Genomic DNA, 54,120 nt, shown 5'->3' on the forward strand with positions numbered 1-54,120 from the left:
CGGATCTAGGGCGTGTTTCGAAAGTCCCGTCTGCCCGGCGACGCCTGGCACGCACGCTCGCCGCGTTGTCGGGATCGCCCCGATACAACCAGTATGGGGGCGACCCTCCGCCTTGCGATCGCACGCACCAGACGCCGCCGGGCCTGCCCTTCGGGCAGACGACGCTACTTTCGAAACACGCCCTAGCCGTTTCCGCCCGTACGACGACGGGGTCCCGCTCGCTTTCTCGAGCGAGCGGGACCCCGTCGTCGTACGGAGGTGTCCGGCCGTCAGCGGCCCAGGGCCGCCAGCTCCTTGGCCGCCTCCGTGAGGTCCTTCGCCGTGTCGATGGCACGCCAGTAAGCGCCCTGCGGGATCGGGAACCCGGCCAGCCGCAGCTCGCGGGCCAGCTGCGGGAAGGTGGTCCGCTCGTGGTCCCCGCGCTCGGGCAGCAGCCCGGCGAACTCGGGGGAGAAGACGTAGACGCCGGCGTTGACCTCGTACGTCGTGGGCGGGGCCTCGATGAAGTCCGTGATGTGGCCGAAGCCGTCCGTCTGCACGGCCCCCCACGGAATGCGCGGCCGGGCCAGCGCGAGGGTGGCGACCGCGCCGCGCTCGGTGTGGAAGTCAGCCATGTCGCGCAGCGAGAAGCGGGTCCAGATGTCGCCGTTGGTGGCGTACCAGGGCCGCTCGGGGTGGGGCAGACGGGCGGCCGCGTACTTCAGGCCGCCGCCGCGGCCGAGGGGCTCGGTCTCGACGACCGTGGTGACCTTCAGCGGCAGGTCGGCGGAGCTCAGCCAGTTCTCGAGGACGTCGGCGAGGTGGCCGCACGAGACCACGACGTCCGTCACGCCCTCCTCGGCGAGCCAGCCCAGCTGGTGGCCGATGATCGGCGTCCCCGTCCCGGGGATCTCGACCATCGGCTTGGGCCGGTCGTCGGTGTAGGGGCGCAGCCGCGACCCCTGGCCGCCGGCCAGGATGACGGCTTGCGTGGGTCGGGACGCGGCGCGCGGATCGGTCATGCCCGAACTGTACGCGGCGCCCCCGACCCGTCGAGAGGCTCCCCTGCGAGGCGTACGACGCCCCGCGGTCCGCCCGTTCGGATCGGGCCGAGCCCGGCCTGATCCGAACGGAAGACCCTAGCCGTGCGCCGCCAGGACACCCGAGGCGAAGGACGTGTCGCACACCGGGCGGGTGTAGGACTGGGCGCGGGAGGGGCCGTAGACGCGGACGGCGGCGCGGCCCAGGGCGCGGGCGATGGAGGTGCAGTGCTTCGCCAGGGACGGCTTGCCGTTCACCGCGGCCTGGAGGTGCGTCAGCGCGGTGCCCGGGTCCTTCTCCTGGAGCTCGGTCAGCAGCCGGTCGCGCAGGACGTCCTGCGGGGCCTTGGCGGCGTCCTGCGCGGTGCGGCGGACGGTGGAGACGTCGGAGGCGGTGAGCACCGAATCCGAGGGGTTCCCCGACCAGTTGACCCGGGTGACCGCGAGGGTTCCCGAGAGCACCATGACGACGGGCAGGACGAGGGCGAGCGAGCGGCCGATCCGTCGGGCGGGGCCCTGGCCGCGTCGCGACGGTTGGGTGGCGGAGTGGTTCACGGAGTGCTTCACGCGTGTGAGGGTAGCGCGGGGTAATGATTTGGCGACATTCAGTCACCCGGTCGGGGGATGGAGTGGTGCCTCTTTTTGGGTAAGGCGTTGACGCTCATTGCTCGAAAAGCCCGTTGTGCCGGGGTTTCCGGCGTCCGTGCGGACCCCGCGCGAGAAGGGCCCCGCGGCAGTTGCCGCGGGGCCCTTCTCGTCGGTGCAGGTGGCTCACCCGGCCGAGCGCGGTTCGGTCGTCGCTCAGTCGGAGAGGCGCGCGCCCGTGGAGGTCGAGAACACGTGGGTCTCGCCGGCGCGCGGCACGACGTGCAGCGTGCTGCCCTTCTCCGGGACGTTGCGGCCGCCGACGCGGACGACGAGGTCCTTCGACTCGCCGCCGACCGTGGCGGTGCCGTAGACGAAGGCGTCGGAGCCCAGCTCCTCGACCACGTTCACGACGACCGCGAGGCCCTGGTCGGAGTCGGCGCCGGCCACGTCGAAGTGCTCGGGACGCACGCCGACGGTGACCGTCTTGTCGGTGGCGGCGGAGAGCGCGTCACGCTGCACCGGCACGACCGAGTTGCCGAACTTCACGCCGCCGTCGGCGATCGGGACCTCGACGAGGTTCATCGCCGGGGAGCCGATGAAGCCGGCCACGAAGAGGTTCGCCGGGCGGTCGTACATGTTGCGCGGGGTGTCGACCTGCTGGAGCAGACCGTCCTTGAGGACCGCCACGCGGTCACCCATCGTCAGCGCCTCGACCTGGTCGTGGGTGACGTACACGGTGGTGATGCCCAGACGGCGCTGGAGGGAGGCGATCTGCGTACGCGTCGACACACGGAGCTTGGCGTCCAGGTTGGACAGCGGCTCGTCCATGAGGAAGACCTGCGGCTCGCGCACGATGGCGCGGCCCATCGCGACACGCTGGCGCTGACCGCCGGACAGGGCCTTCGGCTTGCGGTCCAGGTACTCGGTGAGGTCGAGGATCTTCGCGGCCTCCTCGACCTTCTGCCGGATCTCCGTCTTGTTGACACCGGCGATCTTGAGCGCGAAGCCCATGTTGTCGGCGACGGTCATGTGCGGGTAGAGCGCGTAGTTCTGGAACACCATGGCGATGTCCCGGTCCTTCGGCGGCAGGTGCGTGACGTCGCGGTCACCGATGCGGATGGCACCGCCGTTGACGTCCTCGAGCCCCGCGAGCATCCGGAGCGAGGTGGACTTGCCGCAGCCCGACGGGCCGACCAGGACGAGGAACTCGCCGTCCGCGATGTCGATCTCGAGCGCGTCGACGGCGGGCTTGGTGGAACCCGGGTAGATCCGGGTCGCCTTGTCGAACGTGACAGTGGCCATGGTGATGGGCCCCCTTCTACCGGCAGGAACGTGCCGGACGATCCGTTGTAGGAAGGTGGTGAGCCGTCCCGGGCAGGATCCGGGAAGGTGTAGTCCACACGAGTGAACCGGATCTGGACGCTACCTGGCGTTCGCCCGGTCTGTCAGCACCCGGAGGCATGTGAACTTCGCGGAAATTCTCGACAGGGGCCCCCGGCGACCTGGGTACACTGCTCGGGCGCGCCCGCCGCACGCGACGCGCACGCCTCCTTAGCTCAGTTGGTAGAGCACCGCTCTTGTAAAGCGAAGGTCGTCGGTTCGAGTCCGACAGGGGGCTCCATGCCCGACCAGGGACAACGCCCCCACGATCTTGGATCGCGGGGGCGTTGACGGTAGTTCTTGACGGCAGTCGTCTCTCAGTGTCAGGGGCAGGGTCACCCCGCCGGCTTCACGACGTGACCCAGTGCCATGAGCCCGACACTGACCGCCAACAACGACGGGGACTCCAGATTCGCGCTCAGCAGGGCGAGTAGGGCCCCTGCTCCCCACAGTCTGGGCTGTCGCACCAGTCGGGGCAGCCGCCGGCCGGGCATACGGCCGAGCAACAGAGCGTGTACCCCCAGGACGGTCCAGGCGATGGCCGCGACCATCAGCGCCAGACCCAGGACCCCGAACCCGACCATCCCAGTCCCCCTCGCCTCAGCGTGCTGCCAGTCTCTCAGGCGGTTGGCGGGCGCCGTTTGAGCAGGCGGTCCATGTGGCCCATGGCCTCCCGCCGGTCGTCGTGACTCACGTGGGTGTACACGTTCATCGTCACCGCGATCTGCGAGTGTCCGAGAATCTCCATCACGGTGCGGGGCGCGACGCCGGCCGCGAAGAGCAGGGACGCGCAGCCGTGGCGGGTGTCGTGCAACCGGACCTGTGGCAGACCTGCGGACTCAGCGATCCGCAGAAACGACCGGTAGAGGTTCCGCGGCTCGATCGGCCGTCCGCTGCGGGTCGTGAACACATGGTCGCTCTCGTGCCAGTCCGCGCCGGCCGTCGTGCGCCGGTCAGCCTGCCGCAGCCGCTGCCACCGGAGCGGCGCCACGCACATCAGCGGAATTGGGATGACCCGCGCGCGCCGATTCTTCGTGGTGTCCAGGTACAGCTCCTTGCCGCCTCGGTTCAGCGTGGTTCGGACGGTGAGGGTGCGCCGGTCAAGGTCAACGTCCTTCCACTGCAACCCCAGGATCTCGCCGCGCCTTAGGCCGAGGGCGACGGCGAGGACGAACGCGGTGTAGAGCGGATCGGTCCGTGCGGCTTCCAGGAACGTCAGGGTCTCGTCCAGCGACCAGGGGCGCAGTTCCCGCGGCTCGACTCGGGGCGCCGGGACCAGCTGGACGACGTTGCGGCTGATCAGTTCGTCGCGGCAGGCGGCTGTGATCGCCGTGCGCAGCACTCGGTGCGCCTCTTTCGCGGTCGCGGTCGACGCCTGCGCGGTGACCTTGGCGAGCATCTGCCGGACGTTCGCCGTGGTGAGCGACTCCAGCCGTCGGCTCCCCAGCAGCGGCACGAGGTAGAGCCGCGCGTGCATCTCGTACTTCACGTACGTCGTCCGCTTCCGGTGCGGCTTGACGTACTCCTCCAGCCAGTACGGCAGCCACTCGGAGAGCTTCGCCGACCGGGACGGCGTCGGGATGCCCTGACGGTCGCGGCGTACGAGTTCCTGCCGCTTCTCGTCGCACTCCTCCCAGGTGGCGCCGTAGACCGTCTTGCGCTTGCGGGTGCCGTCGGGCTGGGGGACGTAGACGCGCGCCTCGAAGCGCCCGTCCTTGCGCTGCCAGATGCTGCCGGCGCCGTTCGGGTTCCTCTTACGGGGTGCCATCAGGCTGCGTTCTCCTCGATCTGTTCCTGGATGAAGGCGCGCAGGCTCTCGGGCGCGATGCGCCGCGAGCGGCCGACGGTGAAGCTCGCCAACTGACGGGATCGGATGAGGTCGTAGACCTTGCTGCGGCTCAGCCGCAGGGCGGTCATGACCTCGGGGACGGTGAGGGCTTCGGGTACTGCGGACAGGACGGAGCGCACGGAGGTCCTCCGAAGGTCGTGTGGGGCGCCCGACCCCCCTCTGGGAAGTCCGCTACATCCGCTACATCCGCTACATCGCAGGTCAGAGGGGGTGTTTTGTGTAGCGGATGGCGGCGATGTAGCGGCTACGGCGCGCGGTGGGGTGCGGGGCCGTAGCCGCTACACGAGGGGGTTGCCGCTACAGGTTCAGGGCCTTTGACCTGGGCTGTAGCGGCTGTAGCGGATGTAGCGCTTCTCAGGGACGGGGAGGGGGCGGGCAGTAGCGGGCCCATGCGTCGGTGAGGTCCTCGGCGTAGAAGCCTTTGAGGACGCCACCGCTGGTTCGGATGTTGCGGGAGGCGATCGGCTCGTTGTCCGCCGTCATGTACTCGCCGAGCATCTTGGACAGGCGCCGGTTGTCGAGCGGCCGGCCGCCCATGTCCGCCCACGGGGCGTCGTCCAGGGCGTTGAGCCGGTCCAGGATGGCGATGGTGGGGAGCCGGTCCACACCGATCAGCACGTGATCGCGCAGGTCGGTGAGCAGCCGGATTCCGAGACTGCCTTTATCGTTGGCCTGCGAGGCCTTGACCAGCGCCACGCACGCCTGCCGTGCCCGGTCGGGCCAGTCGCCCCCGACGGCGTCGGCGACGGCGAGCAGGGGTTCCCACACGTCCGCCGGGCGGTCGGTGACCCCGTCGGGCATCGCGGGCCACGCGCCCTTCACCGCTTCGCGGGTCTGGTCGGCCCATGCTGCGAGGCGGTCGCGCAGGGCGTTGCCCTCCGGTTCGTGCTGGCCGGCGCGGAAGGGTTCGATGCGCTCGTTGCGGGCCCGGCGGCGCATGCGGATGATCACGGAGCGGGTGAGGATCGTGTCCGGCAGGGAGCCGAGCCCGGCGACCGCGACGGCGGTGAACGAGGGGAACGGGGTCACGGTCTGGCTGTCGCCCACGCACCGGTAGGTGACGCCCTTGCGGCGGTGGCCTGCGTTGATGAACCCGCGCAATTCCTCGTTGTCTCCCGCCTTCGGGCCGAAGATCGTGTCGATCTCGTCGAAGAGGATCGTCGGCCGGCCGTCGGGCCCGGAGACGGAGCGGAAGAGCGCGGCGGCGGACGCGTTCACCGCGACCATGGGACGCGGCACGAGGGTTTCCACGATCTCCAGCGCCCGCGACTTCCCCGACCCCGGTTCGGGGGACAGGAACGCCAGCCGCGGGGTGGAGTCGAAGCAGTCGAGCAGGTGCGCGTGCGCGTCCCACAGGGCCACGGCGACATAGGCGGCCGGCGTGGGAAAGACGTTGAAGCGGCGGTGGAAAGCTTCCACCTCGTCCAGCAGCGCGGCCCCGTCGATGGCGGTGGTCATGCGGCGACCCTTCCTTCCTGGGGGTTGCGGAGCGGGCAGAGGTCTCGGTGAGCGGCGTGCGCTTCGATCAGGGCGAGGACGCGGGTGTGGCCGATGGTGCTGCGGTCCCACCCGCACAGGCACTTCGAGGTGGCGGTGGGGGTGGCACCGCGCGGCGCCGTGATGTGCAGCCACGCCACGGGGTAACGGCCGTCGGGCCGGTGCGGGTCAGAACTTGTTCGGGCGCCCTTGCGGGCGGCGCCTTTCGGCTCGCCCACGGCCGCCGGGTCCACAGGCTGTGGAGCGGCGGGCGGGCCGGTCGGGGTGGGGGTGATGCTCTTCAGGCGGGGGCGGGAGGGGGCGCTCATGCCGCTTCCCGGCGTGCGGAGTTGTGGGTGATGGACCAGTTGAGGGCGCTGCGCAGCGTAGAGCGGCACTCGGCGACGGTGAGGCCGGCCGCCTCCCCCGCCTCCTGAAGAGCCTGCTCAACCATGTGCCGAGGGAGGTCGCCCCACGCGACGAACCGCCCCAGGGCGCGCGCGGCACGGAACAATGTCCCTTCCCGCTCGCCGACTTGAGCCGCAGCCACGTTCCGCACCTCGTTGGCGAGTGCTACGTCCGCGTATCGGCGGGATTGCACGGTGACGGCCAGCGAGGGCGCCTGTACGGCCCTGGGGGCCGGTTGCAGGATGCTGTGCAGCCATCCGGGCAGTGCAGCCGTCTCGGGGCTGCTCAGTGCTTCGTAGCGTCCGGCGGGGGTGATCGAGTCCGCGGCGACGACGTAGCCGCCCCAGGCGCGGGTGTCGACCAGCGGGGCGAGGGTGCCCGCGGTGTTGGTCAGCCGGGCCCCGTCGGGGGCGGTGAAGTACAGGTGTTCGCCGCCGCTCGCGGTCCGCACTCGGTAGGTGGCCGGGACGGCGTGGCCGGCGCGCTCGCAGAGCGCTGCGAAGGTTGCCGCGCCGCAAGGCGCGTCCGAACTGCCCTTGTCCTTGGGCACGTCCAGGTCGACGACCAGCAGGCGGGAGGGACCGGTGGCGATACCGACGTTGTACGCGCCGTGCGACCAGGTGGCGCGGATACGGTCCGAGTCGCAGGTGGCGCGGTCCTCCCACTTCGCGTGACCGCTCACGCACGGGCCGGTACCGGGACACGCGGTCTCCCCGTGCAGGGCGGGGCGCTTGGTGCCGGGACGCAGGGGGAAGACGCGCCAGCCGCGGGCAGCGGCGTTCAGCGCTGCGCGCAGCAGCGCGGAACGGGCGTCATAGGTCATGCTGGATACCTCCAACAGGTCTGTTGCGGACGGGTTGGGCAAGGGCGGCCCCGCGGCTTTGGCGAGACGAGGGGGCCGCCCTTGGCGTAGCTAGCGGTGGAAGTGGTTGCGCTTGATCACGGCCTTGCGGATGTGGACCGTGGTCCCGGCCCCGTGGCGGTTGCCGCCGAGGACCTGCATGGCGATCCATCCGCCGAAGATGACCGCGGCGAGGGTGATGAGCTGGGTGACCAGCGCGGCCAGCGCGGTGATGAACGTGGTGAGCATCAGCAGTCCGCCGCAGACGGCGAGGAACCCGACGCCGCCGAGGGCGACGTTCACCGCCATCTGCGAGACGGCCGGCTTCGCGGTCACCGGCTCCGGGCGGGCGTGGTCGATGGCGTAGCCGGTGACGACGCGGCCGTCCGGCAGGATCACGCTCGCCACCGCCGGCACGGTGTGCGACTGGACGGCGGTGAGGGGTGCCGCGTACGGCGCGGCGGGGGTGAGGGGGGTGGGCTGGTGGACTTCCACGGCCCGCACGGCGGGCGGGGTGGGGCCGGTCTCGGGGTGCATGCGGAATCCTTTCCGAACATGGGTCAGGGAGACGGTGACACCCTCTGCGGGGTGGGCTGTGGCGGGGGTTTTCGGGGGTGTGGCCTGCTCTCCTCCCTGCCTCCCTGATGGATCATCAGTGCAGGTCAGGGGCAGGGAGGCGGGGCAGGGAGGGGTTCAGGGAGTTCTCCCTGTCTCCCTGGCCCGCGCGGGGTCGGCTCCCTGCCGTCAGTCGGTGGAAGCGGAACCCTGCTCGTCGCGGTTGGTGAGGGCGCGGGTGAGGCGGTCGCGGCCGATGACCATGCGGCCGTCGGACTTGTACGGCTCGGCGCCGGTGCCGTCGAGGACGCGCTTGAGGTCGATGAACGACCACTTGCCGTAGGCGTCGGCGTTGAGGGCGGCGAGCCGCTTGAGGACGTCTTGGGTGAGGACGCGGGAGGCGTCGCCGAGGACGGTGGCGATGTCGGCGAGCGGGTCACGGTCTTCGCCCCGCTCGATCACGTGCAGGGTGGTCACCCCGTCGCGCAGGGCCTTGGCCCGGTCGGCGAGGGCGGCGGCGACTTCGGTGTCGATGTAGTGCGTGCGTACGGTGATGGACGCCTGGCCGGCCGGAATGGCGATGCCGTCGGAGGCGACGACCACCGTGCCTTTGTCCAGGCCGGGCCGCAGCAGGTTCGGCGCGGCCCCGCCGTCGACGGCCTTGTCCCCCAGGGCCATGCGAGCCTGCGATTCGGTGCCGAGGGCGAGGGAGGCGCGGGTGTGGGCGCCCTCGCGCACGAGCTTGGGCAGGTTCTGGTCGGTGGGGTCCTGAGTGCCCTGCCACATCAGCACGTTGACCGCGCGTCCCTGGTTGTGGATCTTGCGGACGGCGGTGAAGTACCGGGACTTGGCCTTGGACCCGCCATAGGGGCGCTTCTCGTCGTCCACGGCCGGGCACATGAACGCCACCTGCGCCTCGTCGACCAGCACGATCAGCGGCGGGAACGCGGTGCCGGGCGGCGCGGTTAGGCGCCGGTTCATCTCGTCCACCGCGCTCTCGACCATCTCGGTCACCTCGATCACGTGCTCATCGGTGGGCCCTTGGATGAGCACGGTGGCGAGGCCATCGAACATGGCCCAGTCGCCGGCGCCCTTGAGGTCGCCCATGAGGAACTGCACGGAGCGGTCCAGGGCGAGCCACAGGGCGAGCGCGCGCAGCGCGGCGGTCTTGCCCTGATTCGACAGACCCGTGATGAGCAGGTGCCGCTGGTAGAGGCTGATGGCGGCGGCGTCCCCGCGCAGGTCCTGCCCCCACGGCGCCTTTCCCTTGGCGTAGTCGGCGGTGATCGTCTCGTCGGTGACCAGCGGGGACGGGCCGATCGGCTCGTCGAGCGCGCCGGAGTCGGCGATCCACAGCCGCACCGTGCGCGCGGCGGTCGGGATGGTGATGAACACTTCGTGTTCGTGTCGGGTGAGGTTCTCGGCGAGCTTGCGGCGGCGCTGCTGGATCTCGTTCGTGGCGACCCCGGAGGGGAGGGTGACGTCGACCTCCACGCCGCATCCGGCGATGCGGATGGGTCCGAGCATGGACGCGCCGGCGTCGCCCATTTCCTTGATGGCGCGGGCCAGGGCGGGGACGCCGAGGTCGCGCAGGGCCTTGACCACGATGGACGGGGTGATCGGCTCCCCCTCGCTGCTGCGGACGTTGGCGGGCAGGGCCCAGGCGGGGGCGGCGTGCTGCTTACGGCCCACCGACCACAGGGCGAGCAGGGCGAGGAACGGGCCGATCGTGAGCGCCGGACCCCACACGATCTGCACGATGCGGATGAGCAGGGCGATGAAGTCGATGGTCGCCGACAGGGGGGTGATGACGTCCTTGGCCTGGCCGGTGTTGATGGCCATGACGACGCCGAGAGCGACCAGGACACCGATGCTCATGCCGGCGCCGACGGCCACGCCCTTGGCCGCCTCAACCGGGGAGTGGAGCAGGTCCATGCGGCGGTGGTGGCGGGCGGCGCGGAAGCGCTGCAAGCGCTCCTCCCACTCCTCGGCCGCTTCCAGGTTCCCCGCGGCCTCCGCCGCCCGGATCATCCGCTCGTACCGGGAGCCGGTGCGGCCGTCCCAGGTGCGGCGGGCCACGATCCGCCCACCGTTGAACGTGTAGGACGCGTGCCGAGCAGCGGCCCGCACCGTCGCGCGGGTGGTCTCGTGGGTGACGACCGTCTTCACCGCCCGACCGGACCGCACCCACAGCGGCACGGGCCGCGCCGGCGGGGCGTCGGGCACGACCGTGAGCACGGTGGGGGCGGTGCCGTCGGCCGGGGGGTCGGTGGGCTTGTGGAGGTGAACGACGTTCTCAGACATGCTGGAACTGCTCCTGACTGCCCCCTCTCGGGGGCGGGAGTAAGTGGGAGTGCAGGTGCCGGGGTGGCCGGGTCCGTGGAAAGAGCGGCCACCCCGGCGTGCGAGGGGTTGGGCTGGTCAGAACCAGCCGGACGACTTCTTCGCGGCCTTGGCGCGGGCGGCCTCGGTGATGAGCCGCTGACGCTCGCCGTGCAGCGCGGTCAGCTCGGCGTTCAGCCGCATCTCGGCGGCCGTGCCGGTGGTGTCCATGCGCTGCTCGGCACGGCCCGCGCTGCGGCCGCGGGTGATCTGGTAGGCGCCGCCGGCCAGGGCGCGGGCCATGGCCCGGCGCTCGCTGCCGTTCAGCGGCCACCACTCACCACGGCGGACGGCCTCCAGCTTCTTCATGGCCTTCTCGATCTCGCGGTCCAAGCGGCGCAGGTCGGAGTTGCCCATCAGGTGTTCCCTTCGGAGCCGTGCGGGTCGGGGTAGGCGCACGGCACGTAGGTGCCGAGCGCGGCGGGGATGACGTATCCGGCATCCCGCTGGCAGGTGCGGCGGGCGGTCGGGCCCGGCACAGGCCGCTAAGGTCGCGGCATGGGTGGGGGATCGAGTGCCGGCGGGCGAACCCGCCCGTGCAAGTGGTGCAAGCAGCCGGTTCAGCAGCCGAGCTGGTGGCGACGGCGGCGCTTCTGTAGTCGTGAGCACCGCTGGAAGTACCGGGGAACGTCCGTCATCGCGCGGATTCTGGACAACCTGTAGCTGCCGACCGGCAGCGCTGCCGTCAGGCGGCCACTACGCGCTTCCAGGCGGCGCGTAGGCGGACTTCGGAGGCGGAGTGGCCGGCCGCGCGGAAGCGGACGGCCATCTCGCGATACGACAGGGCCGGGGTCTGGCTGTGCCGGATGGAGTCGACCAGCGCGTCCAGTTCCGCATCGGTGAGCGCGGGCCCCTCCAGGGCGGGGACCGGTTCGGTGGGGCCCCAGACGGGGAGGTCCCAGCGGGATGTGACGCCGGGTGTGACGCGGGCCGTCACGCTGGTCAGGGCCCTGCCGGTGTCCTCCCCGGCACGCGCCCGCTCCAGCGTCGACCACGCCCCGGCGAGGGTGTCGGCGGTGCGGGCTTGGACGCGGGCGACGCGGGCCCCGGCCTGCGTCACGGCCATCAACCGCGTCTCCTCCGTGGCGGCCTCCGCCCGTAGGCGGGCGCGGGCCACGGCCGCCTCGTCGCGCGCTTCCTGCTGAATCCCGCGGATGGCGCCGAGGGCGGACGGGGTGAGCGCGGTGCGCTCCCACAGCCCGTGGACCAGCCACAGGGCCTTGGCCGCGACCGGCAGCCACGCCACGGCCAGCCACGCGCCCGTGGAGTGCTCGGCCGTCACGGCGTGCGCCACGAGGACGCCGGTGGCGATCAGGCCGAAGGACCAGCCGACGGCCGTCACCGCAGTGCTGTGGTCGCCCTGCGCCGCGAGACGGCGCTCGTAGGCGAGGGTGGCCAGCCATCCCCCGTCGATGCCTAGCCCGACGACCAGGGCGACCGGCCACGGTACGGCGGTACCCAGCCACATCATCACCACGGCGAGGGTGAGGACCATGGACACGGCCGTCATCGCGACGGCGGGCAGCACGGTCTTGGCGTTCACGCCGCACCTCCCAGGGCGATCAGGGCGGCGAGGACGAGCAGGGCGGCGCCGGCCAGGGTCAGGTCGACCGCGCGGCGCAGGCAGGTGAACTTGGCAACCGCCAGCCGGGACAGCCCGGCGATGTCGGCGGCCAGATCGTTGCTGCTCACCGTGGCCGTGATCTCGGCGGCGGTCAGGGTGGCCCACAGCGGGAAGCCGTGCCGGCCCCGCAGGTTCGGCCGGGTCGAGCGCAGCAGCAGGACGGCCGCCGCGACCAGCACCGCCACCCCCGCCCCGCCCGCGAGACATGCGGCCGGGTTGAGGGGAAGGTCGCGGGCCAGCGGCACGGCGGCGGCGAGGACCGCGCCGACGAACGCCAGCAGCAGACCCGTCTTGGTGTCCGTCCGCGCGATCTCCGCCTTCACCTCGGCGTGCGCAGCACTCAGCTTTTCGTTCGCAGTGCTCATGCCGCACCGCCCGACAGGCTCGTACCGGCGGTGCGGTTGACCAGGTCCCGCCGCGCGGCCAGCACCCGGTGGCGGGCCCGGCGGATGCGGCGGGCGTCCATCTCGTTCGGCGTGCGGTCCAACGTGATGATCTGCGCGTCGAGCAAGTCGACCTCCGCCGCGATCAGCGGGGCCTCCAGCTCGATCGCGTCCAGCTCCGCGGCCGTCGGCTCCATGAAGTCGGCGAACGCGGTAACAGCGTCCTGAACAGTCACGATGTGGTCCATTGGGTCGTGTGTCCTTCCACAGGGGTGAACGGCCCGAACAGCGGCCCCGGTGTTCCAGCACCGGGGCCGCGCGCCGTTGGAGACAGAAGGTTCCGGCTCCCTGCCACCCCGCCCGTACGACCAGCGCACACGGCGCTGCCGGACGGGCGAGGGAGGCAACCGGCCGCAGCGCTAGCCGCTGCGATGGCAGGAAGAGGGGCGGACCGGATCGCCCGCGAGCGGATGTACAGCTCACGGGCCGGGGTTGCGTACGGGCGCCGCCGGCCGGTCCATCACGGCGACGCCCACAGGGTTCGTCGAAGCATCGGAACTCCCAGGTCGAAGGGGCACGGAAACAGCACTGCAAGGGGGACCACGTCCCCACCCTCCGGCCGTTGCTCGCGGTCACCGGGCCACCTCGCCAGTACGGGCCGAAACCCTGTTCCACCTGGCCTTTAGCGGGATTGCAGCGTCCCCGCCCTCTGCATCTGCGCAGGCGAAAGCAACTCAAGGGAATTGCTCCGCTTGCTCAACTTGTTGGTACAAGCTGATGCAGTGATGCTGCACCCGCAGACGGCAAGCCGTCAAGAGATTGGGGCCCACATGTACCAACAAGTTGAGCGAGTGCGTCATGATGGGCGCATGAGCAAGCAACCGAAGTACCGACAGGTGGCCGACGCCCTACGTCGCGAGATCGTGAACGGCGCGTTCGACCGCGACCGTCGGTTGCCCTCAGAGAGCGAGCTGTCAGCCCGGTTCGACGCCTCCCGCAACACCGTGCGGTCCGGGCTCGCCCTGCTGGTCGGCGAAGGGCTGATCACGTCCAGCCAAGGGCTGGGGTACGAGGTTCGTTCACATGAGGTGTTCGAACTCAACGCCTCGCGCTTCGAGAACCTGAACTTCCCGCACAACGGGGATGCCTACAGCACCGACGTCACGAACGCCGGCCGTCGGCCCCACCAGACGTTCCGCGTAGAGATGCTGCCCGCGCCCGAAGAGGTCGCGGAACGACTGAAGATCGAGAAGGGAAGCAAGGCGGTTCTGCGGTTCTGTCACCGGTACGTGGACGACGTGCCGTGGTCCACGCAGGCGACGTACTACCCGGCATGGCTGATCGAAGAGTCACCCCGCTTGGCTGAACCCGGGGACATCGAAGAGGGGACCACGAGGTACTTGGCCGCTCGCGGTATCGAGCAGATCGGTTACTTCGACGAGATCGCGACGCGTATGCCGACGCCGGAAGAGGCTCGCCTCTTGGAGATGAGCGCCGGCGTGCCCGTACTGCTCTGGACGCGTACGGGCTACTCGTCAGACCGTCCCATCCGGTGCACCATCACGACGTTCCGGGGCGACCTGAACCGGATGAACTACGAGATCGGCGACCTTGCCGGCCGAAGCGAGAACACGTGATCATCACAACCGCCGAACCGCACGACGTGGCCAAGTTGCTGTTTTTCCGTGAGGAGGCAGCAGCTTGGCTGCGCGGCATCGGCTCCGACCAGTGGAGCCGCCCGTACCCGGCAGACAAGTTGTTGGCCACGATCGAAGCGGGCACGGTCTTCATGCTCCGCGACGGGCACATGACGGCGGGCACGATCACGATCACGCCGGACGCGGAAGAAGGGCTGTGGACTGAGGACGAACTGGCCGAACCTTCGATGTTCATCAACAAGCTCACTGTTGCTCGCGAGTACGCGGGACAGAACCTTGGTGCGCGACTGCTGGATTGGGCAGGTGACCGCGCCCACCGCGCGGGCGCGCGGTGGGTCCGACTGGACGCATGGACGACGAACGAAGCTCTCCAGCGGTACTACCTCGAGCAAGGCTTCACGCACCTCCGCACGGTCCGGGAGGGCACTGCGGTGAATGGCGGACCACGGGTCTCTGGGTGGCTTGCACAACGAGCGGCACGGCCAGCAAACCACGGGTTCACTGACCGTACACCAACTCCGGCACGGCTCCCTTTCGCAGCTTAATAGCCAGGCGGTAAGTGTTTTTTGCCATTAATTGCGATGCCCATCATGGAATCCCTGTGATGGGCGCATTATTACTTTACGACTTTCAGATGGCCTGTTACTGCCGGGCTCTTTTGGCCTCCGCCAGGTACGGCTGCGATGGCTAGTCCGAAGACCAGTGCGTCAAGGTCTTTCTCGCTTTCTCTTAGGTAGTCGGCGATTGCCCGAGATGTCCACCCGTCTTCCCTGGCCAGTTTAAACAACTCGGTCAGGAACTTGGAAGGCTCCGCCTGAATTCCATCTGGTTCGGCGGTCCTGAATCCTCGCTCGGACAATTCAATTAGCCATTGCCTTCTGTTCCACTCTGAAATGAACTCAAGCCTGTAAAGGCGCTCGACCATGGCAAGGGCTGAAACTTTCCAATACTTCTTCAGCTTGAATACGTCGTCTAGGCGAAGTTTTCCTACTACTTGAGCGTATAGGCCATCCGCTGGCACTAGGAAGCTTGCGGCAAAATCATGAGCCTCCTGCTCTATCTGCCTTGAGCGGTTCATGTTGGTGGTCTCGTGTAGCACCAGATGTCCTAGTTCGTGGGCTAGGTCGAATCTCGTCCGCTCGGCTGTTTTGTCTGTGTTTAGAAACACAAATGGGCGGCCCTCATATTTGAAGGAGAAGGCGTCGATTTCGCGATCGGCGGCTGGGAGCGAGAAGACGCGAACGCCCCTTCGCTCAAGTAGGGCCAACATGCTTTTGATAGGTTTTTGGTGTAGTCCCCAGGTGGACCGCAGTTGTTCGGCGACTACGGCTGGAGGGACGTCGGGCGGATCTGCGACATCGGGCAGGTCGGTGGTTGGTGTGCCGTAGTGCTTATCGATCCACCCGCTCAGCTCGATCGCCATGGAGCTAACAGCAAGTACCCGCCTCAGTTGTCGAGCTGTCATCGACGAGAGGGCGCGAAAAGCGACCCACTCTTCATTCAGCTGGGGTGGGTCATCCGATAGAAAGAAAGACTGCGGAAGGGACAAAACTTGTGCAATCTGTTTCACCGGTGGCGAATCTACCTGTCCGGACTCCCAGGCCGTAACCGTGCGACGTGAAACATTGCACAGCTCGGCAAGCCCTTGCTTTGTAAGTCCCCTCCGCTCCCTTGCTGATGTCAGCCTTGCGGGGTTAAATGACGGTCCTTCATCGCGAAGTAGCCCTGAATACCATTGATTCTCCGTCATCATCGTCATCCTCGTCTGACTCTATAGGTGCTACCGCTCCCGATGAAGGAATCGGCGGAATGAGGATGCGCTCCACCCATTCGCCAACCAGGCCGTCTCCAATGTCTCGTGCCAGCGAGAGCTCTAGACGAATCTCGTCATCGTCGGCGTGAACGACTAGGAACCAGGTTGAGCAGTCCTCGTCGGGAGTCAGGTCGGCACTCTGTGGCGATGCAGAGCGGTTTCCCCCGATATCTCCCCAGAGAGTCGGCTGAACGAATTCTGCGTTCCTCTCCACTCGCTCCCTGGTCTTAGGGCCTCGCTTCCTAGTCAGCTTCGGGTGGCGCTTACCTCGTGTACCAGTGTATTTGTCGCCCGCTACAACGGCAAAAGCTAGGCGCTTCTCCTGGGAGTACACGGTTTCATAGTTTCCCGTTCGGCCTATCTTCCAGCCCTGCTGCAGCTTCTTCAGTTGCCGACGGAGTCCTGCGAGTGTCTCCGCCCACATGGCCACGCCCGCGTACGTCCGTGGGTACCAGGGCTGATCGACCCTTTTCCGTGCGTCATCGCCATACGTGACACTCTTTCGGAAATGTTCGACGGAGAGTCCCCACTCCCGGAGACGAGCATCGGCCTCGTCCGGAGAGACGATCTTGGTGGAGCCGTCGGGCGGTTGTGCGGGGTGCTTCAACATTGGACCTCCGTGATCGACTTCCTCAAATGCTACCTCACATGAGGTGGAAAAAGGGGAAGTTGAGGTCCAGTGGTCCCGAACGCAGCGCGTCTGGGTTCCGTAGCTGACGAGGCTGCTGTGGGCCGGGGCGGAGGGCTGGCCGTAGCTTTGGTCGCCAGCACAAGTCAGCCTGAGGTTCAGTTCCGCGACTGACGGCAGACTCTGACGGCAACGTGCATGCACGTTGCCGTCCTGTGCGAGCCAACCGCGCACTCCGCACGCCAGGTTGGAGCGTCAGACACCCGCCTGGGGAGCCGTCGGGGGGAACTTGTAAAGCGAAGGTCGTCGGTTCGAGTCCGACAGGGGGCTCCATTGTCTCCGGTCCCTCCCGCCGTCGACGGAATCCGAAGGGGACACCGGCCGCTCGGGCGGGTTAGCGTCCGGCCATGAGCAGCGGTGTCGTGAACGGCGGGATCTCCTACTGGTACGCGGACGACGGCCTCCCCGCGGTGCGGGAGCCGCTCTCCGGTGACGCCTCCGCGGACGTCGTGATCGTCGGCGGCGGCTACACGGGCCTGTGGACCGCGTACTACCTGAAGAAGGCCGCGCCCTTCCTCCGGATCACCGTCCTGGAACAGCGGTTCTGCGGGTACGGGGCCTCCGGGCGCAACGGCGGCTGGCTCTACAACGGCATCGCGGGCCGCGATCGGTACGCGAAGCTGCACGGCAGGGACGCCGCCGTACGCCTGCAGCGGGCGATGAACGGCACCGTCGCCGAGGTGATCCGGGTGGCCGGCGACGAGTCGATCGACGCCGACGTGCAGCGCGGCGGGGTCCTCGAAGTGGCCCGTACGCCCGCCCAGCTGGCGCGGCTGAAGGCCTTCCACGCACACGAGCTGGCGTACGGCGAGCAGGACCGTGAGCTGTACGGCGCCCGGGAGACCGCCGCGCGGGTCCGGGTGGCCGGCGCGGTCGGCTCCACGTGGACCCCGCACGGGGCGCGGGTGCACCCGGTGAAGCTGGTGAAGGGGCTGGCGGCGGCCGTCGAGGCGCTGGGCGTCGTGGTGCACGAGTCGACGCCGGTCACCGAGATCCGGGCGGGGCACGCGGTGACGCCGTACGGGACCGTGCGGGCGCCGTACGTGCTGCGGTGCACCGAGGGCTTCACGGCCTCGCTGAAGGGACAGCGGCGGACCTGGCTGCCCATGAACTCCTCGATGATCGCCACCGAGCCGCTGACCGACGAGCAGTGGGCGGCGCTCGGCTGGGACGGCAGGGAGACGCTGGGCGACATGGCGCACGCCTACATGTACGCCCAGCGCACCGCCGACGGACGGATCGCGCTGGGCGGGCGCGGGGTGCCGTACCGCTTCGGGTCCAGGACGGACCACGACGGGCGGACGCGGGAGGCGACCGTCGAGGCGCTGCGCGAGATCCTCGTCGCGTTCTTCCCCGCGCTGGCCGGGGTACGGGTCGCGCACGCCTGGTCGGGGGTGCTCGGCGTGCCGCGGGACTGGTGCGCGACGGTCACCCTGGACCGTTCGACGGGCCTCGGCTGGGCGGGCGGGTACGTCGGCTCGGGCGTCGCCACCGCCAACCTCGCCGGGCGCACGCTGTGCGACCTCGTCCGGCTGGACTCCGGGCAGGCCGGGCGGACGGCCCTGACGGAGCTGCCGTGGGTCGGCCACCGGGTCCGCCGGTGGGAGCCGGAGCCGCTGCGCTGGCTGGGCGTGCAGGGCATGTACGCCACCTACCGGGCGGCGGACCGCCGGGAGACGGAGACCCACAGCGCCGGGTCGTCACGGCTGGCGCGGCTGGCGGACCGGGTGGCGGGGCGGCACTGAGGCCGGCCGCCGAGCGGCTGCGGTCGCGGCAGGAAACGGACGGGTCGGCCGTCGAACGGCTGCGGTCGGGTGAGGGACCGGACCGGTCGGCCGTCGAACGGCTGTGGTCGCGCGGGGGCCGGCGGGCCGTCGAGCGGCTGTGGTCGTGTCAGGGCTCCAGGACCACCTTGCCGGTCGTCCGGCGGGTTTCCAGGGCGCGGTGGGCGGCGGCCGCCTCGCGCAGGGGGAAGCGGTGGACGGAGGGGACGAGGCGGCCCGTGGCGGCCTCGGTGAGGGCGCGCAGTTCCAGGGGGCGCAGACCACCCGCCCTCTCCAGCATCACCGGGCCGAGGACCGACTGCGAGACGCCGTCCACGAAGTGGCCCCTGCCGTCCCGGACGCCCTCCGCCGACCAGCCGAAGACGAGGTGCCTGCCGCCGGGGCCGAGCAGCGCCACCGCCTCGCGGGCGACCTCGCCGCCGACGCCGTCGAAGACGACGGTGGCGGGCCTGCCGCCCAGGAAGGCGCGGACCTTCCCCGGCCAGGACGGGTCGGTGTAGTCGACGGCGAGGTCGGCGCCGTTCTCCCTGACCAGGGCCGTCTTCGCGGGCCCGCCGGCGAGCCCGACGACCGTGGCGCCCGCGTTCTTCGCGTACTGCACGAGCAGGGTGCCGATGCCGCCCGCGGCGGCCGGGACGACGGCCACCGTCCCGGGGCCCGGTTCGGCGAACTGGAGGATCCCCAGCGCCGTACGGCCCGTGCCGATCATCGCGACCGCCCGGGCGGCGTCCAGGTTCGCCGGGATCTCGTGGAGGCGGTCGACGTCGGTGACGGCGAGTTCGGCGTAGCCCCCGGGAGCGAAGCCGAGGTGGGCGACGACGCGTCTGCCGAGCCATGCGCCGTCCACCCCCTCGCCGAGGGACTCGACGACCCCGGCGACCTCCCGGCCGGGGACGGTCGGCAGCACCGTCGGCTGCGGCTGGGGTTTCTGGAAGCCCTCGCGCAGGGCGGTGTCCAGCAGGTGCACGCCGGCCGCCCCGACGGCGACGCGTACCTGGCCCGGCGCCGGGAGGGGGTCCTCGACCTCCTCGAAGGTGAGGTTCCCGGCCGGGCCGAAGGCGTGCAGGCGGACGGCGTGCATGAGGTTCCTCCGGAGTCGCTCGCGTGGACCCGGCTGGTCCCGCGCGGTCCCGCACGGTCGTGCGAGGCCCTGTGCGCCCACTCTGCGACCTCGAGCACGCTTGAGGTCAAGGCTGCTGCGGCCGGGGGGGACAGGACGGCGGATCGAGGGCGTTCGCGCCGGCCGGCGGGGATTGTCAGTGGCGGGGTGCAGCATGGGGGCATGGCGAGGACGGGTGCGGGCGGCGGGAGCAGGGCGAGGACGGCCACGGGCGGCGGCGGCCGGGTGAAGGCCGCGCGGCGGCCGGAGGTGCGGCTGCCGCCCCTCGAACCGTACGGCGGCGGAGGGCTGGAACCCGACGGGGACTACGACGGGGTGGAGTTCCGCGAGTCGGACCTCTGCGGGCAGGACGGCGGGGGCGCCCGCTTCATGGACTGCGCGCTGTCGGCCTGCGTGCTGGACGGGACGCGTCTGCACCACGCCCGCCTGCTCGACTCGGTCCTCACCGGCATCCGCGGCGTCGGCACCGACCTGGCCGAGGCGACCCTGCGCGACGTCGAGCTGGTCGACGCCCGTCTGGGCGGGACGCAGTTGCACGGCGCGGTCCTGGAGCGGGTGCTGATCCGCGGCGGCAAGATCGACTACCTGAATCTGCGTCAGGCCCGGCTTCGGGACGTCGTCTTCCAGAGCTGCGTGCTGGTCGAGCCGGACTTCGCGGGGGCCCGCCTGGAGCGCGTGGAGTTCGTGGACTGCGCCCTGAAGTCGGCCGACTTCACGGCGGCGACCCTGACGGACGCCGACCTGCGCGGCGCGACCGAGCTGGGCATCGCGGGCGGCCTGGACCGTCTGTCCGGCGCGGTGATCAGCACCGGTCAACTACTGGATCTGGCACCGGTGCTGGCGGCGGAGCTGGGGATCAGGGTGGAGGACTGAGGCGGATGGGGTCGTTCTACGGAAACGTGCTGGTGGCACGGCCTTTCGAGGAGGCGGTGCCGCTGCTGGCGGAGGAGGGCGTCACCGGGTACGCGCTGCCGGTGGGACCGGGGCACACCGTGGTCTACCCCGACCCGGAGACCTCGTCGGGTGATGTCGCGGAAGGACTGAGCAAGCTGCTCGGGGCGCCGGCGGTGGGGACGTACGTGTTCGACTCGGACGTCCTCGTGATGCTTGTTCACGAGGACGGTGTGCTCCGGCTCCACTACGACTCCTACCCCGGCTACTTCGACGAGCCGGAGATCGACGAGAACGGAAATCCGCTGTCCCCCGTGGACGACTTCACGTTCCCGGCACCGGAGGGCGTCGATCCGGACGCCTTCCTGCCCCTGGCCGCGGGTCCCGTGGACCGTGCGGCACTAAAATCCGCGCTGCGCGGCGTGCCGCTGGATCCCGACGACGGGGACGATGGGAGGTACGCCCTCGCCGAAGCGCGGCACTACGACGTGATGGCCTGCCTGCGGCTCGACGCGGCCCGGCTGACCACGGGCTTCCGGTACCTGGCCCGGGGAGACCTGCCGCACGGCACGGCGGCGGGGGACCTGGTGACGCTCGGCGGGGCGGCGCGGCCGGCGCCGGCCGGGTGAGGCAGGGCTGGCCAGCGCTGCTCAGCCCAGTCGGGGGAAGCGGGCCTGGAGGGTCCAGATCGCCGGGTTCTCGTCCAGGTCGTCGTGGAGGTCGACCAGGTCCGCGATCAGGTCGTGCAGGAAGTCGCGTGCCTCGCGACGCAGTTCGGCGTGGGAGAAGGTCAGCGGGGGTTCCTCGGCCGGCATCCAGTCGGCCTCGATGTCGACCCAGCCGAAGCGGCGCTCGAAGAGCATGCGGTCGGTGGACTCGGTGAAGTCCAGCTCAGCGTGCTGGGGGCGGGAGGCGCGGGAGCCCTTGGGATCCCGGTCGAGCTGCTCCACGATGTCGCACAGCGCCCACGCGAAGTCGAGCACCGGCACCCATCCCCAGGCTGTGGAGATCTCCCGGTCCGCCTTGGTGTCGGCCAGGTAGACGTCCCCGCAGAACAGGTCGTGCCGCAGCGCGTGGACGTCCGCGCGGCGGTAGTCGGTCTGCGGGGGGTCGGGGAAGCGGTTGGAGAGGGCGTAGCCGATGTCGAGCACGTAGATGATGGTGTCACGGGTCGAAGGGGCGGGCGCCCCTGAGATTTCCGGCATCTCCCGGTCCGCGTGGTCCCGCGATCCCCGGCATCTCCCGGTCCGCGTGGTTCCGCGATCCCTGACATGTCCTGATCCGCGCCCGCCTAGGATCGCTCACATGTCCCGATCCGCGCGCCTTGTCAGGGCCGTCGCCGTGGCCGCCGTCTGGGGTCTCGCCCTGCCCCTCGCCCTCTCCGGCTGCGACGGGAGCGGGCCGGACGACGTCGGCGGCGCGGGGGTCGGCGACCCGTACTTCCCGAAGGCGGGCAACGGCGGCTACGACGTCCGTCACTACGGCCTCGACCTCGCCTACGACCCCGCCGGGCGCCGCCTGTCCGGCACGGCCCGCCTCACCGCCCGCGCCACCGAGCCCCTCTCCGCCTTCGACCTCGACCTGACGGGCATGACGGTCGAGGAGGTCACCGTCGAGGGCCGCGACGCGTCCTTCGACCGCGACGGACAGGAGCTGACCGTCCGCCCCGAGGACCGCCTCGACAAGGGCGAGATCTTCGAGGTCACCGTGCGCTACGCCGGCCGCCCCGAGACGATCACCGACCCGGACGGTTCGGAGGAGGGCTGGCTGCGGACCGCGGACGGGGCGCTGGCGCTCGGCGAACCGACCGGCTCCATGGCCTGGTTCCCCGGCAACCACCACCCCTCCGACAAGGCGTCCTACGACATCGCCGTCACCGTGCCGCGGGGCCTGACGGCCGTGTCCAACGGGGAGCTGCGCGGCGAGCGGACCACCGGCGGCCGTACGACGTTCGTCTGGCACGCCGCCGAACCCGTGGCCAGCCACGTGGCCACGCTCGCGATCGGCCGGTACACCGTCACCCGGTCCCGCACCGGCGACGGCCTGCCGGTGTACGTCGCCGTCGACCCCACCCAGGCCGCCGCGAGCCGCACCGCGCTGGCCCGGCTGCCCGAGGTCATGGAGTGGGCGGCGGACAACTTCGGCCCGTACCCCTTCTCCTCCACCGGCGCGATCGTCGACCGCCCGCGCGACTCCGCGTACGCCCTCGAGACGCAGAACCGCCCCGTCTTCCCGGGCGCCCCGGAAGTCGAACTCCTCGTCCACGAACTCGCCCACCAGTGGTTCGGCAACTCCGTGACCCCGAGGACCTGGCGGGACATGTGGCTCAACGAGGGCTTCGCGACCTACGCCGAGTGGCTGTGGACGGAGGACGAGGGCGGCCCCACCGCGGAGGAGACCTTCACCGAGCTGTACGAGCACGGCGAGGACACCTACGAGGACCTCTGGGACTTCCCGCCCGCGCGGCCCACGGACGCCGCCGAGATCTCCGCCGACCCCGTCTACCAGCGCGGTGCGATGGTCGTCCACAAGATCCGGCAGGCCGTCGGCGACGACGCCTTCTACGACCTCGTCCAGGGCTGGACCGCCGCCCACCGCCACGGCAACGCGGACACCGGCGACTTCACGGCGTACGTGGAGGAGCAGGTCCCGGACCAGGACTTCGAGCCGCTCTGGCGCGACTGGCTGTACGGGAAGGGCAGGCCGGAACGCCTTTGACCCGCCGTCAGCGGCGCCCGGGCCGAATGCCCCGCGAACGGCGGAGTCGCCGCGAACGGCGGAGCCCCCGGCCTGCACGGCTGAGGGCTCCGACAGGGCGTCGCGTCCGTCAGACGTTGACGCCGAAGTCCTGGGCGATGCCCACCAGGCCCGAGGCGTAACCCTGGCCGACGGCGCGGAACTTCCACTCGGCGCCGTTGCGGTACAGCTCGCCGAAGACCATGGCCGTCTCGGTGGCCGCGTCCTCCGACAGGTCGTAGCGCGCGATCTCGGCGCCGCCGGCCTGGTTGACGATGCGGATGTAGGCGTTGCGGACCTGGCCGAAGTTCTGCGAGCGGTTCTCCGCGTCGTAGATGGAGACCGGGAAGACGATCTTGTCGATGTCGGCGGGGAGGCCCGCGAGGTTGACGTTGATCGCCTCGTCGTCGCCTGCGCCCTCGCCGGTGCGGTTGTCACCGGTGTGGACGATGGTCTGGTCCGGCGTCTGCTTGTTGTTGAAGAAGACGAAGTGGGCGTCGGAGTAGACCTTGCCCTGCGGGTTGACCGCGATCGCCGAGGCGTCGAGGTCGAAGTCCGTGCCGGTGGTGGTGCGGACGTCCCAGCCGAGGCCCACGGTGACGGCGGTCAGGCCCGGAGCCTCCTTGGTGAGCGAGACGTTGCCACCCTTGGACAGGCTTACAGCCATTGTTGGGAGTCCTTCCCTCGTTGTACAACGGGCACGAAACTACAGCTACCCCTATGAACGCCGCGAGGGGTCGCCAAGGTTCCCCGTGTCTTTACTTTCTTTGCCAAAACCTAATTCGCGTGACGTGGACGGGTCAGGTGGGGGAACATGTACGGCATGTCCGGTCCCCATGTCATCAGAGGCTCCGTCTGCCTTCCCGAGGCCGAGCTGGTGTGGCGTTTCTCGCGCTCCTCGGGGCCCGGCGGGCAGCATGTCAACACCAGCGACTCGCAGGTGGAGCTGCGCTTCGACCTGGCGCGCACCGAGGCGCTGCCCGAGGTGTGGAAGGCCCGCGCGCTGGAGCGGCTCGCCGGCCGCCTCGTCGACGGCGTCGTCTCCGTCCGCGCCTCCGAGCACCGTTCGCAGTGGCGCAACCGCGAGGCCGCCGCCGTACGCCTGGCCTCCCTGCTCGCCGAGGCCACGGCTCCGCCGCCCAAGCCGCGCCGCCCCACCCGCATCCCGCGCGGGATCAACGAACGCCGGTTGCGGCAGAAGAAGCAGCGCTCGGAGACCAAGCGCGGCAGGACGGGCCGGGACTGGGGATGAGGATCGCGCCACCGGGCGGCCGTGGCCTTCGGCGCCGGGCCGTGCGGCTTCACTCCTGTACACGCTCCAGCGCCAGGACCCCCACCGTCTCGCTCCCGCTGCGCTCCCCCGTGTCGCGGAAGCCCAGGCCGAGGTAGAAGTCCTCGGGGCCGTGGGTGCCGGGGTGCCAGGTGACGTACAGTTCCTCGCCGCCGCGGTCGCGGATCTGCCGGGCGACGGACTCGACGGCGAACCGGCCGTAGCCGCGGCCCTGCTCGTCCGCCTGGATGTTCAGCCGCCACAGGCCGGAGCGGATCAGGCTGCCGTCCCCGCGCCAGTCGATGTCGAAGAAGGCCATCAGGAAGCCGACGGGCCGTTCGCCGTCGACGACGAGGCGCGGCCAGGCGACCCCGGGATGCACATACGCCTCCGCGAGGGACTTCACCACGGGGGAGACCGCGAATTCCTGCTCGGGGCGGACCCGAATGCCGAGAGCGGCTTCCAGATTTGCGGCGGTTATTTCTTCGAGGCGGAGGGCGGAAGTCGTCGGTGGGGTGGTCATGGGGCGAGCGTAGGAGGGGAGTTCCGGGCGCGGCCACTGAATTGCCGTTCAGCCCAAGCGGCGGTAACGGCCCTTGAAATAGAGCAGCGGTCCGCCCTCCGTGCTCGGCACGCGCGCGTGCAGCACCCGGCCGATCACCAGTGTGTGGTCCCCGGCCGCCACCCGCTGCTCGGTGCGGCACTCCAGCGTGGCCAGCGCGCCGCCGAGCAGGGGTGCGCCGGTGGCCTCGCCGCGGGTGTACGGGAGGTCCTCGAAGAGGAGCCGGTCGCTGAGCCGGCCCTTCATCGCGAAGCGTCCGGCGATGTGCCGCTGGCTCTCCGACAGCACCGACACCGCCCACAGGGGCTGCTCGTCGATCAGGTCGTCCATCCGGGAGCCGGTGCGCAGGCTGACCAGCACCAGGGGCGGCTCCAGGGAGACGGACAGGAACGCCGTGGCCGTCATCCCGGCGTTCTCGCCCTCCGGCGCCCCCGGGTCGTCCGGGTCCAGCGGGGGCTCCTGTGCGGTCACCAGGACCACTCCGCCGGCCAGCCGGGACATGGCGGCACGGAACTCTTCGTCGCTCACCCCCACAGCATGCCCGGAGGGGCCGGCGGGAGCGGACGCGGCGGGTGGGGTCTTGAGCAGGTCGGCAGGCACGCTGCGCACGCTAGTCCCCGGTCCGGCCGGCCCGCATCGGACCTTCGCCCGAGTACGGTCGTAGGTCCCCGGACCGATTCCCGTACCCTCTCCGGAAGGGGAGACGTACGCTCAGTAAACACACAGGGAAAAACGTAGAAACCCTTCTCAATTGCTCAGGTTTTCCTGTGACTTGAGTCACAAGGGGCGGGAATTGTTGACCCTGTGTACCGAGTGGGCAGCGCGCTGTGATTCAGTGGCGGAGGCGTCACCGGTACGGACACAACGACATGCGCAACGACAGAAACGACGTTACGCCGAAGACAACCCTTGATTCGCTGCGAAGTCTCGGGGGGAGGGCGAGCATGGAGGCCGAGTCGGAGCCTTACGTCCGTCTTGCGTCCCTGCGACAGCTGCACCAGGTCATGGCCGACATGAACACGGCCCGCAGCCTGGCCGACACGCTGCAGACGGTCGCCAACGGCGTCGTGACCGCCCTCGGATACGAACTGGCCTGCGTCAACCTCGTGCGTCCCGACGGCGACCTCGTCGTCGCCGCCCTCTCCGGGGACCCCGCCGCCGAGGCCCTCATCACCGGCCGGGTCGGCTCCCGCGACTCCTGGGAGCGACGGCTGAGCATGGGCGAGACCTGGGGCGACCTGGTCTTCATACCCCACACCGAGGGCTGGGTCCTCGACGACGACGACGTCCCGCAGTGGTACACGGACGGGCCCGCGCCCCGCTTCGAGGACGAGTGGCACCCCTCCGACCGCCTGTTCGCCCCCATGTACACGCCCGCCGCTCCCGGCGGCAACGGCGCCTGCGGCGAACTCATCGGCGTCCTCTCCGTGGACCGCCCGCGCAACGGCCGACGGCCCGGCGCCTGGGGCCGCGAAGCCCTCCAGATGTACGCCTTCCAGGCCGCCATCGCCATCAGCAACGCGCGTCTGCGGTCCAACATGCAGCGCGCCCTGGTCCGCCTCGAACGTGAACAGCAGGCCCTGCGCGCCAGCGAGGAGAGCTTCCGCCAGGCCTTCGAGTACGCCCCCTCCGGCATGGCCATCGCCGAGATGGGCGGCGACCAGCACGGCCGGATCCTGCGCACCAACGACGCCCTGTGCCGCCTGCTGGGCCGCCCCGCCTCCGCGCTGCGCCGCTACTCCTTCTCCGACCTCGTCCACCCCGAGGACATCGGCACCCTGCTGCGGACCTCCGCCGAGGGCGGCCGCGCCGAACTGCGCCTCGGCCGCCGCGACGGGACGTACGTCTGGGTGTCGCTGCGCAACTCCGTCGTCGCCGACGCCGCCGACGGTCCCCGCTTCCTCCTCACCCACGTCGAGGACATAGAGGACCGCAAGCGCCGCGAACTCCAGCTCGCCCACCGCGCCTCCCACGACTCCCTCACCGGCCTGCCGAACTCCGCCGAGCTGCGCTCGCGCCTGTCCTCCCGGCTCTGCGCGCGCCCGCAGTCCGCCCACCCCGCCGCCGTCGACGCGATGGACGCCCAGGGGCACCCCGCCTTCGACACCCACGACCACGGCTTCGACTTCCGGTCCGACGGCGCGGAGCGGTTCGGTAGCGCGGAGCGGTTCGACGCCTATGACCACCACGTGCACACCGTCGCCCCCGAGGACGGCGTCCGCGACGACGGCGCCAAGGGGCTCGCGGTCCTCTTCTGCGACCTCGACGGCTTCAAGTCGATCAACGACCGGTTCGGGCACAACGCCGGTGACGCGGTCCTGATCGAGGTCGCCCGCAGGCTCTCCCGGGGCGTCCGCGACGGCGACACCGTCGCCCGGCTCGGCGGCGACGAGTTCGTGATTCTCGCCGACGGCCTCGGCCGCGCCGACGCCCAGGACCTCGCCGTACGCCTGCGCAACGAGATCATCCAGCCGATCCGCGCCGAGGGACGGGCCGTCCGGGTCGGCGCCAGCTTCGGCATCGGCTGGGCGCACTGCGGGATGACCGCGGACGAGGTGTTGAAGTCCGCCGACGAGCGGATGTACGTAGAGAAACGATCTCGTCCCAAACAGCACAGACGGGCGGGCTGATCCGCAGGTCAGCGCCCGGCTGCCCGCAACGATGCGATCCGGGTCACCCGTTCGGCGGGTCCGGAGCGGGTAGGCTCGCTCTTCTCCGCACGTATGGACGCGTAGGGATACGCGGACCGCATCCGCCCCGCACCTGTTGAGGAGTACGAAGGGATGACGCCCGGCAACAACGGCGCGAGTACGCCCGAGGACGACGACCCGTTCGGCTACCTCTACGCCGACGGCCAGGCCAACGGAGCCCAGCCTCCGTCCGGCGGTGGCTACGGATACCCGTCGGTCAACCGGGTGCGCCCGGTCGGCGAGCGCCAGTACGGCCAGCAGCAGACCGCGCAGTACGGGCAGCAGGCGCCGCCCCAGCAGGGTGCGTACGGCCGGCCGAACGGCGCTCCCGCGGGGCCCGAGACCTTCTCCGGCGCCGGTGGCGCGACCACCGGCAACCGGCAGCAGGGGCTCGGCGGCGGCCGGGGCCGCGGCCCCAACACCAAGGGCCTGCTGATCGGCGCGGTCGCGGTGGTCGCGGCCGTCGTCATCGGCATCGCGGTGGCGATGACGGGCGGCGACTCGGAGGACGACAACAAGGCCGGCGGCGAGGTCTCCTCCGCGCCCACCGTCTCCGAGAGCGCCTCGCCCAGCGCCTCCAGCAGCGGCGACGCCGAGGACGAGGTCGAGCTGCCGACGATCGACGCCAAGGCCCTGCGCCTCGGCGGCGCGGCCGCACTGGCCTCCGACGTCCAGGGCGCCCAGGCCGACGGCGGCATCTACGTCTCCCTGAACCAGGTCGGCAACTCCGTCACCTGGAGCGTCGACGGCATCCCCGAGGACGGCGCGTACACGCTCTTCGCGCACTACAGCACCGCCGGCGAGGACCAGTCGATGACCCTCACGGTCAACGGCAAGAAGTTCGGCCAGCCGCTGAGCATGGAGAACTACGCGCACGCCGCCGAGGGCGACTTCGTGAAGGGCTGGACCACCACCTACGCCTGGCCCAGGCTCACCAAGGGCACCAACACCATCAGCCTGTCCTGCGAGAACGGCGACAAGTGCAACGTGCTCCTGGACCAGTTCTGGCTGAAGAAGGGCGAGGTCAAGCGCTGACCGCGGTCAGGCCGCGGTGACCTCCCCGGTCACCGCGACCCTGCCCAGCAGGTCCTCGTAGACGGCCCGGTCGAACTCGCCGGCCGTCGGGGACAGGGCGGTCGCCGTGGACAGGGCGAGCGCGCGGGCCAGGGTCCCGGGCCAGGGGAGCCGTTCGACGAGGCCCGAGAGCAGGCCCGCGGAGACCGCGTCACCGGCGCCCGCCCGGGTGCCGGGCAGCCGGGCCCTCGGATTGCCGAGCGGACGGGCCGGCGGGGTGGCGCGCCAGAGGCCCTCCGGGGTCGCCGCGACCAGGCCCTGTGCGCCCAGGGACGCCACCACCGAGCGGGCGCCGCGCCGGCGGGCGTCCTGCGTCGCGCGCAGCGGCTCGTGGGAGCCGGTCAGTTCGGCCAGTTCCCCGGCGTTGGGCTTGATCAGGTCCGGGCGCGCCGCGACCGCGCGGCGCAGCGCCTCGCCGCCGGTGTCCAGCAGCACGGGTACGCCCGCGGCCCGCGCGGTGCGCACCAGGCCTCCGTACGCGCCCACCGGCACCCCCGGCGGCAGGCTGCCGCACAGGGCCACCGCGTCGGCGCCGGCCAGCAGCCGCTCGTACGTCTCCTGGAAGGCGGACCACTCGGCGGGGGTGATGACCGGGCCCGGTTCGTCGAACCGCGTGGTCTGCCCGGTGCGTCCGTCGGCCACGGTGAGCGTGCGGCGGGTCGGGGCGGCGCACGGGACGAGCGCGTCGGTCACGCCGGTGAGCCGCTCCCGTACGACGCGGCCGGTGGGGCCGCCCGCGAAGCCGGTGACCGTCACCTCGTGCCCGAGGGCGGCCAGGATGCGCGCCACGTTCAGTCCCTTGCCGCCGGAACGTTCCGCCACCTCGGTCACCCGGTGCGTGACGTGCGGGAGCAGGGCCGGGACGCGGTAGGTGACGTCCAGAGCGGTGTTCGGCGTGACCGTGAGGATCACCTGGCCCGACCTCCCCGATCAGCGGCGTTCGGCCGCCGTTTGCTTGAATTCGCCCTTCCGGACGGCCTGATCATGCCAAAGAGACGGCGGTCGGCCCAGTCCCCGGGTCGGCCGCCGTCCCCGTGCGGGCGGAGATTTCAGCCCAGTTGTGGATCCACCACCCAAACCCCCTGCCGCATCACGCCCTTGAGGTCGAAGTTCTCGTCCAGCAGGACCAGGTCGGCGTCCTTGCCCGGCTCCAGGGAGCCCACCCGGTCGGCCATGCCCAGCAGCCGGGCCGGGTTCGCGGACAGGGCCGCGACCACGTCCTCCACCGGCAGCCGGTCCACCGTCACCGCCCGCTTGAACGCGCGGTCCAGGGTCAGCGTGGAGCCGGCGATCGCACCGCCCTCCACCAGCCGGGCCACGCCCTCGCTGACCTCGACCTCCAGCGGGCCCAGCAGGTACCGGCCGTCGCCGGTGCCGGCCGCGTCCATCGCGTCCGTGATGAACGCGACCCGTCCCGCGCCCGCCCGGTGGAACGCCAGCTCCAGTGCCGCCGGATGCAGGTGGACGCCGTCGTTGATCAGCTCGACCGTCACCCGCTCGTCCTCCAGCAGCGCGGCGATCGGTCCCGGCGCGCGGTGCCCGAGCGGGGGCATGGCGTTGAAGAGGTGGGTGGCGACCGTGGCGCCCGCCGCGATCGCCGCCACCGTCTGCTCGTACGTGGCGTCCGTGTGGCCGACGGCCGCGATCACCCCGTGCTCGGCCAGCAGCCGTACGGAGTCGATGCCGCCCGGCAGCTCGGTCGCCAGGGTGACCATCTTCGCCCTGCCGCGCGCCGCGTCGACGAGCTTGCGCACCTGGGCCGGGTCCGGGTCGCGCAGCAGGCCCTCCGCGTGCGCGCCCTTGCGGCACGGCGAGATGAACGGGCCCTCGAAGTGGATGCCGGCCAGGTCGCCCTGTTCGGCCAGTTCGCTGAGCAGGCCGGCCTGCCGGACCAGGACGTCCATGTCGTCGGTGACGGTGGACGCGACGAGCGTGGTGGTGCCGTGGCGGCGGTGGGTGCGGATCGCCCGGTGCACCTCGTCGGCGGTGCCGGAGAAGGAGGCCCCGCCGCCGCCGTGGTTGTGCAGGTCGACGAAGCCGGGGACCAGCCAGTGGCCCGTCACGTCGACGACGTGGGCGGCTCCCCGCGGGGCGTCGGGGACGATTTTCGTACCGTCGACGGTGACGCGGCCGTCGGGCACCGTGCCGGTGGGGAGCACGACCCTGGCGCCGGTGAGTACCTGAGGGTGCGTGGTGGCGTCTCGCGCCCATACGGCGGAGCCGCGTGCCGTGGCGCCTCGCGCCCCTGGAGGGGTGGCCATCAGGGTGTTACCTCCGTGCCGTCGGTCGTTGTGAGGAGATCCCAGGCCAGGAGCCCCGCCCCCAGGCATCCGGCGGTGTCGCCCAGCGCCGCCGGGACGATGTCCGGGAGCTTCTGGAAGGTGACCCGCCGGCGGACGGCGTTCCGCAGCGGTGTGAACAAGGTTTCCCCCGCCTCGGCGAGGCCGCCACCGATGATGAGGGCGCGCGGGTCCAGCAGGGTGAGGGCGGTGACCAGGCCGTCGGCGAGTGCGTCGACCGCCTGTTGCCAGATCCGGACGGCGTTCGGGTCGCCGGACGTGACGGCCTTCGCGCAGTCCGCCGCGTCCGCCTCCGGGTCCCCGCAGGCCGCCGCCCACGCCTCGCCGACCGCCGCCGCCGACGCGAACCGCTCCAGGCAGCCGCGCTGCCCGCAGGGGCAGGGCGTACCGCCGGGGCGTACGACGACGTGGCCGATCTCGCCCGCGAAACCGTGCGCGCCCGCCTCCACCCGGCCGGCCACGCCGATGGCGCCCGCGATGCCCGTGCCGAGGGCCACGAAGAGGTAGCGGTCGGCGCCCCGGCCCGCGCCGATCCGCCCCTCCGCGAGTCCGCCGGTGCGGACGTCGTGGCCGAGGGCCACCGGGATGCCGCCGAGCCGGCCGGTGAGGAGCCGGCGCAGGCCGACGTCGCGCCAGCCGAGGTTGGCGGCGTAGACGGCGACGCCGTTCGCCTCGTCGACGATGCCGGGGACCGCGACTCCGGCCGCGGCCGCGCCCTCGCCGAGGTGCTCGGCGCCGTACGCGTGCAGTTCGGCGGCGAAGTCGAGGATGCCGGCGACGACCTCGTCGGGACCGCGCTCGCGGCCCGTGGCCCGGCGGGCCCGGTGCAGCAGCGCGCCGTCCGCCCCGACGAGGGCGGCTTTCATCCCGGTGCCGCCCACATCGAGGGCGATGACATGTCTCACGGGGACAGTGTGGCCCGAGGACCCGCAAGAGGTCTAGTCCACTTGCGTGGTGTAGACCTTAATCCGTATATCGGTTTCATTGGTCGGAGCAATCATGTGTGGATGGTGTGTGCACACGGGGCCCGGCCGTCCAGGGGAGCGGGAGAGCACAGTGCAGCGGCGGGCAGCGAAGTCGGGAACGATCGCGGTGGCAGCCGCCCTGGGCATGACGGCGGTCCTCGCCGGCTGCGGGGTCACCGGCGGCTCCGGTGGCGTCACCCTGACGCTCGTCGCCGCCGACTACGGCGACAGCGACGCCAACAGCTCCAGGAAGTACTGGGACGCGCTGGTCGAGGCCTACGAGAAGGACCACCCCGACGTCACCGTCGAGGTCACCGTCCACTCCTGGAACGACGTCGACCGCGAGGTCAAGGAGCTGGTCGACGCCGGCAAGGCCCCCGACATGGCCCAGATCGGCGCCTACGCCGACTACGCAGCCGAGGACCTCCTCTACCCGGCCGGCGACGTCCTCTCCATCCCCGTCCAGGCCGACTTCGTGCCCCAGCTCGCCGACGCGGGCGAGGTGCACGGCGTGCAGTACGGCATGCCGTTCGCCTCCTCGACGCGGCTGCTGTTCTACAACAAGACCCTCTTCGCCGAGGCAGGCATCACCGCGCCGACCACCTGGGCCGAGCTGGCGAAGGACGCGGAGGCGCTGAAGGCGGACGGCGTGAAGTACCCGTACGCCCTGCCCCTCGGTCCCGAAGAGGCACAGGCCGAGACCATGCAGTGGCTGCTCAGCGGCGGGGGCGGCTACACCGGGACCGCCACCGGTTACAGCCTCGACTCCACCGAGAACGTCCACACCTTCACCTGGCTGAAGAACGAACTGGTCGGCAAGGACCTCACCGGGCCGGTCGCACCGGGCAAGCTCAACCGGGCCGACGCGTTCGCCGCGTTCGCGGCCGGCCAGGTCGGCATGCTCAACGGGCACCCCTCGCTGATGAAGACGGCCGCGAAGAAGGGCGTGAAGTTCGGCATGGTCCCGATGCCCGGCCTCGACGGGCCGACCAAGGTCTCCATGGGCGTCGCCGACTGGATGACCGCCTTCAAGCAGAACGGCCACGCCGAGCAGATCAAGGACTTCCTGAACTTCGTCTACAGCGAGGAGAACGTCCTCGACTTCTCCCACGAGTACGACCTGCTGCCCGTCACCAACTCCGCCTCCCAGACCATGACGGCCGCCCCCGAGGACGCCGACCTCAAGCCCTTCCTCGACCAGCTGCCGGTGTCCGAGCTGTACCCGGTGGGGCGCACCTCCTGGGCGGCGGTCAGCGCGGACGTGAAGAGGCGGATCGGTCAGGCCGTGCAGCCCGGTGGCAGCCCGGCCGGAGTCCTCGGCCAGCTCCAGACGACGGCCACCACCGCGGAGAGCGGCACCGGCGGCTGAGCCGCGTCCCGTGCGGTTGGGCTACCGTGCGGGGCATGGAGCGGGCAGCGGACGAGGACGGGCACGAGGGGCTCGGGGCGCGGGAGCGGGACATCCTCGCCCTGGAGCGGCGCGGGTTCCCGGGGCCCGGCGCGAAGGAACGGGCGATCCGTGAGGAGCTGGACCTGTCGCCCGTGCGGTACTACCAGCTGCTCAACGCGCTGCTGGACGACGCACGGGCGCTGGCGCACGATCCGGTGACGGTGAACCGGCTCCGCCGGGTGCGGGAGGCCCGCCGGGCGGAGCGGTGAGCGTGCGTGGACGGGGAGCCCGCGCGGGCGGGCAGGGGGGCGCCGTCCCCGGGGCTGTTGCCCCCGGACGCGCTGGGCCGCCGTGCCCGGCACCGGGAAGTGCGGACCCGTCCGGCCGTGGACCCGTCCCCCTCGCCGTCGATCCCGTCCGGTTATCGTCACCGTATGGGCACCCACGAGACGCACTCCACGGACTCCCACTCCTCCCTCCCCACCCCCACCACCCCCCACGGCCGCGAGGCGCTCGCCGCGATCCTGGCCGCGCCGCGCACCGTGCTCGTCGCGCTCGACTTCGACGGGACGCTCGCGCCGATCGTCGAGAACCCGGAGGACGCGCGGCCGCATCCGGACGCGCTCCCCGCGCTCGCGGAGCTGGCGCCGAAGGTGGCCTCGGTCGCCGTGGTCACCGGACGGCCCGCCGCCGTGGCGGTGAGCAACGGCGGGTTCGCCGGGGTGCCGGGGCTGGAGCGCCTGACCGTGCTCGGGCACTACGGGGCCGAGCGGTGGGACGCCCGCACCGGGACCGTCTCCGCGCCCGCGCCGCATCCCGGTGTCGCGGCCGTGCGGGCCGAGCTGCCCGCCGTGCTGGAGGCGGCCGGGGCGTGGCCGGGGACCTGGGTCGAGGAGAAGGGGCGGGCCGTCGCCGTGCACACGCGGCGGGCGGAGGACCCGCAGGCCGCGTTCGAGGCGCTGCGCCGCCCGCTCGCCGGCCTCGCGGCCCGGCACGGACTCGTCGTCGAACCGGGCCGGATGGTGCTGGAGCTGCGACCGCCGGGCGTGGACAAGGGCGTGGCGCTGACGGAGTACGTCCGCGAGATCGGCGCCGGGGCGGTTCTCTACGCCGGCGACGACCTCGGGGACCTGCCCGCCTTCGCCGCCGTCGAGAAGCTCCGCTCCGACGGCGTCCCCGGTCTGCTCGTGGCCAGCGGCAGCTCCGAGGTGACCGAACTGTCGGAGCGGGCGGACCTGGTCGTCGAGGGCCCCGCCGGGGTGGTGGGGCTGCTGCGGGCGCTCTCGGACGAGCTGCGGTGAGGGGCCGGGTGCGCGGGCCCGCCAGGGGGCGGGCCGGGGGAGTAGGACCGCTGCGGGTGCCCCCGGCGGGCGGACCGGGGGCGGGACCGTTGCGGGTGCTCTCCGGTCAGTCGCGGCGGAGGGCCTGGAGGGCCTGCAACTGCTCCAGGAACCACAGGGCCGGAGGGAGCGCGGTCGCGGCCGCCGTCAGCCTCTTGCTGCGCTCCGCCCGCTCCGCCGGCGCCATGCTCAGCGCCTCGTGCAGGGCGCCGGCGGTCTCCAGGACGTCGTAGGGGTTCACCACGATCGCGTCCTCGCCCAGCTCCCAGTACGCCCCGGCCTCACGGGACAGCACCAGGGCGCAGCCCTCGTCGGAGACGATCGGGACCTCCTTGGCGACCAGGTTCATGCCGTCGCGGATGGGGTTGACCAGGGCCACGTCGGCGAGGCGGTACGCGGCCAGGGAGCGGGCGAAGTCGTCCTTCACGTGCAGCACGACCGGGGTCCAGCCGGGTGTGCCGTACCGCTCGTTGATCTCCTCCGCCAGCCGCTGCACCGCGGCCGTGTAGTCGCGGTAGACGGCGAGGTCCTGGCGGGAGGGGTAGGCGAACGCCACGTGGACGACGCGCTCGCGCCACTCGGGGTGGTCGTCGAGGAGCTGCCGGTAGGCCAACAGGCCGCGCACGATGTTCTTCGACAGCTCGGTGCGGTCGACGCGCACGATGGCCTTGCGGCCCTCGCCGATCTCCTCGCGCAGGGCGACGATGCGCTCCTCGACGTCGCTCTCGTGGGAGCGGGCGCGCAGGAAGTCGGCGTCGGCCCCGAGGCCGTGCACCCCGATCTCGGTGCCGCCGGGGCCGTCCACGAACTCCGCGCAGCACGCGGTGAAGGCGTCCGCCCAGCGCCTGGTCAGGAAGCCCAGGCGGTCCGCGCCGAGCATGCCGCGCAGCAGCTGCGCGCGGATGTCGGAGGGGAGCAGCGCGAAGTAGTCCACCGGCGCCCACGGCGTGTGCGAGAAGTGGCCGATGCGCAGGTCGGGCCGCAGCTCGCGGAGCATGCCCGGGACCAGACAGAGGTGGTAGTCCTGCACCAGGACCGCCGCGCCCTGGCCGGCCTCCTCAGCGAGCGCCTCCGCGAACGCGCGGTTGTACGTCTCGTACGACGCCCACTGGCGCCGGAACTCCGCGTCGAAGACGGGCTCCAGCGGGGTCTGGTACAGCAGGTGGTGGATGAACCAGAGCACGGAGTTGGCGATGCCGTTGTACGCGTCGGCGTGCACGTCGGCCGGGATGTCGAGCATCCGGACGCCGTCCTCGCCGACCCCGCGCCGCACCGCCTCGCGGTCGTCGTCGGAGAGCACCGAGCACACCCACAGGGCGCCCGCGTCCGGCCCGATCGCCGACAGGCCCGAGACCAGTCCGCCGCCGCCCCTTCTGGCGTGCAGCGAACCGTCCTCGCGCACCTGGTAGGAGACCGGGCCGCGGTTGGACGCGACCAGCACCTGAGCACCCTCAGCAACAGCAGCACGCGTGGAAGCCATACGCCACAACCTAGCCCGGTCCGTAAACGCTCAAACGTACGGATGCGGTCCGTGGCCGGGTCATGTCCGGCCGTGTACGGCCGCCGGACCGGGTGGTGCGGTCGTGTCCGGCCGGCCGCACCCACGGCCCGTCAGGCGACCTTGCGTTCCGCGTACTCGGCGATCTCCGCCATCGGCGGCCGTTCCTCGGTGTCCACGGAGTAGGTGCGCGGCTCGAAGCCGTCCGCGCTCCGCTCGAACTGGGTGAGGGCGGGGCGGATCAGGTGCCCGCGGGCCAGCCGGAGCTGCGCGGTGCGGTAGATCGCCGCCGCCATCCTGCCGAGTGCCTGCCCGTCCTGGTGGCGGTGCTTGCGGACGCCGACGTCGACCTGGGCGAGGGCGTCCAGGCCGACCAGGTGCAGGGCGTCGACGAGCATGCCCAGCTCCACGCCGTAGCCGACGGGGAACGGGAGCTGTTCCAGCAGGCTGCGGCGGGCCGCGTACTCGCCGCCGAGCGGCTGCACGAAGCCGGCCAGCTGCGGCCAGTGCATGTTGAGCAGGGGGCGGGCCATGAGTTCGGTGACCCGGCCGCCCTGGCCCGCAGCGCCGCCCAGCGGGCGGTCGTACATCGCCTTGACCAGGTCCACGCCGGGCTCGGTGAGCAGCGGGCCCACGATCCCCGAGACGAAGTCGGAGGAGAACTCCTTGAGGTCGGCGTCGACGAAACAGACGATGTCCCCGGTCGTCACGAGCAGCGACCGCCACAGCACCTCGCCCTTGCCCGGCACGGCCGGTATCCGGGGCAGGATCTCGTCCCGGTGGACGACGCGCGCCCCGGCCGCCGCGGCGACCTGCGACGTGCGGTCGGTGGAGCCCGAGTCGACGACGACGATCTCGTCGACGAGGGGCACCTGCCGCATCAGGTCGTGGCGGATGACCGCGACGATGTCACCGACCGTCTCCTCCTCGTTCAGGGCGGGCAGCACCACGGACACCGACTGGCCCGAGGCGCGCTTCGCGGCCAGGACGCGGTGCAGCGGGCGGTCGGTCACGGACCAGGAGCGGGTGGCCAGCCAGGCTTCAGCTTCTTTCAGCACGGTCTGCGGCTCCTCACTGTCGTGATCACACGCGGTGCACGCGGGGTGACCGTGTGATCCATCTCGCGGTTCGGACGTCTGTCTCAACTGTCCTGGCCTTCGGTTACAGTCTTGAACAACGCGGATGACCATCGCATGTCCGAGGTGGCCGCTGTTCACAACTTCATACCGCTCATCCAGAGGGGCAGAGGGATACGGCCCGATGAAGCCCCGGCAACCCTCCAGCCGCGCGCGCCGCCAGGCGTGACCGCCCACGCGTCACGTCGATGTGGCGAGGCTCCCGGCTAGGGAAGGTGCCAAATCCGTCTCACGGCGAGATGCGTCGTGAGGAAGATGAGGAGAAAGGGCCTCGCCTCACATGGCTGCGCAGACAGTTGCAAGCACCACGAACTCCGTCGATCTCGGTCCCGCCACGGCGCTCTCCTGCCGCGAGTGCGGACACCGCGTGCCCCTCGGCCCGGTCTTCGCCTGCGAGGAGTGTTTCGGCCCGCTCGAGATCGCGTACGACTTCTCGTCCTACGAGACCGAGGAGCTCCGCAAGCGCATCGAGGCGGGCCCCGCGAACATCTGGCGCTACGCGCCGCTGCTGCCCGTCCCGGCCGACGTGGCGGAGAAGCCGAACATCAACCCCGGCTGGACCAAGCTCGTCCAGGCCGACAACCTGGCCCGCGAGCTGGGCGTCGACGCCGGCAAGCTGTTCGTCAAGGACGACTCCGGCAACCCGACGCACTCCTTCAAGGACCGCGTCGTCGCCCAGGCCATCGAGGCCGCCCGCGCCTTCGGCTTCACCACCCTCTCCTGCTCCTCCACGGGCAACCTGGCCGGTGCCGTCGGCGCCGCCGCCGCCCGCGCCGGTTTCCGCTCCTGCGTGTTCATCCCGCACGACCTGGAGCAGGGCAAGGTCGTCATGGCCGCGATCTACGGCGGCGAACTCGTCGGCATCGAGGGCAACTACGACGACGTGAACCGCTTCTGCTCCGAGCTGATCGGCGACCCGGCCGGCGAGGGCTGGGGCTTCGTCAACGTCAACCTGCGGCCGTACTACGCCGAGGGCTCCAAGACGCTGGCGTACGAGATCTGCGAGCAGCTCGGCTGGCGGCTCCCCGACCAGCTCGTCGTGCCGATCGCCTCCGGCTCGCAGCTCACGAAGATCGACAAGGGGCTGCAGGAACTGATCAAGCTCGGCCTCGTCGAGGACGGGCCGTACAAGATCTTCGGTGCGCAGGCCGAGGGCTGCTCGCCGGTGTCCGTCGCCTACAAGGCGGGGCATGACGTGGTCCGGCCGCAGAAGCCGGACACCATCGCCAAGTCCCTCGCCATCGGCAACCCGGCGGACGGGCCCTACGTCCTGGACATCGCGCGCCGTACCGGTGGCGCGGTGGAGGACGTGAACGACGAGCAGGTGGTCGACGCGATCAAGCTGCTGGCGCAGACCGAGGGCATCTTCGCGGAGACCGCCGGCGGCGTGACGGTCGGTGTGACCAGGAAGCTGATCGAGAACGGTCTCCTGGACCCGACGAAGACCACCGTCGTCCTCAACACGGGCGACGGCCTCAAGACCCTCGACGCGGTGGCCGGCACCGGTCTGACCGCCACCATCCGCCCCAACCTGGACTCCTTCCGAGAGGCTGGCCTCGCATGAGCGTGACCGTCCGCATCCCGACCATCCTGCGCACCTACACCGGTGGCAAGGCCGAGGTCCCGGCCGAGGGCGCGACCCTCGGCGAGGTCATCACCGACCTGGAGAAGAACCACACCGGCATCGCCGCCCGCGTCCTGGACGACCAGGGCAAGCTGCGCCGGTTCGTCAACGTGTACGTCAACGACGACGACGTGCGCTTCGAGCAGGGGCTGGAGACGGCGACCCCGGACGGCGCCGGCGTCTCCATCATCCCGGCCGTGGCCGGCGGCTGACCGGTGTTCCGTACCCGTCGGTAGTACCTGCCGGTAGTAACCGTCGGTAACAGGGATTACCGAGAGTTCATCGAATTGCCCCCTCCGCGAGAGAAGCGGAGGGGGCAATTCAGTGTGGTTGAGCGCGGTAGAGTTGGGGAACGCGTCGCCCGTCGCCTGCCGGCCGCAGAGGAGTTCCGTCGGGGCAGGCGATGAGAAACAGCCAAAGTGCGCATGTGTTTTGCGCCTTTCATTCCCTTTGTGGGGCCCGACTTGCCCTGAATCCGGGCGAACTCTCACTCTTCTCCGGACCCTTCGCGTCCAGATTTCTCGTCCGATTGACCTGTTGCAGACGGCAGTTGGACAGATACATTCGGCCGCGGTCGACGCGTTCCGGCGCACACCCCCAACCAACTGGGGGGTGAGGTCTGACCCGGATCCGCGAAGTGTGGATCTGTGCAAGGGCCAGTAATAGGGGAGTTAGGCATGGCTCAGGGCACCGTCAAGTGGTTCAACGCGGAGAAGGGGTACGGCTTCATCGCGGTCGACGGTGGTGCGGATGTTTTCGTCCACTACAGCGCGATCCAGATGGACGGATACCGCACCCTGGAAGAGGGCCAGCGGGTCGATTTCGAGATCTCGCAGGGTCAGAAGGGGCCGCAGGCGGACATGGTCCGGCTCGCGACCGGCTGAAGCACGCGCCGACTTGCAGCGACGTTCTTCTGTTCCATCAGCTCCGTCAGCGAAGGGCTCGCACCTCCCGGGGTGCGAGCCCTTCGGCGTGTCCGGAGCCGTGCGCGATCACCCGACGGCGTCCGCCGCCACCCCCCGTTCGCCTGCGGATCTCGGGGGGGCGCTTGCACTCGGCACAGGCGAGTGCTAATCATTGCGTTAGCACTCTGAAGGTGAGAGTGACAACGAAGGACCGGGTCGGTGAGGCCCGCAGGCCAGGTGGGGCAAGGAACCACGGGGCCGGCGAGCCGTCCGTCGCGGGCGCGGGCGCGGTCCGAAGGAATCACCCCCAGTCCTGGAGGGACCACTTCACATGGCCAAGATCATCGCGTTCGACGAGGAGGCGCGGCGCGGCCTCGAGCGCGGCATGAACCAGCTCGCGGACGCCGTGAAGGTGACGCTCGGCCCCAAGGGCCGCAACGTCGTCCTCGAGAAGAAGTGGGGCGCCCCCACGATCACCAACGATGGTGTCTCCATCGCCAAGGAGATCGAGCTCGAGGACCCGTACGAGAAGATCGGCGCCGAGCTGGTCAAGGAAGTCGCCAAGAAGACGGACGACGTCGCCGGTGACGGTACGACCACCGCGACCGTCCTCGCCCAGGCGCTGGTCCGCGAGGGCCTGCGCAACGTGGCGGCCGGCGCCAACCCGATGGCTCTCAAGCGCGGTATCGAGAAGGCCGTCGAGGCCGTCTCCGGTGCCCTGCTCGAGCAGGCGAAGGATGTCGAGACCAAGGAGCAGATCGCTTCGACGGCCTCCATCTCCGCCGCCGACACCCAGATCGGCGAGCTGATCGCCGAGGCCATGGACAAGGTCGGCAAGGAAGGCGTCATCACCGTCGAGGAGTCGCAGACCTTCGGTCTCGAGCTCGAGCTCACCGAGGGCATGCGCTTCGACAAGGGCTACATCTCGGCGTACTTCGCGACCGACATGGAGCGTATGGAGGCCGTCCTCGACGACCCGTACATCCTGATCGCGAACTCCAAGATCTCCAACGTCAAGGACCTGCTCCCGCTCCTGGAGAAGGTCATGCAGTCGGGCAAGCCGCTGCTGATCATCGCCGAGGACGTCGAGGGCGAGGCCCTGTCGACCCTGGTCGTCAACAAGATCCGCGGCACCTTCAAGTCCGTCGCCGTCAAGGCCCCGGGCTTCGGCGACCGCCGCAAGGCGATGCTGAACGACATCGCCATCCTCACCGGTGGCGAGGTCATCTCCGAGGAGGTCGGTCTCAAGCTCGAGAACACCTCCCTGGACCTCCTGGGCAAGGCCCGCAAGGTCGTCATCACCAAGGACGAGACCACCATCGTCGACGGGTCCGGCTCCTCGGAGCAGGTCGCGGGCCGGGTCAACCAGATCCGCGCCGAGATCGAGAACAGCGACTCGGACTACGACCGCGAGAAGCTCCAGGAGCGTCTGGCGAAGCTGGCCGGCGGCGTGGCCGTCATCAAGGCCGGCGCCGCCACCGAGGTGGAGCTCAAGGAGCGCAAGCACCGCATCGAGGACGCCGTCCGCAACGCGAAGGCGGCCGTCGAGGAGGGCATCGTCGCCGGTGGTGGCGTGGCCCTGCTGCAGGCCACCTCGGTCTTCGAGAAGCTCGACCTCGAGGGTGACGAGGCGACCGGCGCCAACGCCGTGAAGCTCGCCCTGGAGGCCCCGCTCAAGCAGATCGCCGTCAACGGTGGTCTCGAGGGTGGCGTCATCGTCGAGAAGGTGCGCAACCTGCCCGTCGGACACGGCCTGAACGCCGCGACCGGCGAGTACGTCGACATGATCGCCGAGGGCATCATCGACCCGGCGAAGGTGACGCGCTCCGCGCTGCAGAACGCCGCGTCGATCGCCGCGCTGTTCCTCACCACCGAGGCCGTCATCGCCGACAAGCCGGAGAAGGCCGCGGCCCCGGCCGGCGGCGGCATGCCGGGCGGTGACATGGACTTCTGAGCCTGATCGAGGCTCGGGTTTCCCACCGAGGGCGGTACCCCCTGCGTCAGCAGGGGGTACCGCCCTCGGGCGTTCCCGGGGGCCGACGTCGTGGTGCGGGGCGGCCGCGGGCCGTTCCGTGCGGCCGGGCCGCCCCGACGGACCGGCCGGCGTGGTTCGGATCACAGGGGTGGCGGGGGAGCGGGCGGAATGGCGGGGGCGGGGCCGCCGTTGAGGGGAGGGGCGGTGCTTGCATGTGCACATACCGTCCGGAATGTCCGCTGCTCGCTGTCCACCGCGACCCCTCCGAGGAGTCCCCTGTCGTGACTGCCACCCCCGCCGCCGCCCGCGCCGCCGAGATCCTCGCGCGCCCCGTCTCCCTCAACGGCCTGACCGTCCCGAACCGCATCGCCATGGCGCCCATGACCCGCATGTTCTCGCCCGGCGGCATCCCCGGCGAGGACGTGGCGTCGTACTACGGCCGCCGCGCCGCCGCCGGTGTCGGTCTCGTCGTCACCGAGGGCACGTACGTCGGCCACGACTCGGCCGGGCAGAGCGACAGGGTGCCGCGCTTCCACGGCGAGGAGCAGCTGGCCGGCTGGGCGAAGGTCGCCGAGGCCGTGCACGCGGGCGGCGGGACGATCATGCCGCAGCTGTGGCACATCGGCATGGTCCGCGAGCAGGGCCGGCCGCCCGTCGCGGACGCCCCCGCCGTCGGCCCCTCCGGCCTGCGCCTGGACGGCGCCGAGGGCACCGGCAAGGCGATGACCCAGCGCGACCTGGACGACGTCATCGGCGCCTTCGCCGAGGCCGCCGCCGCCGCGGAGCGCATCGGCTTCGACGGCGTGGAGATCCACGGCGCCCACGGCTACCTGGTCGACCAGTTCCTGTGGGCGGGCACCAACCGCCGCACCGACGCCTACGGCGGCGACCCGGTCGCCCGCACCCGGTTCGCGGCCGAGATCGTCGCCGCCGTGCGCCAGACCGTGTCGCCGGAGTTCCCGGTCGTCTTCCGCTACTCGCAGTGGAAGCAGGAGGCCTACGACGCGCGCCTCGCCGAGACCCCGCAGGAGCTGGAGGCCATCCTCACCCCGCTCGCCGCGGCCGGGGTCGACGCCTTCCACGCCTCCACGCGCCGCTACTGGGTGCCCGAGTTCGACGGCTCCGACCTCAACCTGGCGGGCTGGACGAAGAAGCTGACCGGCCGGCCCACCATCACCGTCGGATCGGTCGGTCTCGACGGCGAGTTCTTCAAGGCCCTCCAGGGCGAGGGCTCCGCCCTCAGGAGCATCGACGACCTGCTCGACCGGCTGGAGCGCGACGAGTTCGACCTGGTGGCCGTCGGCCGCGCGCTGCTCCAGGACCCGGAGTGGGCGGCCAAGGTCCTGGCCGGCCGACTCGACGAGCTGAAGCCGTACGACGCGGCGTCGTTGAAGACCCTGAGCTGACCCCGGCCGCAGGGGTCGAGCCGGGAGGGCGGCCGGACTACAGGTTGCCCATGGGCTCGATGTCGACCTTCACCGGGATCCCCCAGACGCGCAGCACCTCGTAGTCGGTGAACTCGTGCACCAGGCGGTAGGCCATGGCGGGGCGGGAGCCCCGGCGCAGGGCGGCGAGGTACAGCTCGGCCTCGTGGCGGTCGCGCCTGGGGGTGCCGCACAGCTGCCACTCCTGGCCGTTCCACAGCTCCGGCAGCCAGCGCTGCTGGGGCTGGGGGCGGTCGCCGCGGGTGCCGTAACGGGACGGGGCGGTGGGGTGCGGGGTCTGCGGGGCGGGTCCGTTGAACTCGGCGCGCCGGGCCGCCCGCCGCCGGGTCTCGCACAGCAGGCACAGGTCGGGGGCGGCCTGGTCCACCGGCCCGTTGGGGTGCTCGGCGCACCGTGTGCTGGGCGCGGCCGAGGTCACGCCCTCCTCCAGGAGTTCCAGAGCGCGCCGCAGATCCGCCTTGACCTCGTGCAGCTTGGCGTCGGGGGTGTCGGCGGTCAGGGCGTCCCCGTGCTCACCGAGCAGCCGCAGGGCGCGGCCCAGGTGGGTGAGCTGGGCGTGGTTCATGACGGGCGTCTCCGTTTCCTGCGGCTGCTGTCCTGCGGCGTGCTGTCCCGGTGCGCGGCCTCGCCGCGGGCCTTCCCGCGGCCCGGGTGCGCGGTCGTGCGGCACCGGTGACTCAACCGTCGCACACCCCACCGACAAGCCGGGGCGCGCCCGGTGTGTTCCGGTCCGGGCCGGGGCCGGACGGCGCCTTCGCCACCACTCCGCGGCTGCCCCGGTACGGGCCACGCCCCGATCGGATTCCCGCCAACTTAGGGCCCCTTGGCCGCCTTTATTGTTGACAATTTTGGCGACGATTGGGAGGGTCGCGGCGAACGAGCCGCCCAGTGCAGAGACGGATGTGAAGCGAGTGAAGCGCAGAACTGTGGTCATGGGGCTCACCGCGGCCGGTGCCGCGCCCGCTCTCGGGTTCGCCGGGAGCGCCCGGGCCGCCACGAAGGGGCAGCCGGTCGGCGCGGAGCCGGCGCTGGTCTTCGACCCGGCCGCCCACACCGAGCAGACCATCGCCGTCAGGGACACCACCGGCACCGTCCACAGCGTCACCTACCGGTTCTTCAAGGTCGCCAGTTACGTGGCCCGCCCGGTGAACGCGGCCTACCAGTCCCTCAACGTCAGCGTCCCCGTGTCCGTCGACGGCAGCCCCGTCGACGCCACCGACGCACCGATCCTGCTCGCCAACTCCGTCGGCGGCTACATGCCGTCCTCGGTGGCGGCCAACACCGGGATCATCGCCTCCGGCATGGGCGGCGGCACCAGCCGGCAGGCGCTCGCGCTGGCCGCCGGATACGTCGTCGTCGAGCCGGGCGCGCGCGGCCGCACCCTCGTCGACGCCGACGGCGTGTACTACGGCACGGCCCCCGCCGCCATCGTCGACCTCAAGGCGGCGGTGCGGTACCTGAAAGCCAACAAGGGCCGGGTGCCCGGCGACGTCGAGCGGATCGTCTCCTCCGGGGTCAGCGCGGGCGGCGCCCTGTCCGCGCTGCTCGGCGCCTCCGGCGACAGCCCCCTGTACGAGCCCTACCTCGCGGAGATCGGCGCGGCCGACGCCTCCGACGCGATCTTCGCCAGCGGCGACTGGTGCCCCATCACCGACCTGGAGCACGCCGACGCCGCCTACGAATGGAACTGGGGCGGCAGTCCGCTCGCCTCCGGTGCCCTCGTCGACCAGACCCTGTCCAGGGAACTCACCGCCCGGTACGCCGACTACCTGCCGACCCTCGGCCTGCGCACCGAGGGACACGGCACCCTCACCGCCCGCAACCTCGACGACCACCTGGTGGAGAAGTACCTCCAGCCGTCCGCCACCCGGTTCCTCGCCGCCCTCACGGACGACGCCCGCGCCGACTACCTCGCCGCGCACCCCTTCCTCACCTGGTCCGGCGGCCGGGCCCGCTTCACCTGGGCCGACTTCCTCACCCACGTCGGCCCCCGCAAGAAGAACGCCCCCTCCTTCGACGCCTTCGGCCTGACCACCCCGGAGAACAACCTCTACGGCACCGGCACCACCGGGGCCCGCCACTTCACCCTCTTCAGCCTGCGCCACGAACAGGGCGCCGGCGCCCGCCTGGCCCCCGACATCCCCGCCAAGCTGCGGCTGATGAACCCGATGCACCACCTCGTCGACCAGGTCAACCCGCACCGCGCGAAGCACTGGTGGATCCGGGTCGGCACCAAGGACAGCGACACGTCCCTGTCCGTCGTCGCCAATCTGGCGACCCGCCTGGAGAACCTCGGCGACGACGTGGACGCCCGTTACTACTGGGACGGCGGCCACGGCGCCGACCAGGACCCGGGCGAGTTCATCGGCTGGATCGCTCAGGTGACCGGTCACCGGCCGGGCGTCCGGAGCCGGCGGCTGCCAGGACGCGGTCGGTGACGCCGAAGAGGTAGGTGGCGGCGAAGCCGACCGCGTACCCCGTCAGCAGCCCGCCCGCGTAGATCGCGAGGAGGACGCCCCAGCCCCGGTTCCCGGCGAGCAGGGGGAGGAGGGCCCAGCCGGACGGGCCGATCGCGGTCGCGCCGACCCGGTCGCCGAGCATCGCGAAGAAGCCGACGAAGGCCCCGCCGGCCGCCCCGCCCACGCAGGCCGTGAGGAAGGGGCGGCCGAGCGGGAGCGAGACGCCGTAGATGAGGGGTTCGCCGACGCCCAGCAGGCCGGCGGGGAGCGCCGACCTGATCGTCGTGCGCAACGAGGTGTCGTGGCGCAGGCGGACGTAGACCGCGAGGGCCGCGCCCACCTGGCCCGCGCCCGCCATCGCCAGGACGGGCAGCAGCACGGTGTGGCCCTGCTGTTCGATGAGCGTGGTGTGGATGGGGATGAGGGCCTGGTGCAGGCCCAGCATCACCAGCGGGAGGAACAGCCCGCCCAGGACCAGGCCGGCGAACGCGCCCGTCGTCGTCAGCAGCCAGTCCGCCGCCGTGCCGATGGCGGTCGAGACCGCGCCGGCCGCCCACATCAGGCCGTACAGCGTGGCCAGGCCGGCGACGAGGACGGTCAGGGTCGGGGTCAGCAGCACGTCCAGGGCCGCCGGGACCCGGCCCCGGCACCACCTCTCCACGCACGTCGCCAGCAGCGCCGCCGCCAGCGCGCCGAGGACCCCGCCCTGACCGGGGGCGAGCGTCACCCCGAACGCCGTGACCTTCGCGACGCCCGGATACACCACGACCGCCGCCACCGCCCCGCCCAGCACGGGCGTGCCGCCGAACTCCTTCGCCGTGCCGACGCCGACGAACACCGCGATCAGCGCCATGAAGGCGGACGCCACGGCGGCCAGGGCGGGCGTCAGCCAGGGCAGCCAACCGGCGTTGACCAGCAGCCCGTTGACGCCGGCGAGGACTCCGCAGCCGATCAGGGCGGGGATGAGGGGCACGAAGACGGCGGCGAGGCGGCGCAGCGCGGTCCTGCCGGGCGTGGCGTTGCGCCGCTGTTGCTCGCCCTTCAACTCCGCTCCCCGCGCAGCCAGTTCCGCCGCCACCGTCGGCCGGCCCACCAGCTCCTCGAACGCCGCCGTCACCCGCCCGACGACTCCCGGCCCGAGCACCACCTGGTACGCACCGCCGTCCACGACGAGCCCCAGCACCCCGGGCACCGCCCGCAGCGCCTCCTCGTCCGCCCGTGACGGATCGGCGAGGCCCAGCCGCAGCCGGGTCATGCAGTGGGCGACGGAGGTCACGTTCGCGGGGCCGCCGACCAGGGGCAGGAGCGCGGCGGCGGTGGCACGGTCATCGGTAGGCACCTGCTGAGCGTGCGGGTCAGGAGCGCGCGGCGGCGAGCGCGGCACGCAGATGGCCGCCGGACTCCTCCAGAAGGCGGGTGGCCGACGGCCCGTCGACCCCGGCGAGCAGCACGAGGATCGCGTTCTTCACCTCGCCGCCGGTGACGTCGAGGGCCCGCTCGATCTCCGCGTCGTCCGCGCCCGTCGCCAGCGAGACGATCCGCCGCGAGCGGGCCCGCAGCTTCTCGTTCGAGGCCCGTACGTCGACCATCAGGTTCCCGTACGTCTTGCCCAGCCGGATCATCGTGATCGTCGACAGCATGTTCAGCACCAGCTTCTGCGCGGTGCCCGCCTTCAGCCGGGTCGACCCGGTGAGCAGCTCGGGCCCGACGACCACCTCGATGCCGTGCTCGGCGGCCGCGGCCAGCGCACTGCCCGGGTTGCAGGCCAGCCCGACGGTCAGCGCGCCGGCCGAGCGCGCGTACTCCACCGCGCCGATCGCGTACGGGGTGCGCCCCGAGGCGGAGATCCCGACCACCGTGTCCCCGGCGGCCAGCGCGAGGCCGGCCAGATCCGCCCGCGCCAGCTCCCGCGAGTCCTCGGCGCCCTCGACGGAGGTCACCATCGCCGGCGGCCCGCCCGCGACGAGTCCCACGACCTGGCCGGGGGCCGCGTTGAAGGTCGGCGGACACTCGGACGCGTCCAGCACGCCGAGCCGCCCGGCCGTTCCCGCCCCGGCGTACACCAGACGGCCGCCGCGCTCCATCCGCGCGGCGATCGCGTCGACGGCGGCCGCGATCTCGGGCAGCCGCGCGGCCACGGCGGCGGCCACCTGGGCGTCCTCGCCGTTCATGAGCCGGGCGATGTCGAGGGTGGGCAGCCGGTCGATCTCGGCGAGTTCGGGCCGGAAGGCCTCGGTGGTGAGCGATCCGAGCTGGGCGAGCAGGTCGTCGGGGCGGGGGGTCGAGGTCATGGCAGCGGCTCTTTCTCTCCGGCGCGGGACGGCCGACTCCGGCGCGGGTCGGCCGACGTGTCCCCACGGTCTACCGGTGCCGGTGGGCCAGGGCCTCGTACGACGCGGCCAGCGCCGGTGCCGCGGTGTCGTACGTGCGCTGCGCCACCCCCACGAACAGGCAGTCCACCACCAGCAGCTGGCCGGTCCTGGACGACATCGCCGCGGGCCGCAGCTCGCTCTCCCGGGCCGTCGACGTCGTCAGCACCTGATCCGCGTACTGCGCGACCGCCCCGCCCGGCCGCCCGGTGATGGCGACGGTCGTGGCACCCCGCTCGAAGGCGACCCGCAGCGGTTCGACGACGTCCCGCGTCGACCCGGAGTGCGTGATCGCCACGGCGACGTCCCCCGCCCGCAACTGCACCGCGTTCGTCACCGCGAGGTGCGGGTCGCTGTGGGCGTGGGCCATGAGCCCTATCCGCAGCAGCTTCTGCACGAGGTCCTGGGCGACGAGCCCGGACGCGCCGACACCGTAGACGTCCGTCCGGCGGGCGGCGGCCACCGCCGCCACCGCCGCCCCGAGCTGCACGGTGTCGAGACCGGCGGCGGTGTCGGCGAGGGCCTGGCGTTCGTCGTGGGCGAGTTTGGCGACGACGTCCGCGATCGGGTCGTCGACCGCGATGTCGGTGGTGATGGCGGGGGCGCGGCCGGACTGCTGCTGCGCCGCGAGCCCGGCGAGGGCGAGCCGCAGGTCGCGGTAGCCGGGGTAGCCGAGCAGCCGGGCGGTGCGCACGACGGTCGCCTCGCTGGTGCCGGTGCGTTCCGCGAGGCGCGTGACGGTGAGCGCCGCGCAGCCCGCGGGGTCGCCCGCGACGGTCTCGGCGACGCGCTGCACCGAGCGGGTCATGGACGGGGCGAGCGCGCGGACCCGGGCGGCGAGGGCGCCGCCGAAAATTTCCGTCACGTCCTGGGGCACCCCTGAAAAATATTTCCGGCTCCGTGTCACGGTCAAGAGTGCGCACAATGGACGCATGGACCCCTCCCCTCCCCGCATCAGCCCCCTGGAACAGGCGTTGCACGCCGCGCGCGCCCTCGTCCTCGCCGACCTGGCCTCGGGCGAGGTGGCCGCGGCGGACGTGGTGTCCCTGGTCGAGGAGTCCGTGACGCAGCGGCGCTGGTGGGTCGAGCAGTGGCCGGACGGCGTGGCCTTCGTGGCCGGACTGGTGGCGCAGGACGTGCAGGACGCCCTGCTGGAGCGCCACGGCCGCTGGCCGATCTGCCCGGTGTGCGGCTCGGGCGACCCGCACGCCCTGGAGGTCGAGCCCGAACTGGGGCCCGACCCGCACTGGGTGTGCCACCGGGCGGGGGTGAAGGTCGCGGCGGTCGGGGCGCTGGGGTCGGCGTCCGGCCGGGCCTCGTGAGGCGCGCGTGACGATCTACGTCGATCCGCCGGACTGGCCCGGCCACGGACGGATGTGGTCCCACCTCGTCAGCGACGTGTCCTTCGACGAACTGCACGCGTTCGCCGACGGGTTGGGCGTGCCGCGGCGGGCCTTCGAACGCGACCACTACGACATCCCCTCGCACCGGTACCCCGACGTGGTCGCGGCCGGCGCGGTGCGGGTCAGCAGCCGCGAGGTGGTCCGGCTGCTGACGGCGGCCGGACTGCGACGGCCCAAGGGGCGCAGCCTGCCCTAGCGATGGGCCGGCCCGGAGGCCCGCGGGGCGCGGCGCGTGTACAGCCGTAGCGTGTCGCCCTCCAGGAGGGACTCCCGCGCCACGTCGGCCCGGACGAACCCGGCGCGGGTCAGCACGGCCTGCGAGGGGGTGTTCGCCTCCTCCACCGCCGCGTACAGCAGGCCCACGTCGTCCCGCGCGAGCGCCCACTGCGCGAGGGCGTCGACCGCCTCGGTGGCGTAGCCGTGGCCGCGGGCGGGCTCCACGAGGTCGTAGCCGATCTCGGTGCGGCCCTCCTCGTCGGGCATCCCGTGGAAGCCCAGGCTGCCGACGGCCCGGCCGTCCGCCCGCCGGACGAGGACGAACACCCCGAACTCGGGCCGGTGCACCCCCGCGTCGTACGCCTTCAGCAGGCCGGCGGCGACCTCGCGGGTGCCCTCGTAGGGCGCGTCGCCGAGCCAGCCGAAACCGCCGTCGCCACCCGCGACCAGGTCGGCGGCGGCCGCCGGGGTGACGCCTTCGAGGGTGAGGCGTTCGGCGGGCAGGACCAGGTTGTTGTTCCAGCACCAGCCGGTGACCGGGGCGCGGCCGGGCAGTTCGCCGCGGCCGGTGGCCCACAGCAGGGTCGGCCAGGGCTCGGGGCCCGGCCGGACGTGCGGGAAGATCCGGCTGAGGACGGCCTCGCACAGCCCGGCGGGCGGCTCGTACGCCAGGCCCAGGCCCTCGGCGATGTCGTGGGTGTGCAGGAGGACCTCGGTGATGCCCATCGCGGCGAAGCCCTCGCGGTTCGCACTGCGGAAGGGGTAGGGGTGGAAGGCGCGGACCCGGGGCGGGGCGGTGCGGACGGTGGCGGCGAGCAGGGCGCCGGTGGTCTCGACGACGTCCAGGACGCCCGCCTGGTCGGTGCCCTCGTCGAAGGCGATCTCGAAGGGCACGTACGCCGTCTGCGCCCGGCCCGCCAACTGCCCGGCGTAGGCGATGAGATCGCTCGCCACGTGTTCCGCCGTCCGCCGGCAGGTCCACTCCAGCCGGCCGGCCCTCACACCGGTCCAGTCCTCGTCCGTCACCGTCCGCAGCAGCTCCACGCTGCCCGCGACGGCCTCCGTCACCTGATCCCCGCCCCATGCGCGCATGACGTGCAGGGTAGGCGGGTGCGGGGCTCAGACCGACAGCATGTCCAGCTCCGCGCGCATGTTGTACCGGGCGGTCGCCTCCCACTCCCGCGCCCCGTACGGGGTGCGGAACAGCCGGGGCAGGCCGAGGAGATGGCGCAGTACGGCGGCCCGGCCCTCGCGGAAGGCGTCGCTGGGCACGAAGTGGTACTCCTCGCGGATCTCGGCCGTGTAGGCGGCGTACGCCGACGGCGGCGCGGCGAGGATCGCGAGGTCGGCGTCGCACAGCACCCGGCCGTCGCGGTCGTCGTCGGCCGGGTCGTGGGTGACGGTCAGCCGGACCAGGCGGGCCACCTCGGCGGTCTTCGCCCGCGACAGTCCGGCCTCGGGGAGCGCGAGCTCGGCGAGGCGGGCGGAGCGGTCCTCGTTCTCGGAGCGGTCGGGGAGGTGGACGGCGTCGTGGAACCAGGCGGCCAGGCGGACGACGTCCGGGTCGTCGGCGTACTCCTGGAGCGTGTCGATCCGGTCGAGGACCGCGGTGAGGTGGGTGAGCGTGTGGTAGCGGCGCTGCGGCTCCTGCCAGCGGCGGAGGAGGTCGTCGGCGTAGGGCAGGGGGTCCGGGCCGGCGGCAAAGGCCGGGGCGCGGGCGGCTTCGAGGGTGCGGCGGAAGCGGGCGCGCAGGGCTTGCGGGGCGGTGTCTCCGGCGCGGGGGCGGTCGGGTGCGGGACGGTCGGCCATGCCGTCATTCTCGCCCGGCCCGGCCGGGGACGCGGGGGTGAGCGCGGCGGCCCGCAGGCGTACTCTGGAATTGGACTAGACCTGTAGAGCCGTCGATGAATGGGGTCCCATGAGCAAGCGTGCAGTCCTGGAGGTGATCGCCCTCGACGCGCGGGACGCGGTCGCCGCCCGGGCCGGAGGCGCCGACCGCCTCGAAGTGGTCACCGACATCGCCGCCGACGGGCTCACCCCGCCCGCCGCGACGTTCGCCGCCGTCCGGGCCGCCGTCGACATCGACCTGCGCGTCATGCTGCGTCTGACCGACGGGTTCGCCGCCGGGGACGTCGGGCGGCTCGTCCGGGCCGCCGGAACGCTGCGGGCGGAGGGGGCGGACCAGTTCGTGCTCGGCTTCCTCGACGCGGAGGGCGGCGTGGACCTGGCCGCAGTCGAGCGGGTGGTCGCGGAACTGGACGGCTGCCCGTGGACGTTCCACCGGGCCATCGACCACACAGCCGACCGGGACGCCCTGCGCAAGCAGTGCGAGGGGCTGCCCGGACTCGACACCTACCTCACGGCCGGATCGGCCGCGGGCGTCGACGACGGGTTGCCCGTGCTGGTCGCGGAGGCGGGCCGGCGGGGGGAGCAGGGGTACGAGCAGGAGGTCCTGGCGGGGGGAGGGCTGCGGCTCGACCACGTGCCGGCGCTGCGGGCGGCGGGCGTCGGCGCGTTCCACATCGGCGGGGCGGCCCGGCCGGACGGCTGGCGGGGGCCGGTGTCGGCGGGGGCCGTGGAGGAGTGGCGGCGGGTGCTGGACGAGGGGTGAGGCGAGGGTGTCCGGCCGCCCGGGTCACCCGGGCGGCGGCGGGCGGCTCCTGCCGGAAAGGCTTCTACCGGTCGGCCAGTTGGGGCGGCAGGCCGGTGGCGTGGGTGACCACCAGCCCCGAGACGGCTCGGGTCAGCGCCACGTACAGGCGTCGCAGTCCCGTCCGTTCGTCCGGCTCGGCGTCCACCACCGCGCTCGGCTCGTCCAGGACGACGTGGTCGTACTCCAGGCCCTTGGCCAGGGAGGCCGGGACCAGGGTCAGGCGGGTCTCCCGGGTGGTCTCCTCGCCCGGGGCCAGGAAGGGGATCCCCGCCGCCCCGAGGGCCTCCGCCAGCGCGGGCACGCGGACGTCGGCCGCGATGAGGCCCGTCGACCCCTCGTTGCGGAGCGACTCCTCGCAGGCGGCGACGACGTCCCCGTCGTCGGACACCGCGCGGATCTCGAAGGAGCCGGCGTTCTCCCGGACGGAGGCGACCGGCGTCAGGCCCGGCGCGATGTGGGGCAGCAGCCGGGAGGCGTAGGCGATGACGTCCGTCGGAACGCGGAAGCCGGCCGTCAGTTCCTCGATCACCGCGTCGGCCTTGCCGAGGTGCGCGAGGGCCTCCTCCCAACTGCGCGTCGCCCAGGGCGTGGTGCCCTGCGCCAGGTCGCCCAGGACGGTCGCGCTGCCCGTGGTGCAGCGGCGGCCGACCGCGCGGTACTGCATGGGGGACAGGTCCTGCGCCTCGTCGAGGACGACATGGCCCAGGGAGTGCGTGCGCTCCACGAGGTCGCCGGCCTCGTCGATCAGCACCGCGTCCGCGGCGGACCACCTGGCCGACCTCACCGACCGCACCGGCTTCGCCCACAGGATCGTTGTGCGCTCCTCCTCGGTCAGGATCCCCTCCGCGTGCTCCGCGAGGAACTCCGCGTCCGTGAGCAGCCGCAGCACCAGCTTCGCCGGGTCGACGGGCGGCCAGACGGCCTTCACGGCGGCCTTGACGGCGCTGTTGCGGGCCACGGCGTCCTGCACCCGGTCGTCGGGCGCCTCTCCGGCCCGCTCCATCTGCACCAGCACGGCGTGCGCGACGCGCTGCGGGAGGGCGTCGCGGGCGGCGCCGTAGCGGATGCCGCGGTCGAGCAACTCGCGGACGATCTGGTCCAGTTCGTACGCCGGGACCCGCCAGCGGCGCGATCCGCGGACGACGACGACCGGCTCGGTCGGCAGGGTGACGTGGGAGTACAGCGCCCGCCGCAGCACCTCGGCCATCCTCGCGTCGCCCTTGACGATCGCCGCGGGGGCCTCGTCCGTGCCCCGCACCTCCACCTGCGCGACGAGGTCGTCGACGGTGGCCTGGCGGACCGTCAGCTCGCCCAGGGCGGGCAACACCTGCTCGATGTAGCTGAGGAAGGACCGGTTCGGGCCGATGACCAGCGTGCCGGTGCGGGCCAGCCGCTCGCGGTGCGCGTACAGCAGGTACGCCACCCGGTGCAGGCCGACGGCCGTCTTCCCGGTGCCGGGGCCGCCCTGCACGCACACCGAGCCGCCCAGTCCGCTGCGGACGATCTCGTCCTGCTCGGGCTGGATGGTGGCGACGATGTCGCGCATCGGGCCGACACGCGGCCGTTCGATCTCCCGCTGGAGCAGCTTGCTGGTGGTGGCCGCCTCGGCCGGGTCCGAGAGGTGCTCGTCCTCGTACGCGGTGAGGTCGCC

General features: G+C 71.7%; 56 protein-coding genes, 1 tRNA gene, 1 pseudogene and 1 riboswitch (1 of these 59 only partly in view). Of the genes and pseudogenes, 22 read left to right on the forward strand and 36 right to left on the reverse strand.

The window, feature by feature from the left end; all coding sequences use genetic code 11:
* Positions 1–269: 269 nt before the first annotated feature.
* The 3 genes from AB0N31_RS27570 to ugpC form a co-directional block, all read right to left on the reverse strand.
* The gene (locus AB0N31_RS27570; protein WP_366061133.1) at positions 270–1,001 is read right to left on the reverse strand and encodes a nucleotidyltransferase family protein; all 732 of its coding nucleotides are present in this window, start codon (positions 999–1,001) and stop codon (positions 270–272) included.
* Between the two features lie 117 nt (positions 1,002–1,118).
* Complete coding sequence (locus tag AB0N31_RS27575) at positions 1,119–1,574, reverse strand: hypothetical protein (protein WP_366061195.1); 456 nt, start codon at positions 1,572–1,574, stop codon at positions 1,119–1,121.
* 246 nt (positions 1,575–1,820) lie between these two features.
* Positions 1,821–2,909 (reverse strand): sn-glycerol-3-phosphate ABC transporter ATP-binding protein UgpC, encoded by a 1,089-nt coding sequence (gene ugpC, locus AB0N31_RS27580; protein ID WP_366061134.1) that lies wholly within the window; start codon positions 2,907–2,909, stop codon positions 1,821–1,823.
* Between the two features lie 243 nt (positions 2,910–3,152).
* Here ugpC and AB0N31_RS27585 point away from each other — a divergent pair.
* A tRNA-Thr gene (locus tag AB0N31_RS27585) sits at positions 3,153–3,228 on the forward strand.
* Between the two features lie 94 nt (positions 3,229–3,322).
* Here the strand turns inward: AB0N31_RS27585 and AB0N31_RS27590 are convergent.
* The 13 genes from AB0N31_RS27590 to AB0N31_RS27650 form a co-directional block, all read right to left on the reverse strand.
* On the reverse strand, positions 3,323–3,571 hold the full coding sequence (locus AB0N31_RS27590; RefSeq protein WP_366061135.1) for a hypothetical protein: 249 nt from the start codon (positions 3,569–3,571) through the stop codon (positions 3,323–3,325).
* A gap of 35 nt (positions 3,572–3,606) precedes the next feature.
* Positions 3,607–4,755 carry a site-specific integrase gene (locus tag AB0N31_RS27595; RefSeq protein WP_366061136.1) on the reverse strand — a complete coding sequence of 383 codons (1,149 nt, stop codon included), beginning with the start codon at positions 4,753–4,755 and terminating at the stop codon, positions 3,607–3,609.
* Positions 4,755–4,955, reverse strand: a complete 201-nt coding sequence (locus AB0N31_RS27600) for a helix-turn-helix domain-containing protein (protein WP_366061137.1) — start codon at positions 4,953–4,955, stop codon at positions 4,755–4,757. Before AB0N31_RS27600 ends, AB0N31_RS27595 begins: the two co-directional genes overlap by 1 nt.
* Positions 4,956–5,190: 235 nt before the next feature.
* Complete coding sequence (locus tag AB0N31_RS27605) at positions 5,191–6,294, reverse strand: DUF3631 domain-containing protein (protein WP_366061138.1); 1,104 nt, start codon at positions 6,292–6,294, stop codon at positions 5,191–5,193.
* Positions 6,291–6,641, reverse strand: a complete 351-nt coding sequence (locus tag AB0N31_RS27610) for a hypothetical protein (protein ID WP_366061139.1) — start codon at positions 6,639–6,641, stop codon at positions 6,291–6,293. The genes AB0N31_RS27605 and AB0N31_RS27610 overlap by 4 nt, the downstream gene beginning before the upstream one ends.
* Entirely contained in the window at positions 6,638–7,543 is a 906-nt protein-coding gene (locus AB0N31_RS27615; protein WP_366061140.1) for a bifunctional DNA primase/polymerase, read from the reverse strand. Before AB0N31_RS27615 ends, AB0N31_RS27610 begins: the two co-directional genes overlap by 4 nt.
* A gap of 90 nt (positions 7,544–7,633) precedes the next feature.
* A complete protein-coding gene (locus AB0N31_RS27620) occupies positions 7,634–8,098 on the reverse strand; it encodes a hypothetical protein (protein WP_366061141.1) in 465 nt (154 codons plus the stop codon).
* Positions 8,099–8,305: 207 nt separating this feature from the next.
* The gene (locus tag AB0N31_RS27625; RefSeq protein WP_366061142.1) at positions 8,306–10,420 is read right to left on the reverse strand and encodes an FtsK/SpoIIIE domain-containing protein; all 2,115 of its coding nucleotides are present in this window, start codon (positions 10,418–10,420) and stop codon (positions 8,306–8,308) included.
* Between the two features lie 117 nt (positions 10,421–10,537).
* Positions 10,538–10,855, reverse strand: coding sequence for a hypothetical protein (locus AB0N31_RS27630; RefSeq protein ID WP_366061143.1), 318 nt, complete (start codon positions 10,853–10,855; stop codon positions 10,538–10,540).
* Complete coding sequence (locus tag AB0N31_RS27635; RefSeq protein WP_366061201.1) at positions 10,855–10,977, reverse strand: hypothetical protein; 123 nt, start codon at positions 10,975–10,977, stop codon at positions 10,855–10,857. The genes AB0N31_RS27630 and AB0N31_RS27635 overlap by 1 nt, the downstream gene beginning before the upstream one ends.
* Positions 10,978–11,183: 206 nt before the next feature.
* The gene (locus tag AB0N31_RS27640) at positions 11,184–12,041 is read right to left on the reverse strand and encodes a protein spdB (protein ID WP_366061144.1); all 858 of its coding nucleotides are present in this window, start codon (positions 12,039–12,041) and stop codon (positions 11,184–11,186) included.
* Entirely contained in the window at positions 12,038–12,487 is a 450-nt protein-coding gene (locus AB0N31_RS27645) for a Pycsar system effector family protein (RefSeq protein ID WP_366061145.1), read from the reverse strand. The genes AB0N31_RS27640 and AB0N31_RS27645 overlap by 4 nt, the downstream gene beginning before the upstream one ends.
* Positions 12,484–12,753, reverse strand: coding sequence for a DUF6284 family protein (locus AB0N31_RS27650; protein ID WP_366061146.1), 270 nt, complete (start codon positions 12,751–12,753; stop codon positions 12,484–12,486). The genes AB0N31_RS27645 and AB0N31_RS27650 overlap by 4 nt, the downstream gene beginning before the upstream one ends.
* A 621-nt stretch (positions 12,754–13,374) precedes the next feature.
* Here AB0N31_RS27650 and AB0N31_RS27655 point away from each other — a divergent pair.
* Both AB0N31_RS27655 and AB0N31_RS27660 read left to right on the forward strand, forming a co-directional pair.
* Positions 13,375–14,142: a GntR family transcriptional regulator gene (locus AB0N31_RS27655; RefSeq protein WP_366061147.1), complete on the forward strand. Its 768-nt coding sequence runs from the start codon at positions 13,375–13,377 to the stop codon at positions 14,140–14,142.
* Positions 14,139–14,708, forward strand: coding sequence for a GNAT family N-acetyltransferase (locus AB0N31_RS27660; RefSeq protein ID WP_366061148.1), 570 nt, complete (start codon positions 14,139–14,141; stop codon positions 14,706–14,708). The genes AB0N31_RS27655 and AB0N31_RS27660 overlap by 4 nt, the downstream gene beginning before the upstream one ends.
* 71 nt (positions 14,709–14,779) lie before the next feature.
* On the opposite strand, the gene AB0N31_RS27665 is transcribed toward AB0N31_RS27660, so the two are convergent.
* The 3 genes and pseudogenes from AB0N31_RS27665 to AB0N31_RS27675 all read right to left on the reverse strand — a co-directional run bounded on the left by AB0N31_RS27665 (position 14,780) and on the right by AB0N31_RS27675 (position 16,586).
* Positions 14,780–15,586: an ImmA/IrrE family metallo-endopeptidase gene (locus AB0N31_RS27665; protein ID WP_366061196.1), complete on the reverse strand. Its 807-nt coding sequence runs from the start codon at positions 15,584–15,586 to the stop codon at positions 14,780–14,782.
* Positions 15,587–15,727: 141 nt separating this feature from the next.
* Positions 15,728–15,922: pseudogene (locus AB0N31_RS27670) on the reverse strand (helix-turn-helix domain-containing protein); the annotation flags it as partial.
* Positions 15,873–16,586 (reverse strand): hypothetical protein, encoded by a 714-nt coding sequence (locus AB0N31_RS27675; RefSeq protein ID WP_366061149.1) that lies wholly within the window; start codon positions 16,584–16,586, stop codon positions 15,873–15,875. The gene AB0N31_RS27675 and the pseudogene AB0N31_RS27670, both read right to left, overlap by 50 nt.
* A gap of 425 nt (positions 16,587–17,011) precedes the next feature.
* Here AB0N31_RS27675 and AB0N31_RS27680 point away from each other — a divergent pair, with 425 nt between their 5' ends.
* Positions 17,012–18,409: an FAD-dependent oxidoreductase gene (locus AB0N31_RS27680; protein ID WP_366061150.1), complete on the forward strand. Its 1,398-nt coding sequence runs from the start codon at positions 17,012–17,014 to the stop codon at positions 18,407–18,409.
* 148 nt (positions 18,410–18,557) lie between these two features.
* Here the strand turns inward: AB0N31_RS27680 and AB0N31_RS27685 are convergent, their stop codons facing one another.
* The gene (locus tag AB0N31_RS27685; RefSeq protein ID WP_366061151.1) at positions 18,558–19,529 is read right to left on the reverse strand and encodes a zinc-binding dehydrogenase; all 972 of its coding nucleotides are present in this window, start codon (positions 19,527–19,529) and stop codon (positions 18,558–18,560) included.
* A 201-nt stretch (positions 19,530–19,730) separates the two neighbouring features.
* On the opposite strand from AB0N31_RS27685, the gene AB0N31_RS27690 reads away from it, so the two are divergent.
* Positions 19,731–20,441, forward strand: a complete 711-nt coding sequence (locus AB0N31_RS27690) for a pentapeptide repeat-containing protein (RefSeq protein ID WP_366061152.1) — start codon at positions 19,731–19,733, stop codon at positions 20,439–20,441.
* Between the two features lie 5 nt (positions 20,442–20,446).
* Positions 20,447–21,088, forward strand: coding sequence for a hypothetical protein (locus tag AB0N31_RS27695; RefSeq protein ID WP_366061153.1), 642 nt, complete (start codon positions 20,447–20,449; stop codon positions 21,086–21,088).
* 21 nt (positions 21,089–21,109) lie between these two features.
* Here AB0N31_RS27695 and AB0N31_RS27700 read toward each other — a convergent pair whose 3' ends face one another.
* A complete protein-coding gene (locus AB0N31_RS27700; RefSeq protein WP_366061197.1) occupies positions 21,110–21,610 on the reverse strand; it encodes a hypothetical protein in 501 nt (166 codons plus the stop codon).
* A gap of 154 nt (positions 21,611–21,764) precedes the next feature.
* Here AB0N31_RS27700 and AB0N31_RS27705 point away from each other — a divergent pair, with 154 nt between their 5' ends.
* A complete protein-coding gene (locus AB0N31_RS27705; RefSeq protein WP_366061154.1) occupies positions 21,765–23,177 on the forward strand; it encodes a M1 family metallopeptidase in 1,413 nt (470 codons plus the stop codon).
* A 109-nt stretch (positions 23,178–23,286) separates the two neighbouring features.
* On the opposite strand, the gene AB0N31_RS27710 is transcribed toward AB0N31_RS27705, so the two are convergent.
* Complete coding sequence (locus AB0N31_RS27710) at positions 23,287–23,862, reverse strand: TerD family protein (RefSeq protein WP_109000378.1); 576 nt, start codon at positions 23,860–23,862, stop codon at positions 23,287–23,289.
* Between the two features lie 147 nt (positions 23,863–24,009).
* On the opposite strand from AB0N31_RS27710, the gene arfB reads away from it, so the two are divergent.
* Entirely contained in the window at positions 24,010–24,447 is a 438-nt protein-coding gene (arfB, locus tag AB0N31_RS27715) for an alternative ribosome rescue aminoacyl-tRNA hydrolase ArfB (protein WP_366061155.1), read from the forward strand.
* Between the two features lie 49 nt (positions 24,448–24,496).
* Here the strand turns inward: arfB and AB0N31_RS27720 are convergent, their stop codons facing one another.
* Both AB0N31_RS27720 and AB0N31_RS27725 read right to left on the reverse strand, forming a co-directional pair.
* Positions 24,497–24,988 (reverse strand): GNAT family N-acetyltransferase, encoded by a 492-nt coding sequence (locus AB0N31_RS27720; protein ID WP_366061156.1) that lies wholly within the window; start codon positions 24,986–24,988, stop codon positions 24,497–24,499.
* A 48-nt stretch (positions 24,989–25,036) separates the two neighbouring features.
* On the reverse strand, positions 25,037–25,615 hold the full coding sequence (locus AB0N31_RS27725; RefSeq protein WP_366061198.1) for a flavin reductase family protein: 579 nt from the start codon (positions 25,613–25,615) through the stop codon (positions 25,037–25,039).
* Between the two features lie 356 nt (positions 25,616–25,971).
* Here AB0N31_RS27725 and cdgB point away from each other — a divergent pair, with 356 nt between their 5' ends.
* Both cdgB and AB0N31_RS27735 read left to right on the forward strand, forming a co-directional pair.
* The gene (gene cdgB, locus AB0N31_RS27730) at positions 25,972–27,657 is read left to right on the forward strand and encodes a diguanylate cyclase CdgB (RefSeq protein ID WP_366061157.1); all 1,686 of its coding nucleotides are present in this window, start codon (positions 25,972–25,974) and stop codon (positions 27,655–27,657) included.
* Between the two features lie 153 nt (positions 27,658–27,810).
* Positions 27,811–28,752, forward strand: coding sequence for a carbohydrate-binding protein (locus AB0N31_RS27735; protein ID WP_366061158.1), 942 nt, complete (start codon positions 27,811–27,813; stop codon positions 28,750–28,752).
* A gap of 6 nt (positions 28,753–28,758) precedes the next feature.
* Here the strand turns inward: AB0N31_RS27735 and AB0N31_RS27740 are convergent, their stop codons facing one another.
* The 3 genes from AB0N31_RS27740 to AB0N31_RS27750 all read right to left on the reverse strand — a co-directional run bounded on the left by AB0N31_RS27740 (position 28,759) and on the right by AB0N31_RS27750 (position 31,996).
* A complete protein-coding gene (locus tag AB0N31_RS27740; protein WP_366061159.1) occupies positions 28,759–29,703 on the reverse strand; it encodes a 1-phosphofructokinase family hexose kinase in 945 nt (314 codons plus the stop codon).
* 137 nt (positions 29,704–29,840) lie between these two features.
* The gene (gene nagA, locus AB0N31_RS27745; protein ID WP_366061160.1) at positions 29,841–31,052 is read right to left on the reverse strand and encodes an N-acetylglucosamine-6-phosphate deacetylase; all 1,212 of its coding nucleotides are present in this window, start codon (positions 31,050–31,052) and stop codon (positions 29,841–29,843) included.
* Positions 31,052–31,996, reverse strand: a complete 945-nt coding sequence (locus AB0N31_RS27750; protein ID WP_366061161.1) for an ROK family protein — start codon at positions 31,994–31,996, stop codon at positions 31,052–31,054. The genes nagA and AB0N31_RS27750 overlap by 1 nt, the downstream gene beginning before the upstream one ends.
* A gap of 205 nt (positions 31,997–32,201) precedes the next feature.
* Between AB0N31_RS27750 and AB0N31_RS27755 the strand changes: the two genes are divergently transcribed.
* The 3 genes from AB0N31_RS27755 to otsB all read left to right on the forward strand — a co-directional run bounded on the left by AB0N31_RS27755 (position 32,202) and on the right by otsB (position 34,747).
* Complete coding sequence (locus AB0N31_RS27755) at positions 32,202–33,425, forward strand: extracellular solute-binding protein (protein ID WP_366061199.1); 1,224 nt, start codon at positions 32,202–32,204, stop codon at positions 33,423–33,425.
* A gap of 35 nt (positions 33,426–33,460) precedes the next feature.
* On the forward strand, positions 33,461–33,715 hold the full coding sequence (locus AB0N31_RS27760) for a DUF3263 domain-containing protein (protein ID WP_366061162.1): 255 nt from the start codon (positions 33,461–33,463) through the stop codon (positions 33,713–33,715).
* A gap of 165 nt (positions 33,716–33,880) precedes the next feature.
* A complete protein-coding gene (otsB, locus tag AB0N31_RS27765; RefSeq protein ID WP_366061163.1) occupies positions 33,881–34,747 on the forward strand; it encodes a trehalose-phosphatase in 867 nt (288 codons plus the stop codon).
* Positions 34,748–34,853: 106 nt separating this feature from the next.
* On the opposite strand, the gene AB0N31_RS27770 is transcribed toward otsB, so the two are convergent.
* Together AB0N31_RS27770 and AB0N31_RS27775 are read right to left on the reverse strand one after the other, a co-directional pair.
* Positions 34,854–36,266, reverse strand: coding sequence for a trehalose-6-phosphate synthase (locus AB0N31_RS27770; protein ID WP_366061164.1), 1,413 nt, complete (start codon positions 36,264–36,266; stop codon positions 34,854–34,856).
* Positions 36,267–36,397: 131 nt separating this feature from the next.
* On the reverse strand, positions 36,398–37,342 hold the full coding sequence (locus AB0N31_RS27775) for a glucosyl-3-phosphoglycerate synthase (protein WP_366061165.1): 945 nt from the start codon (positions 37,340–37,342) through the stop codon (positions 36,398–36,400).
* Positions 37,343–37,511: 169 nt separating this feature from the next.
* Positions 37,512–37,682: riboswitch (SAM riboswitch) on the forward strand.
* 18 nt (positions 37,683–37,700) lie between these two features.
* On the opposite strand from AB0N31_RS27775, the gene thrC reads away from it, so the two are divergent.
* From thrC to AB0N31_RS27800, 5 genes are all read left to right on the forward strand, one after another.
* Positions 37,701–38,984, forward strand: coding sequence for a threonine synthase (gene thrC, locus AB0N31_RS27780; protein WP_366061166.1), 1,284 nt, complete (start codon positions 37,701–37,703; stop codon positions 38,982–38,984).
* Positions 38,981–39,256 carry a MoaD/ThiS family protein gene (locus AB0N31_RS27785; protein WP_366061167.1) on the forward strand — a complete coding sequence of 92 codons (276 nt, stop codon included), beginning with the start codon at positions 38,981–38,983 and terminating at the stop codon, positions 39,254–39,256. The genes thrC and AB0N31_RS27785 overlap by 4 nt, the downstream gene beginning before the upstream one ends.
* Before the next feature lie 465 nt (positions 39,257–39,721).
* Positions 39,722–39,928: a cold-shock protein gene (locus AB0N31_RS27790; RefSeq protein ID WP_007493268.1), complete on the forward strand. Its 207-nt coding sequence runs from the start codon at positions 39,722–39,724 to the stop codon at positions 39,926–39,928.
* A 352-nt stretch (positions 39,929–40,280) separates the two neighbouring features.
* Positions 40,281–41,903 carry a chaperonin GroEL gene (gene groL, locus AB0N31_RS27795; RefSeq protein ID WP_363086811.1) on the forward strand — a complete coding sequence of 541 codons (1,623 nt, stop codon included), beginning with the start codon at positions 40,281–40,283 and terminating at the stop codon, positions 41,901–41,903.
* A 302-nt stretch (positions 41,904–42,205) separates the two neighbouring features.
* Complete coding sequence (locus AB0N31_RS27800; RefSeq protein ID WP_366061168.1) at positions 42,206–43,330, forward strand: NADH:flavin oxidoreductase; 1,125 nt, start codon at positions 42,206–42,208, stop codon at positions 43,328–43,330.
* A 37-nt stretch (positions 43,331–43,367) separates the two neighbouring features.
* Here the strand turns inward: AB0N31_RS27800 and AB0N31_RS27805 are convergent, their stop codons facing one another.
* Positions 43,368–43,934, reverse strand: a complete 567-nt coding sequence (locus AB0N31_RS27805) for a hypothetical protein (RefSeq protein ID WP_366061169.1) — start codon at positions 43,932–43,934, stop codon at positions 43,368–43,370.
* A gap of 367 nt (positions 43,935–44,301) precedes the next feature.
* Between AB0N31_RS27805 and AB0N31_RS27810 the strand changes: the two genes are divergently transcribed.
* Positions 44,302–45,807, forward strand: a complete 1,506-nt coding sequence (locus AB0N31_RS27810; RefSeq protein WP_366061200.1) for a subtype B tannase — start codon at positions 44,302–44,304, stop codon at positions 45,805–45,807.
* Here the strand turns inward: AB0N31_RS27810 and AB0N31_RS27815 are convergent.
* The 3 genes from AB0N31_RS27815 to AB0N31_RS27825 form a co-directional block, all read right to left on the reverse strand.
* A complete protein-coding gene (locus AB0N31_RS27815; RefSeq protein ID WP_366061170.1) occupies positions 45,731–47,167 on the reverse strand; it encodes a PTS transporter subunit EIIC in 1,437 nt (478 codons plus the stop codon). The two genes, AB0N31_RS27810 and AB0N31_RS27815, sit on opposite strands and share 77 nt — an antisense overlap.
* 16 nt (positions 47,168–47,183) lie before the next feature.
* On the reverse strand, positions 47,184–48,119 hold the full coding sequence (gene murQ / locus AB0N31_RS27820; RefSeq protein WP_366061171.1) for an N-acetylmuramic acid 6-phosphate etherase: 936 nt from the start codon (positions 48,117–48,119) through the stop codon (positions 47,184–47,186).
* A 70-nt stretch (positions 48,120–48,189) separates the two neighbouring features.
* The gene (locus tag AB0N31_RS27825) at positions 48,190–49,074 is read right to left on the reverse strand and encodes a MurR/RpiR family transcriptional regulator (protein ID WP_366061172.1); all 885 of its coding nucleotides are present in this window, start codon (positions 49,072–49,074) and stop codon (positions 48,190–48,192) included.
* A gap of 55 nt (positions 49,075–49,129) precedes the next feature.
* Between AB0N31_RS27825 and AB0N31_RS27830 the strand changes: the two genes are divergently transcribed.
* Together AB0N31_RS27830 and AB0N31_RS27835 are read left to right on the forward strand one after the other, a co-directional pair.
* Positions 49,130–49,519: a hypothetical protein gene (locus AB0N31_RS27830; protein WP_366061173.1), complete on the forward strand. Its 390-nt coding sequence runs from the start codon at positions 49,130–49,132 to the stop codon at positions 49,517–49,519.
* A gap of 7 nt (positions 49,520–49,526) precedes the next feature.
* Positions 49,527–49,796 (forward strand): DUF4031 domain-containing protein, encoded by a 270-nt coding sequence (locus tag AB0N31_RS27835; RefSeq protein ID WP_366061174.1) that lies wholly within the window; start codon positions 49,527–49,529, stop codon positions 49,794–49,796.
* Here the strand turns inward: AB0N31_RS27835 and AB0N31_RS27840 are convergent.
* A complete protein-coding gene (locus tag AB0N31_RS27840; protein WP_366061175.1) occupies positions 49,793–50,908 on the reverse strand; it encodes a GNAT family N-acetyltransferase in 1,116 nt (371 codons plus the stop codon). The two genes, AB0N31_RS27835 and AB0N31_RS27840, sit on opposite strands and share 4 nt — an antisense overlap.
* A 27-nt stretch (positions 50,909–50,935) precedes the next feature.
* A complete protein-coding gene (locus AB0N31_RS27845; RefSeq protein WP_366061176.1) occupies positions 50,936–51,625 on the reverse strand; it encodes a hypothetical protein in 690 nt (229 codons plus the stop codon).
* Between the two features lie 109 nt (positions 51,626–51,734).
* Between AB0N31_RS27845 and AB0N31_RS27850 the strand changes: the two genes are divergently transcribed.
* Positions 51,735–52,427, forward strand: coding sequence for a copper homeostasis protein CutC (locus tag AB0N31_RS27850; RefSeq protein ID WP_366061177.1), 693 nt, complete (start codon positions 51,735–51,737; stop codon positions 52,425–52,427).
* A 64-nt stretch (positions 52,428–52,491) separates the two neighbouring features.
* Here AB0N31_RS27850 and AB0N31_RS27855 read toward each other — a convergent pair whose 3' ends face one another.
* Positions 52,492–54,120, reverse strand: partial view of an ATP-binding domain-containing protein gene (locus tag AB0N31_RS27855; RefSeq protein WP_366061178.1) — the 3' portion only. The gene runs 423 nt beyond the window's last position; 1,629 of the gene's 2,052 nt are visible here — the last part of the coding sequence; its start codon lies beyond the right edge, outside the window; its stop codon occupies positions 52,492–52,494.

The sequence above is a fragment of the Streptomyces sp. NPDC051051 genome (assembly GCF_040682975.1).
Classification (GTDB): Bacteria; Actinomycetota; Actinomycetes; order Streptomycetales; family Streptomycetaceae; genus Streptomyces.

Coding starts and splice junctions, on each gene's coding strand:
- groL (WP_363086811.1), top strand. CDS start 40,281: ATGGCCAAGATCATCGCGTTCGACGAGGAGGCGCGGCGCGGCCTCGAG.
- AB0N31_RS27615 (WP_366061140.1), bottom strand. CDS start 7,543: ATGACCTATGACGCCCGTTCCGCGCTGCTGCGCGCAGCGCTGAACGCC.
- AB0N31_RS27760 (WP_366061162.1), top strand. CDS start 33,461: ATGGAGCGGGCAGCGGACGAGGACGGGCACGAGGGGCTCGGGGCGCGG.
- AB0N31_RS27645 (WP_366061145.1), bottom strand. CDS start 12,487: ATGAGCACTGCGAACGAAAAGCTGAGTGCTGCGCACGCCGAGGTGAAG.
- AB0N31_RS27570 (WP_366061133.1), bottom strand. CDS start 1,001: ATGACCGATCCGCGCGCCGCGTCCCGACCCACGCAAGCCGTCATCCTG.
- AB0N31_RS27685 (WP_366061151.1), bottom strand. CDS start 19,529: ATGCACGCCGTCCGCCTGCACGCCTTCGGCCCGGCCGGGAACCTCACC.
- AB0N31_RS27770 (WP_366061164.1), bottom strand. CDS start 36,266: ATGGCTTCCACGCGTGCTGCTGTTGCTGAGGGTGCTCAGGTGCTGGTC.
- AB0N31_RS27610 (WP_366061139.1), bottom strand. CDS start 6,641: ATGAGCGCCCCCTCCCGCCCCCGCCTGAAGAGCATCACCCCCACCCCG.
- nagA (WP_366061160.1), bottom strand. CDS start 31,052: ATGGCCACCCCTCCAGGGGCGCGAGGCGCCACGGCACGCGGCTCCGCC.
- AB0N31_RS27690 (WP_366061152.1), top strand. CDS start 19,731: ATGGCGAGGACGGGTGCGGGCGGCGGGAGCAGGGCGAGGACGGCCACG.
- AB0N31_RS27595 (WP_366061136.1), bottom strand. CDS start 4,755: ATGGCACCCCGTAAGAGGAACCCGAACGGCGCCGGCAGCATCTGGCAG.
- AB0N31_RS27675 (WP_366061149.1), bottom strand. CDS start 16,586: ATGTTGAAGCACCCCGCACAACCGCCCGACGGCTCCACCAAGATCGTC.
- AB0N31_RS27625 (WP_366061142.1), bottom strand. CDS start 10,420: ATGTCTGAGAACGTCGTTCACCTCCACAAGCCCACCGACCCCCCGGCC.
- arfB (WP_366061155.1), top strand. CDS start 24,010: ATGTACGGCATGTCCGGTCCCCATGTCATCAGAGGCTCCGTCTGCCTT.
- murQ (WP_366061171.1), bottom strand. CDS start 48,119: ATGACCTCGACCCCCCGCCCCGACGACCTGCTCGCCCAGCTCGGATCG.
- AB0N31_RS27590 (WP_366061135.1), bottom strand. CDS start 3,571: ATGGTCGGGTTCGGGGTCCTGGGTCTGGCGCTGATGGTCGCGGCCATC.
- ugpC (WP_366061134.1), bottom strand. CDS start 2,909: ATGGCCACTGTCACGTTCGACAAGGCGACCCGGATCTACCCGGGTTCC.
- AB0N31_RS27810 (WP_366061200.1), top strand. CDS start 44,302: ATGGGGCTCACCGCGGCCGGTGCCGCGCCCGCTCTCGGGTTCGCCGGG.
- AB0N31_RS27720 (WP_366061156.1), bottom strand. CDS start 24,988: ATGACCACCCCACCGACGACTTCCGCCCTCCGCCTCGAAGAAATAACC.
- AB0N31_RS27840 (WP_366061175.1), bottom strand. CDS start 50,908: ATGCGCGCATGGGGCGGGGATCAGGTGACGGAGGCCGTCGCGGGCAGC.
- AB0N31_RS27845 (WP_366061176.1), bottom strand. CDS start 51,625: ATGGCCGACCGTCCCGCACCCGACCGCCCCCGCGCCGGAGACACCGCC.
- AB0N31_RS27650 (WP_366061146.1), bottom strand. CDS start 12,753: ATGGACCACATCGTGACTGTTCAGGACGCTGTTACCGCGTTCGCCGAC.
- AB0N31_RS27655 (WP_366061147.1), top strand. CDS start 13,375: ATGAGCAAGCAACCGAAGTACCGACAGGTGGCCGACGCCCTACGTCGC.
- AB0N31_RS27755 (WP_366061199.1), top strand. CDS start 32,202: ATGACGGCGGTCCTCGCCGGCTGCGGGGTCACCGGCGGCTCCGGTGGC.
- AB0N31_RS27790 (WP_007493268.1), top strand. CDS start 39,722: ATGGCTCAGGGCACCGTCAAGTGGTTCAACGCGGAGAAGGGGTACGGC.
- AB0N31_RS27850 (WP_366061177.1), top strand. CDS start 51,735: ATGAGCAAGCGTGCAGTCCTGGAGGTGATCGCCCTCGACGCGCGGGAC.
- AB0N31_RS27605 (WP_366061138.1), bottom strand. CDS start 6,294: ATGACCACCGCCATCGACGGGGCCGCGCTGCTGGACGAGGTGGAAGCT.
- AB0N31_RS27710 (WP_109000378.1), bottom strand. CDS start 23,862: ATGGCTGTAAGCCTGTCCAAGGGTGGCAACGTCTCGCTCACCAAGGAG.
- AB0N31_RS27665 (WP_366061196.1), bottom strand. CDS start 15,586: ATGGCGATCGAGCTGAGCGGGTGGATCGATAAGCACTACGGCACACCA.
- AB0N31_RS27695 (WP_366061153.1), top strand. CDS start 20,447: ATGGGGTCGTTCTACGGAAACGTGCTGGTGGCACGGCCTTTCGAGGAG.
- AB0N31_RS27735 (WP_366061158.1), top strand. CDS start 27,811: ATGACGCCCGGCAACAACGGCGCGAGTACGCCCGAGGACGACGACCCG.
- AB0N31_RS27830 (WP_366061173.1), top strand. CDS start 49,130: ATGGACCCCTCCCCTCCCCGCATCAGCCCCCTGGAACAGGCGTTGCAC.
- AB0N31_RS27785 (WP_366061167.1), top strand. CDS start 38,981: ATGAGCGTGACCGTCCGCATCCCGACCATCCTGCGCACCTACACCGGT.
- cdgB (WP_366061157.1), top strand. CDS start 25,972: ATGGAGGCCGAGTCGGAGCCTTACGTCCGTCTTGCGTCCCTGCGACAG.
- otsB (WP_366061163.1), top strand. CDS start 33,881: ATGGGCACCCACGAGACGCACTCCACGGACTCCCACTCCTCCCTCCCC.
- AB0N31_RS27620 (WP_366061141.1), bottom strand. CDS start 8,098: ATGCACCCCGAGACCGGCCCCACCCCGCCCGCCGTGCGGGCCGTGGAA.
- AB0N31_RS27630 (WP_366061143.1), bottom strand. CDS start 10,855: ATGGGCAACTCCGACCTGCGCCGCTTGGACCGCGAGATCGAGAAGGCC.
- AB0N31_RS27805 (WP_366061169.1), bottom strand. CDS start 43,934: ATGAACCACGCCCAGCTCACCCACCTGGGCCGCGCCCTGCGGCTGCTC.
- AB0N31_RS27680 (WP_366061150.1), top strand. CDS start 17,012: ATGAGCAGCGGTGTCGTGAACGGCGGGATCTCCTACTGGTACGCGGAC.
- AB0N31_RS27705 (WP_366061154.1), top strand. CDS start 21,765: ATGTCCCGATCCGCGCGCCTTGTCAGGGCCGTCGCCGTGGCCGCCGTC.
- thrC (WP_366061166.1), top strand. CDS start 37,701: ATGGCTGCGCAGACAGTTGCAAGCACCACGAACTCCGTCGATCTCGGT.